The sequence below is a fragment of the Kineococcus haloalkalitolerans genome (assembly GCF_050871905.1).
Lineage (GTDB): Bacteria > Actinomycetota > Actinomycetes > Actinomycetales > Kineococcaceae > Kineococcus.
In genome coordinates, this window is the sequence record NZ_JBJLSH010000003.1 from 1 (window position 1) to 56128 (window position 56128).

At 75.9% G+C, this 56128-nt stretch carries 59 protein-coding genes, 3 tRNA genes, 2 pseudogenes and 1 riboswitch (1 of these 65 cut by a window edge); of the genes and pseudogenes, 34 read left to right on the forward strand and 30 right to left on the reverse strand.

Features of this window, described 5'->3' with window-relative positions; genetic code table 11:
* Positions 1 to 134 precede the first annotated feature (134 nt).
* The 8 genes and pseudogenes from ACRYMY_RS01945 to rpmH form a co-directional block, all read right to left on the reverse strand.
* Positions 135 to 1427, reverse strand: coding sequence for a ParB/RepB/Spo0J family partition protein (locus ACRYMY_RS01945; RefSeq protein ID WP_432545587.1), 1293 nt, complete (start codon positions 1425 to 1427; stop codon positions 135 to 137).
* Positions 1424 to 2704, reverse strand: coding sequence for a ParA family protein (locus tag ACRYMY_RS01950; RefSeq protein WP_432545770.1), 1281 nt, complete (start codon positions 2702 to 2704; stop codon positions 1424 to 1426). Before ACRYMY_RS01950 ends, ACRYMY_RS01945 begins: the two co-directional genes overlap by 4 nt.
* A gap of 310 nt (positions 2705 to 3014) precedes the next feature.
* A pseudogene (gene rsmG, locus ACRYMY_RS01955) lies at positions 3015 to 3788 on the reverse strand (16S rRNA (guanine(527)-N(7))-methyltransferase RsmG); the annotation flags it as partial.
* 192 nt (positions 3789 to 3980) lie between these two features.
* Positions 3981 to 4577: a Jag family protein gene (locus ACRYMY_RS01960; protein WP_432545588.1), complete on the reverse strand. Its 597-nt coding sequence runs from the start codon at positions 4575 to 4577 to the stop codon at positions 3981 to 3983.
* 88 nt (positions 4578 to 4665) lie between these two features.
* The gene (yidC, locus tag ACRYMY_RS01965; protein ID WP_432545589.1) at positions 4666 to 5661 is read right to left on the reverse strand and encodes a membrane protein insertase YidC; all 996 of its coding nucleotides are present in this window, start codon (positions 5659 to 5661) and stop codon (positions 4666 to 4668) included.
* 153 nt (positions 5662 to 5814) lie between these two features.
* Entirely contained in the window at positions 5815 to 6156 is a 342-nt protein-coding gene (gene yidD, locus ACRYMY_RS01970; protein WP_432545590.1) for a membrane protein insertion efficiency factor YidD, read from the reverse strand.
* Positions 6153 to 6557: a ribonuclease P protein component gene (gene rnpA / locus ACRYMY_RS01975; protein WP_432545591.1), complete on the reverse strand. Its 405-nt coding sequence runs from the start codon at positions 6555 to 6557 to the stop codon at positions 6153 to 6155. Before rnpA ends, yidD begins: the two co-directional genes overlap by 4 nt.
* A 15-nt stretch (positions 6558 to 6572) precedes the next feature.
* A complete protein-coding gene (gene rpmH / locus ACRYMY_RS01980) occupies positions 6573 to 6710 on the reverse strand; it encodes a 50S ribosomal protein L34 (protein ID WP_369054182.1) in 138 nt (45 codons plus the stop codon).
* A gap of 332 nt (positions 6711 to 7042) precedes the next feature.
* Between rpmH and dnaA the strand changes: the two genes are divergently transcribed.
* The 11 genes from dnaA to ACRYMY_RS02035 all read left to right on the forward strand — a co-directional run bounded on the left by dnaA (position 7043) and on the right by ACRYMY_RS02035 (position 19568).
* On the forward strand, positions 7043 to 8620 hold the full coding sequence (dnaA, locus tag ACRYMY_RS01985; protein ID WP_432545592.1) for a chromosomal replication initiator protein DnaA: 1578 nt from the start codon (positions 7043 to 7045) through the stop codon (positions 8618 to 8620).
* A 792-nt stretch (positions 8621 to 9412) separates the two neighbouring features.
* On the forward strand, positions 9413 to 10540 hold the full coding sequence (dnaN, locus tag ACRYMY_RS01990) for a DNA polymerase III subunit beta (protein WP_432545593.1): 1128 nt from the start codon (positions 9413 to 9415) through the stop codon (positions 10538 to 10540).
* 106 nt (positions 10541 to 10646) lie between these two features.
* Positions 10647 to 11558 (forward strand): phosphogluconate dehydrogenase (NAD(+)-dependent, decarboxylating), encoded by a 912-nt coding sequence (gene gnd / locus ACRYMY_RS01995; protein WP_432545594.1) that lies wholly within the window; start codon positions 10647 to 10649, stop codon positions 11556 to 11558.
* 7 nt (positions 11559 to 11565) lie between these two features.
* Positions 11566 to 12741 carry a DNA replication/repair protein RecF gene (gene recF / locus ACRYMY_RS02000; protein WP_432545595.1) on the forward strand — a complete coding sequence of 392 codons (1176 nt, stop codon included), beginning with the start codon at positions 11566 to 11568 and terminating at the stop codon, positions 12739 to 12741.
* A complete protein-coding gene (locus ACRYMY_RS02005; RefSeq protein WP_432545596.1) occupies positions 12731 to 13423 on the forward strand; it encodes a DciA family protein in 693 nt (230 codons plus the stop codon). The genes recF and ACRYMY_RS02005 overlap by 11 nt, the downstream gene beginning before the upstream one ends.
* A 285-nt stretch (positions 13424 to 13708) precedes the next feature.
* Positions 13709 to 15811 (forward strand): DNA topoisomerase (ATP-hydrolyzing) subunit B, encoded by a 2103-nt coding sequence (gyrB, locus tag ACRYMY_RS02010; protein WP_432545597.1) that lies wholly within the window; start codon positions 13709 to 13711, stop codon positions 15809 to 15811.
* Between the two features lie 6 nt (positions 15812 to 15817).
* Entirely contained in the window at positions 15818 to 18682 is a 2865-nt protein-coding gene (gene gyrA, locus ACRYMY_RS02015) for a DNA gyrase subunit A (RefSeq protein WP_432545598.1), read from the forward strand.
* The gene (locus ACRYMY_RS02020; protein ID WP_432545599.1) at positions 18679 to 19161 is read left to right on the forward strand and encodes a DUF3566 domain-containing protein; all 483 of its coding nucleotides are present in this window, start codon (positions 18679 to 18681) and stop codon (positions 19159 to 19161) included. Before gyrA ends, ACRYMY_RS02020 begins: the two co-directional genes overlap by 4 nt.
* 77 nt (positions 19162 to 19238) lie before the next feature.
* A tRNA-Ile gene (locus ACRYMY_RS02025) sits at positions 19239 to 19312 on the forward strand.
* Positions 19313 to 19336: 24 nt separating this feature from the next.
* A complete protein-coding gene (locus ACRYMY_RS02030) occupies positions 19337 to 19453 on the forward strand; it encodes a DLW-39 family protein (RefSeq protein ID WP_432545600.1) in 117 nt (38 codons plus the stop codon).
* A 42-nt stretch (positions 19454 to 19495) separates the two neighbouring features.
* A tRNA-Ala gene (locus ACRYMY_RS02035) sits at positions 19496 to 19568 on the forward strand.
* 69 nt (positions 19569 to 19637) lie between these two features.
* On the opposite strand, the gene ACRYMY_RS02040 is transcribed toward ACRYMY_RS02035, so the two are convergent.
* A complete protein-coding gene (locus tag ACRYMY_RS02040) occupies positions 19638 to 20648 on the reverse strand; it encodes a hypothetical protein (RefSeq protein WP_432545601.1) in 1011 nt (336 codons plus the stop codon).
* 202 nt (positions 20649 to 20850) lie between these two features.
* Here ACRYMY_RS02040 and ACRYMY_RS02045 point away from each other — a divergent pair, with 202 nt between their 5' ends.
* Complete coding sequence (locus tag ACRYMY_RS02045; RefSeq protein WP_432545602.1) at positions 20851 to 21384, forward strand: peptidylprolyl isomerase; 534 nt, start codon at positions 20851 to 20853, stop codon at positions 21382 to 21384.
* A gap of 177 nt (positions 21385 to 21561) precedes the next feature.
* On the forward strand, positions 21562 to 22278 hold the full coding sequence (locus ACRYMY_RS02050; RefSeq protein WP_432545603.1) for a rhomboid family intramembrane serine protease: 717 nt from the start codon (positions 21562 to 21564) through the stop codon (positions 22276 to 22278).
* 125 nt (positions 22279 to 22403) lie between these two features.
* On the opposite strand, the gene ACRYMY_RS02055 is transcribed toward ACRYMY_RS02050, so the two are convergent.
* A complete protein-coding gene (locus tag ACRYMY_RS02055) occupies positions 22404 to 23375 on the reverse strand; it encodes a hypothetical protein (RefSeq protein WP_432545604.1) in 972 nt (323 codons plus the stop codon).
* A gap of 180 nt (positions 23376 to 23555) precedes the next feature.
* Positions 23556 to 23927 (reverse strand): cell division protein CrgA, encoded by a 372-nt coding sequence (locus tag ACRYMY_RS02060; protein WP_432545605.1) that lies wholly within the window; start codon positions 23925 to 23927, stop codon positions 23556 to 23558.
* 174 nt (positions 23928 to 24101) lie between these two features.
* Here ACRYMY_RS02060 and ACRYMY_RS02065 point away from each other — a divergent pair, with 174 nt between their 5' ends.
* From ACRYMY_RS02065 to ACRYMY_RS02085, 5 genes are all read left to right on the forward strand, one after another.
* Positions 24102 to 24851: a DUF881 domain-containing protein gene (locus ACRYMY_RS02065; protein WP_432545606.1), complete on the forward strand. Its 750-nt coding sequence runs from the start codon at positions 24102 to 24104 to the stop codon at positions 24849 to 24851.
* Positions 24848 to 25561, forward strand: coding sequence for a class E sortase (locus ACRYMY_RS02070; protein WP_432545607.1), 714 nt, complete (start codon positions 24848 to 24850; stop codon positions 25559 to 25561). The genes ACRYMY_RS02065 and ACRYMY_RS02070 overlap by 4 nt, the downstream gene beginning before the upstream one ends.
* Before the next feature lie 10 nt (positions 25562 to 25571).
* Positions 25572 to 25733, forward strand: coding sequence for a hypothetical protein (locus tag ACRYMY_RS02075; RefSeq protein ID WP_432545608.1), 162 nt, complete (start codon positions 25572 to 25574; stop codon positions 25731 to 25733).
* Positions 25734 to 25822: 89 nt separating this feature from the next.
* Positions 25823 to 26398: a DUF4190 domain-containing protein gene (locus ACRYMY_RS02080; protein WP_432545609.1), complete on the forward strand. Its 576-nt coding sequence runs from the start codon at positions 25823 to 25825 to the stop codon at positions 26396 to 26398.
* A gap of 101 nt (positions 26399 to 26499) precedes the next feature.
* Positions 26500 to 28041: an LCP family protein gene (locus tag ACRYMY_RS02085; protein ID WP_432545610.1), complete on the forward strand. Its 1542-nt coding sequence runs from the start codon at positions 26500 to 26502 to the stop codon at positions 28039 to 28041.
* Between the two features lie 198 nt (positions 28042 to 28239).
* Here the strand turns inward: ACRYMY_RS02085 and ACRYMY_RS02090 are convergent, their stop codons facing one another.
* A complete protein-coding gene (locus ACRYMY_RS02090) occupies positions 28240 to 29247 on the reverse strand; it encodes a Gfo/Idh/MocA family protein (protein WP_432545611.1) in 1008 nt (335 codons plus the stop codon).
* A gap of 137 nt (positions 29248 to 29384) precedes the next feature.
* On the opposite strand from ACRYMY_RS02090, the gene ACRYMY_RS02095 reads away from it, so the two are divergent.
* The 4 genes from ACRYMY_RS02095 to ACRYMY_RS02110 all read left to right on the forward strand — a co-directional run bounded on the left by ACRYMY_RS02095 (position 29385) and on the right by ACRYMY_RS02110 (position 32725).
* Complete coding sequence (locus tag ACRYMY_RS02095; protein WP_432545612.1) at positions 29385 to 30347, forward strand: LacI family DNA-binding transcriptional regulator; 963 nt, start codon at positions 29385 to 29387, stop codon at positions 30345 to 30347.
* A 30-nt stretch (positions 30348 to 30377) separates the two neighbouring features.
* On the forward strand, positions 30378 to 30776 hold the full coding sequence (locus ACRYMY_RS02100) for a YchJ family protein (RefSeq protein ID WP_432545613.1): 399 nt from the start codon (positions 30378 to 30380) through the stop codon (positions 30774 to 30776).
* Positions 30777 to 30879: 103 nt separating this feature from the next.
* On the forward strand, positions 30880 to 32037 hold the full coding sequence (locus ACRYMY_RS02105; RefSeq protein ID WP_432545614.1) for a baeRF2 domain-containing protein: 1158 nt from the start codon (positions 30880 to 30882) through the stop codon (positions 32035 to 32037).
* Positions 32038 to 32092: 55 nt separating this feature from the next.
* A complete protein-coding gene (locus ACRYMY_RS02110) occupies positions 32093 to 32725 on the forward strand; it encodes an FMN-dependent NADH-azoreductase (protein WP_432545615.1) in 633 nt (210 codons plus the stop codon).
* 22 nt (positions 32726 to 32747) lie between these two features.
* Here ACRYMY_RS02110 and ACRYMY_RS02115 read toward each other — a convergent pair whose 3' ends face one another.
* A complete protein-coding gene (locus tag ACRYMY_RS02115) occupies positions 32748 to 33059 on the reverse strand; it encodes a MarR family winged helix-turn-helix transcriptional regulator (protein WP_432545616.1) in 312 nt (103 codons plus the stop codon).
* Positions 33056 to 33499, reverse strand: coding sequence for a hypothetical protein (locus ACRYMY_RS02120; RefSeq protein WP_432545617.1), 444 nt, complete (start codon positions 33497 to 33499; stop codon positions 33056 to 33058). Before ACRYMY_RS02120 ends, ACRYMY_RS02115 begins: the two co-directional genes overlap by 4 nt.
* 129 nt (positions 33500 to 33628) lie before the next feature.
* Positions 33629 to 33718, forward strand: a riboswitch (SAM riboswitch).
* Between the two features lie 5 nt (positions 33719 to 33723).
* Between ACRYMY_RS02120 and ACRYMY_RS02125 the strand changes: the two genes are divergently transcribed.
* From ACRYMY_RS02125 to ACRYMY_RS02160, 8 genes are all read left to right on the forward strand, one after another.
* Positions 33724 to 33819 (forward strand): putative leader peptide, encoded by a 96-nt coding sequence (locus ACRYMY_RS02125; protein ID WP_432545618.1) that lies wholly within the window; start codon positions 33724 to 33726, stop codon positions 33817 to 33819.
* A 45-nt stretch (positions 33820 to 33864) separates the two neighbouring features.
* Positions 33865 to 35250, forward strand: coding sequence for an O-acetylhomoserine aminocarboxypropyltransferase/cysteine synthase family protein (locus tag ACRYMY_RS02130; protein WP_432545619.1), 1386 nt, complete (start codon positions 33865 to 33867; stop codon positions 35248 to 35250).
* The gene (locus ACRYMY_RS02135; protein ID WP_432545620.1) at positions 35250 to 36566 is read left to right on the forward strand and encodes an LLM class flavin-dependent oxidoreductase; all 1317 of its coding nucleotides are present in this window, start codon (positions 35250 to 35252) and stop codon (positions 36564 to 36566) included. Before ACRYMY_RS02130 ends, ACRYMY_RS02135 begins: the two co-directional genes overlap by 1 nt.
* Positions 36567 to 36761: 195 nt before the next feature.
* Positions 36762 to 37175 (forward strand): DoxX family protein, encoded by a 414-nt coding sequence (locus tag ACRYMY_RS02140; protein WP_432545621.1) that lies wholly within the window; start codon positions 36762 to 36764, stop codon positions 37173 to 37175.
* 147 nt (positions 37176 to 37322) lie between these two features.
* On the forward strand, positions 37323 to 38210 hold the full coding sequence (locus tag ACRYMY_RS02145; RefSeq protein ID WP_432545622.1) for a cutinase family protein: 888 nt from the start codon (positions 37323 to 37325) through the stop codon (positions 38208 to 38210).
* Between the two features lie 183 nt (positions 38211 to 38393).
* A complete protein-coding gene (locus ACRYMY_RS02150) occupies positions 38394 to 40250 on the forward strand; it encodes a putative bifunctional diguanylate cyclase/phosphodiesterase (RefSeq protein ID WP_432545623.1) in 1857 nt (618 codons plus the stop codon).
* A gap of 62 nt (positions 40251 to 40312) precedes the next feature.
* Positions 40313 to 40861: a GNAT family N-acetyltransferase gene (locus ACRYMY_RS02155; RefSeq protein WP_432545624.1), complete on the forward strand. Its 549-nt coding sequence runs from the start codon at positions 40313 to 40315 to the stop codon at positions 40859 to 40861.
* A gap of 47 nt (positions 40862 to 40908) precedes the next feature.
* Entirely contained in the window at positions 40909 to 41262 is a 354-nt protein-coding gene (locus tag ACRYMY_RS02160; RefSeq protein WP_432545625.1) for a VOC family protein, read from the forward strand.
* A gap of 188 nt (positions 41263 to 41450) precedes the next feature.
* On the opposite strand, the pseudogene ACRYMY_RS02165 reads toward ACRYMY_RS02160, so the two are convergent.
* The 3 genes and pseudogenes from ACRYMY_RS02165 to ACRYMY_RS02175 form a co-directional block, all read right to left on the reverse strand.
* Positions 41451 to 41975, reverse strand: a pseudogene (locus tag ACRYMY_RS02165) (GNAT family N-acetyltransferase); the annotation flags it as partial.
* On the reverse strand, positions 41879 to 42283 hold the full coding sequence (locus tag ACRYMY_RS02170) for a hypothetical protein (protein WP_432545626.1): 405 nt from the start codon (positions 42281 to 42283) through the stop codon (positions 41879 to 41881). The gene ACRYMY_RS02170 and the pseudogene ACRYMY_RS02165, both read right to left, overlap by 97 nt.
* A 97-nt stretch (positions 42284 to 42380) precedes the next feature.
* Positions 42381 to 43238 carry a metallophosphoesterase family protein gene (locus tag ACRYMY_RS02175; RefSeq protein WP_432545627.1) on the reverse strand — a complete coding sequence of 286 codons (858 nt, stop codon included), beginning with the start codon at positions 43236 to 43238 and terminating at the stop codon, positions 42381 to 42383.
* A gap of 62 nt (positions 43239 to 43300) precedes the next feature.
* On the opposite strand from ACRYMY_RS02175, the gene ACRYMY_RS02180 reads away from it, so the two are divergent.
* A complete protein-coding gene (locus tag ACRYMY_RS02180) occupies positions 43301 to 43498 on the forward strand; it encodes a hypothetical protein (protein ID WP_432545628.1) in 198 nt (65 codons plus the stop codon).
* Between the two features lie 29 nt (positions 43499 to 43527).
* Here the strand turns inward: ACRYMY_RS02180 and pknB are convergent, their stop codons facing one another.
* Genes pknB through ACRYMY_RS02210 form a run of 6 tightly spaced genes read right to left on the reverse strand, consistent with a single transcriptional unit; the run spans position 43528 to position 51065 of the window.
* Positions 43528 to 45591, reverse strand: coding sequence for a Stk1 family PASTA domain-containing Ser/Thr kinase (gene pknB / locus ACRYMY_RS02185; protein ID WP_432545629.1), 2064 nt, complete (start codon positions 45589 to 45591; stop codon positions 43528 to 43530).
* Positions 45592 to 45610: 19 nt separating this feature from the next.
* Positions 45611 to 47071, reverse strand: coding sequence for a peptidoglycan D,D-transpeptidase FtsI family protein (locus ACRYMY_RS02190; protein WP_432545630.1), 1461 nt, complete (start codon positions 47069 to 47071; stop codon positions 45611 to 45613).
* Positions 47068 to 48444, reverse strand: coding sequence for an FtsW/RodA/SpoVE family cell cycle protein (locus ACRYMY_RS02195; protein ID WP_432545631.1), 1377 nt, complete (start codon positions 48442 to 48444; stop codon positions 47068 to 47070). Before ACRYMY_RS02195 ends, ACRYMY_RS02190 begins: the two co-directional genes overlap by 4 nt.
* Positions 48444 to 49853 carry a Stp1/IreP family PP2C-type Ser/Thr phosphatase gene (locus tag ACRYMY_RS02200; protein ID WP_432545632.1) on the reverse strand — a complete coding sequence of 470 codons (1410 nt, stop codon included), beginning with the start codon at positions 49851 to 49853 and terminating at the stop codon, positions 48444 to 48446. Before ACRYMY_RS02200 ends, ACRYMY_RS02195 begins: the two co-directional genes overlap by 1 nt.
* Positions 49854 to 49855: 2 nt before the next feature.
* Positions 49856 to 50353 carry an FHA domain-containing protein FhaB/FipA gene (locus ACRYMY_RS02205; protein WP_432545633.1) on the reverse strand — a complete coding sequence of 166 codons (498 nt, stop codon included), beginning with the start codon at positions 50351 to 50353 and terminating at the stop codon, positions 49856 to 49858.
* Positions 50354 to 50360: 7 nt separating this feature from the next.
* Positions 50361 to 51065 (reverse strand): FhaA domain-containing protein, encoded by a 705-nt coding sequence (locus ACRYMY_RS02210; protein WP_432545634.1) that lies wholly within the window; start codon positions 51063 to 51065, stop codon positions 50361 to 50363.
* Positions 51066 to 51207: 142 nt separating this feature from the next.
* Here ACRYMY_RS02210 and ACRYMY_RS02215 point away from each other — a divergent pair.
* A tRNA-Leu gene (locus tag ACRYMY_RS02215) sits at positions 51208 to 51291 on the forward strand.
* A 118-nt stretch (positions 51292 to 51409) separates the two neighbouring features.
* Here ACRYMY_RS02215 and ACRYMY_RS02220 read toward each other — a convergent pair.
* From ACRYMY_RS02220 to ACRYMY_RS02245, 6 genes are all read right to left on the reverse strand, one after another.
* On the reverse strand, positions 51410 to 51988 hold the full coding sequence (locus ACRYMY_RS02220; RefSeq protein ID WP_432545635.1) for a hypothetical protein: 579 nt from the start codon (positions 51986 to 51988) through the stop codon (positions 51410 to 51412).
* Complete coding sequence (locus ACRYMY_RS02225; RefSeq protein ID WP_432545636.1) at positions 51985 to 52584, reverse strand: DUF6286 domain-containing protein; 600 nt, start codon at positions 52582 to 52584, stop codon at positions 51985 to 51987. Before ACRYMY_RS02225 ends, ACRYMY_RS02220 begins: the two co-directional genes overlap by 4 nt.
* Entirely contained in the window at positions 52581 to 52997 is a 417-nt protein-coding gene (locus tag ACRYMY_RS02230) for an Asp23/Gls24 family envelope stress response protein (RefSeq protein WP_432545637.1), read from the reverse strand. The genes ACRYMY_RS02225 and ACRYMY_RS02230 overlap by 4 nt, the downstream gene beginning before the upstream one ends.
* Positions 52990 to 53169 (reverse strand): DUF2273 domain-containing protein, encoded by a 180-nt coding sequence (locus tag ACRYMY_RS02235; RefSeq protein ID WP_369054245.1) that lies wholly within the window; start codon positions 53167 to 53169, stop codon positions 52990 to 52992. Before ACRYMY_RS02235 ends, ACRYMY_RS02230 begins: the two co-directional genes overlap by 8 nt.
* A gap of 66 nt (positions 53170 to 53235) precedes the next feature.
* Positions 53236 to 53583 carry a hypothetical protein gene (locus tag ACRYMY_RS02240; RefSeq protein ID WP_432545638.1) on the reverse strand — a complete coding sequence of 116 codons (348 nt, stop codon included), beginning with the start codon at positions 53581 to 53583 and terminating at the stop codon, positions 53236 to 53238.
* The gene (locus tag ACRYMY_RS02245; RefSeq protein WP_432545639.1) at positions 53580 to 54056 is read right to left on the reverse strand and encodes an Asp23/Gls24 family envelope stress response protein; all 477 of its coding nucleotides are present in this window, start codon (positions 54054 to 54056) and stop codon (positions 53580 to 53582) included. The genes ACRYMY_RS02240 and ACRYMY_RS02245 overlap by 4 nt, the downstream gene beginning before the upstream one ends.
* Positions 54057 to 54272: 216 nt before the next feature.
* Here ACRYMY_RS02245 and ACRYMY_RS02250 point away from each other — a divergent pair, with 216 nt between their 5' ends.
* Complete coding sequence (locus tag ACRYMY_RS02250) at positions 54273 to 54926, forward strand: RNA polymerase sigma factor (RefSeq protein ID WP_432545640.1); 654 nt, start codon at positions 54273 to 54275, stop codon at positions 54924 to 54926.
* On the forward strand, positions 54923 to 55396 hold the full coding sequence (locus tag ACRYMY_RS02255) for a hypothetical protein (RefSeq protein WP_432545641.1): 474 nt from the start codon (positions 54923 to 54925) through the stop codon (positions 55394 to 55396). Before ACRYMY_RS02250 ends, ACRYMY_RS02255 begins: the two co-directional genes overlap by 4 nt.
* Before the next feature lie 30 nt (positions 55397 to 55426).
* Here the strand turns inward: ACRYMY_RS02255 and ACRYMY_RS02260 are convergent, their stop codons facing one another.
* A protein-coding gene (locus ACRYMY_RS02260) for a methyl-accepting chemotaxis protein (protein WP_432545642.1) crosses the window boundary here: on the reverse strand, positions 55427 to 56128 show its end. The gene runs 876 nt beyond the window's last position; only the last 702 of its 1578 coding nucleotides appear in the window; its start codon lies off the right edge, out of view; it ends in the stop codon at positions 55427 to 55429.

Consider the following 56128-nt stretch of genomic DNA (forward strand, 5'->3'; position numbering starts at 1 on the left):
GGGGGGGGCGGGGGGCTCGGCGCCCGCGGCCGCGGGCGGGGGGGGGGGGGGGGGGGGGGGGGGGCGGGCGCCCGCCCCCCCCCCCCCCCCCCCCCCCCCCCCCGCGGCGGAGCTCACCCCCGCGGGCGCACGCCTCAGCTGACCGGCACCTCGGGCTGCGCGTCCAGGAGAGCGAGGATGCGGTCCAGGTCCTCCAGACCGGCGAAGTCGACCGTCAGGCGCCCGCGGGTGCGGCCCATGGTGATGCGCACGCGGGTGTCGAGGCGGTCGGCCAGGCCGGAGGCGCGCTGCTCCAGCTCGGGCTGCTGGCGGGCCGGGTTGCGCCGACGGGGGGTGTCGTCGGCCTCGCCGAGAGCGATGATCTCCTCGACGGCGCGCACGGACAGGCCCTCGGCGACGATGCGCTGGGCGAGGCGCTCCATGGCGCCGCCGTCCTCCAGGGACAGCAGGGCCCGCGCGTGCCCCGCGCTGAGCACACCGGCGGCCACCCGCCGCTGCACCAGCGGCGGCAGCTTCAGCAGGCGCAGCGTGTTGCTGATCTGCGGCCGCGAGCGGCCGATGCGGCCGGCGAGCTCCTCGTGCGTGCAGCCGAAGTCCTCCAGCAGCTGCTGGTAGGCGGCCGCCTCCTCCAGGGGGTTGAGCTGGCTGCGGTGCAGGTTCTCCAGCAGCGCGTCGCGCAGGAGGTCGTCGTCGGCGGTCTCCCGCACGATCGCCGGGACGGCGCCCAGACCGGCCTCGGTGGCGGCGCGCCAGCGGCGCTCGCCCATGATGAGCTCGTAGTCGTCCCCGGCCCGCCGCACCACGACGGGCTGGAGGACGCCGATCTCGCGGACGGAGTGGACCAGCTCGGCCAGCTCGTCCTCGTCGAACACCGTGCGCGGCTGGCGCGGGTTCGGGGAGATGCGCTCCACGGGGATCTCGGCGAACGTCACACCGGGGACGGGGAGCAGGCCGTCCACCGCCAGCGCCTCGGCGGGGGGCTGCTCGTCCTCCTGCGCGGGCCGCTCGGCCGCGTCCGTCGGCTCGCCCTCGACGACCACCTCGGCGCTGGGGGCGGGCTCCTGGGCGGTGAGGGCGTCGACGTCGTCGGTCGCCTCCTCGTCAGGCGTCGAGGCCGGCTCCTCCACCGCCTCCGGGTCCGCGGTGCGGACCAGGGCGAGGTCACCGAGGCGCGCCTCGACCGCGGACTCGGCGGCGCTGTCGCCAGCCGGGACGTCAGCGGGCGCGTCGGCCTCCTGCACCGCCACGGCACTGGGCTCGTCGCGGCGCTGGTCGAAGAACAGGTCCACCGGCCGCGCCGAGGGGCGCATGACGGGCGGCACCGATGCCCGGCCGTCCGCACCCGTCCGCGACGGCCCCTGACCGGCCGCTCCACCCGGGATGAGGGCTCCCAGCCCTCGGCCGAGACCCCGCCGCTTGTCGCTCACGCTCCACCTTCCTTCGACGCCAGACCGCGTCGTCGTGCCGTCCCGTCCGTCCACCGTGACCAGGGATCCTCCCCGGTCGGCGTCGCACCGGAGGCAGCATCTCGCGCCACCGCCGATGTTTCACGTGGATCCACAGGTGTGTCCGCCGGTTCGGGTGCTGCTCCGCGCTGGGCGATCTCTCGCGCGGCCTGCAGGTAGGCGAGCGCCCCCGAGGACAGCGGGTCGTACGACATGACGGTCTGGCCGTGACTCGGCGCCTCGGAGATGCGCACCGAACGGGGCACGAGGGTCCGCAGCACCTGCTCGCCGAAGTGCGTCCGCACCTCGTCGACGACCTGCGCGGCGAGGCGGGTGCGCCCGTCATACATGGTCAGCAGGATCGTCGTGACCTCGAGGTCCGGGTTCAGGTGCTCCTGGATGAGCTCGATGTTCGCCAGCAGCTGCGAGAGGCCCTCCAGCGCGTAGTACTCGCACTGGATGGGGATGAGCACCTCGGGAGCCGCCACGAAGGCGTTGATGGTCAGCAGTCCCAGGCTGGGGGGGCAGTCGATGAGGACGTAGTCGAACCTCCCCTCACCGGAGCGCTCGACGGCCGTCAGGTACTTCTTCACCGCCCGCAGCAGGCGGGACTCGCGGGCGACCATGGAGACGAGCTCGATCTCGGCACCGGCCAAGTCCACCGTGGCGGGGGCGCACCACAGGTCGGGGGCCTCCGCGCACCGCTGCACCACCTCGGCCAGGGGCCGGCCTTCGACGAGGACCTCGTACACCCCCGGGACGTCGGCGTGGTGCTCGACCCCGAGCGCCGTCGAGGCGTTGCCCTGAGGATCCAGGTCGAGGACGAGGACCTTGAGGCCGCCGGCGGACAGCGCCGCCGCGATGTTGACGGCCGTCGTCGTCTTGCCGACGCCACCCTTCTGGTTGGCGATCGTCATGACCCGGGTGATGGCCGGCTTGGGCAGCGGCGCCGAGACGGGTCGAGCGGCCGGGGAAGGCAGCGTGGCCGGCTCCTCCTCCTCATCGGTGTCCGTTCCACGTGGAACGTCGTTGAGGGGAGGGGGTGAAGGAGCGGCAGCCCCGACCAGATCCGTGGGATCCGCGTCTGTTCCACGTGGAACGTCAACCGCTGGCACGGACGGCTCGCTCTCATCCGTCGAGCGAACGAGAGGGACGGCGTCCACCGCTCGGAGGACCTCCTCGCCCTCAACAGGAGGCGCCGGCGTCTCCGGTCCACGTGAAACGCCATCGTGGGAGTCGTCACCCGCTGGGGCAGGCATCGGAGCATCGTGCGCTGCCCCCGGCAGCACACTTGTGTCGGTGACGTCCGTTTCACGTGGAACGGCCGTCTCCGCCTGGAGTAACACCGGCTCATCCGCAGGTGCTACGGGTTCCTCCGGTGCCGACGACGACGTCGTAGCCGCGTGCTCCTGCGGCGCCGGATCCGTCTCGTCCGGCGCGCTGCGCCGCGCACCGATCCACCCGAGCGGCGTGCTCTCGTGCGCGGCGCGGGGTGAGGTCGCGAACCAGCCCAGCTCAGTCACCGTGTCCCTCTCGTCCTGCGCCGGAGCGGCGCGGTGTGCAGGTGCGTCAGGAGCGTCGCGCACTGCGACGTGCGGTTTGCCGGCGGCGCGGCGCGGCCGTTCCGGCGGTGGACGGCGTACGCAGCGGCCCCGTGCCCCGTGGGACGCGGACGACCGTGGTGCCCGTGCCGTCGTCCGGCCCGACGTGCTCGATGGTCGGCTCCTCGGTGATGCCGAGAGAGCGCAGGGTGTCGGCGGCGGCGGCGACCTCGTCAGCAGCCGTCCGGCCCTTGATGGCCAGCAGGTGACCGCCGGTGGCGCACAGCGGCAGGGTCCACCCGTAGAGGGTGGCCAGGGGTGCGACAGCGCGGGCGGTGACGACGGTGCCGGTGAACTCCCCGCGCACGTCCTCCGCGCGCCCGCGCACGACGGCGACGCGGTCGCGCAGCTCGAGCACCTCGACGACCTCGCGGAGGAAGGAGAAGCGGCGCTCCAGCGGCTCGACGAGCCGCACGGTGAGGTCGGGCCGGGCCAGCGCCAGCGGGATGCCCGGCAGCCCTGCGCCAGAGCCGACGTCCACGACGGTCGCCCCGTCGGGGACGAGCTCGCCGAGGTAGGCGCAGTTCAGGAGGTGGCGCTCCCACAGGCGGGGGACCTCGCGGGGACCGATGAGGCCGCGCTCGACACCGGCGGTGGCCAGCTGCCGCACGTAGGCGGTGGCGCGGTCGACCTCGGTCCCGAAGAGCTCGGCTGCCGTCGCAGGTGCCGCACCGGCGTCCGTCGAGGGGCCGTCAACGACAGAGGGGGGGGGGGGGGGGGGGGGGGGGGGGCCGCCCGCCGGGGGGGGGGGGGGGCCGCCCGCCCCCCCCCCCCGGGGGGCGCGCGCCCCGGCCCCCCCCCCCCCCCCCCCCCCCCCCCCCCCCCCCCCCCCCCCCCCGCCCGCCCCCCCCCCCCCCCCCCCCCCCCCCCCCCCCCCCCTCGGGGAGCTCGTCAGACACCCCGTCACCCTACCGGGGACGCGGTGCCGACCGGCTCAGCCGCCCGCTGCGTCACCGCCCGCGACCTCGCGCGGCAGGACAACGACGCGGCGCTGCGGCTCCTCGCCCTCGGACTCGCTGTGCAGTCCGGCGGCGGCCACGGCGTCGTGGACGACCTTGCGCTCGAACGCCGACATGGGCTCCATGCGCTCGGCCTCGCCCGACGTCCGGACCCGGTCCACGACCTCCTGCGCCTGGGCGACCAGGGAGGTGCGCTTGGCCGCACGGTGTCCGGCCACGTCCAGCAGCAGCCGCGTGCGGTCGCCGGTGGAGGCCTGGACGGCCAGGCGCGTCAGCTCCTGCAGCGCCTCGAGGACCTCGCCGTCCCGGCCGACGAGCCGCCGCAGGGCCGGGGTGCCGGCCTCGTCGGCGACGATGGCGACCGACGCGCGGCCGTTCTCGATGTCGATGTCGATGTCGCCGTCGAGGTCGGCGATGTCGAGGAGCTCCTCGAGGTAGTCGGCCGCGACGTCCCCCTCCTCCTCGAGCCGCGACTGCGCGGTCCGCGTCGCCGGCGCAGCCGCGCTGGCCGGAGCGTCCTGCTCGTCCCGCTGGTCGTCCTGCGCCTCGACGGCGCCCGTCGTGCCGTTCACGTGCTTCGTCCTCCTCGCGCGCCACCGCACGGTGGCTGGCTGGTACCGGCCCGCGGCGCGGGCCGCGGTCCCTGGGTCTGGGTCGTCCTCAGCGCTGCTGCGGCTTGGTGCCGGGCCGCTTCTGACGCTGCTCGCGGCTGCCGCCCTTGCGGGGCTGCTGGCGCTGGCGGCGGGGCGGTGCGACGGCGGTCGCTGTGTGCTCCGAGCCGGCCGGGGCCTCGGGCAGGACCTCGCCGCGGCGCGCGGCGCGGCGGGCGCGGCGCTCGGCCAGCTCCTTCTCCGCCAGCGAACCGGGGTTGGGCATGCGCCGGATGACGACGAACTGCTGGCCCATCGACCACACGTTGGTGGTCAGCCAGTACAGGAGCACACCGATCGGGAAGTGGACGCCGGAGACGGCGAAGATGATCGGCAGGATGTAGAGCATCAGCTTCTGCTGCTGCGCGAAGGGGTTGTTCTCCATCGAGGCGGAGGACGTGTTCTTCGCCATCAGCTGCTTCTGCGTCACGAACTGCGACGCCGACATCAGCACGATCATCACCGCGGTGAGGACGATCGTGTTCCAGTCCCCGGTGCCCCAGGAGTTCCAGAAGATGCTCGACAGCTGCGAGCCGAAGATGGTCGCGTTGTCGGCCTGCTCCACCAGGTCAGGGGTCAGCGCGCCGATCGAGCGGCCCTGCCCGATGCCGTTGAGGGTGTGGAAGAGGGCGAAGAAGATGGGCGACTGCAGCAGGATCGGCAGGCAGCTGGCCATCGGGTTGGTGCCCGAGGTCCGGTAGAGCGACATCATCTCCTGCTGCATCGCCTGGCGGCTGGCAGGGTCCGACTTGCCCTTGTACTTCTGCTGGATCTTGCGCATCTCCGGCTGGATGACCTGCATCCCGCGCATCGCCTTGATCTGCTTGACGAAGAGCGGGATGAGGAGCGTCCGGATGACGACGACGAGGCCGACGATCGACAGCGACCACGCTGCGCCGCCCTCGGCGTCCAGGCCGATGAACGTGAACAGGTCGTGGAAGCGGACCATGATCCACGCCACCACCCACTGGATGGGGTAGAGCAGGTCGAAGAAGAAATCGATCATCCGGGCAGGTCCTCTCCCTCACTCGCCGGCTGAGCGGCGGGTCGTGTGCGAGGCCCTCCGGGACGGGGCCCCCTCACCGCGCACACGTGTCGCCGTGCGCTGGCAGGCGGGGCCGAGGCTCCGCCTGCACCGTCTGTGGTGCGGTCGGGCCGGTCACCGGCCCGACCTGGTCCGCGGCGAGCCTCTCCGCGGAACGTGGTCCACCCCCCCAGGGTTCCACGGGTGGCAGCGCAGCAGGCGCCGCACGGTGAGCCAGGTGCCCACGACGAGCCCGCGGGTGCGCAGCGCCTCGACGGCGTACGCGGAGCAGGAGGGGTAGAAGCGGCAGGTCGGCCCCAGCAGGGGGGACACGAGCAGCTGGTAGGCGCGCACGAGGAGCACGAGCAGCCCGGAGGGCCAGCGCACCGGGTGCCACCAGGGGCGCGCAGGCTCCGGGGCGGGCTCCTGGGCGCTGTCGGCGGCCACCGGGTCGGCGGTCGAGCCGTCCCCGGTCACGAGGTCCCCGGACGCTGCGCCTCGGGTCGCGGCGTCCCCAGACCGAGGCGGCGCAGCCCGCGGTCGAGGTCGGAGCCCAGCTCGGCGGAGGTGGCGTCGGCGGCCGCGGGCAGGGCCCGCACGACGAGCAGGCCGCCGGCGGGCAGGCCGGGCAGCGCGGCGGCGGCCAGGTGCCGCAGCCGCCGCTGCACGCGGTGCCGCACGACGGACCCGCCGACGGCCTTGGACACGACGAAGCCCACCCGCAGGGGGTGGGCCGGTGCCGTGGAGGCGTCCGCACCGTCCACCGGCTCACCCGCGGGAGAGAAGTGGACGACGAGGCGACGCGTGCCGGCGCGGGCACCGCGGAAGGCGGCGGAGAACTCGTCCCGCCGCCGCAGGCGGTGCGCCGCGGGCAGCACGCGGTCGCCCCGGGATCAGGCGGAGAGGTTCGCGCGCCCCTTCAGGCGGCGCGCGGAGAGGATGGCGCGCCCGGCACGGGTGCGCATGCGCAGGCGGAAGCCGTGCGTCTTGGCCCGCCGACGGTTGTTCGGCTGGAAGGTGCGCTTGCTCACGTCAGTTCTCCATGCTCGCCAGGTCCGGGCTCCCGCCGCGGCCGTGGGGCGCTACCGGCTCGGAGCACAATCTCCACCAGAGTACGGGGGCGGTGCCGGTCGGGTCAAAGCGCGGGCCGTCCCGCCCGGCGGCCGGCGGTGGCCGCCACTTGAACGCCGCCCGTCGGCGTTGTTACCGTCCCGGGTCGACGCGCCGACGTCCGCGCGGGGAGGCCCACGGCGGGTCCCCCACGGGGCCGGTCCCCTCCTGTCCCGGGCGTCGTGCACAAGCTGTGGACTCAGGTGTGGACGAAGCCCGTCGAACGGTTCCGTCACGACGGGAGAGGGCTCGAGTGGACAGCGACGGCGGCGACTTCCCCAGCGTCTGGCAGCGCGCGGTCGCGCGACTGGACGAGGGCGGGGTCACCCCCCACCAGCGCGCCTTCGTGCGGCTGACGCGGCCGCTGGGCCTGCTGGACGGGACCGCGCTGCTCGCGGTGCCCAACGACCTCACCAAGGAGGTCATCGAGCAGAAGGTCCGCGAGCCGCTGACCCGGGCCCTGGGCGACGAGCTGGGCCTGGCGGTGCGGCTCGCGGTCACGGTGGACCCCTCGATCGGGGCGACCCTGGCGCCGGAGCTGACGGGGGAGTCCTCCGCCGCTGGTGCCTCGACGCTGGAGCGCGAGCGCGTCGCCGTGGTCGGGACGCTGGAGGCCGAAGCGCGGGGGACGCACCCGGCGGACGGCGGTCCGGACGGCGCCCCCGAGGACGAGTACGGCACCGGCTCGCCGCTGGACGACTCCGACCCCGACCTGCTGTTCACCGGCTACAAGGTCGAGCGCGGGCCGGGCACGGGCCGGCAGGCGCCGCGGGCGCGGGCGACGCAGAAGGTCGAGAACGCCCGGCTGAACCCGAAGTACATCTTCGAGAGCTTCGTCATCGGGGCCAGCAACCGCTTCGCGCACGCGGCCGCCGTGGCGGTGGCCGAGGCGCCCGCGAAGGCCTACAACCCGCTGTTCATCTACGGCGAGTCCGGACTGGGCAAGACCCACCTGCTGCACGCGATCGGGCACTACGCGCAGAACCTCTACCCGGGGGTGCAGGTGCGGTACGTGAACTCCGAGGAGTTCACCAACGACTTCATCAACAGCATCCGCGACGACAAGGCCCAGGCCTTCCAGCGCCGGTACCGCGACGTGGACGTCCTCCTCATCGACGACATCCAGTTCCTGTCGAACAAGGTGCAGACGCAGGAGGAGTTCTTCCACACCTTCAACACGCTGCACAACGCCAGCAAGCAGGTCGTGATCACCTCCGACCTGCCGCCGAAGCAGCTGTCGGGCTTCGAGGAGCGCATGCGCAGCCGCTTCGAGTGGGGGCTGATCACCGACGTCCAGCCGCCGGACCTCGAGACGCGCATCGCCATCCTGCGCAAGAAGGCGATCGGCGAGCGCCTGGAGGTGCCCGACGACGTCAAGGAGTACATCGCCTCCAAGATCTCCTCGAACATCCGGGAGCTGGAGGGCGCGCTGATCCGCGTGACGGCGTTCGCGAGCCTGAACCGCCAGGCCGTGGACATGCAGCTGGCGGAGATCGTGCTGCGCGACCTCATCCCCAACGACGAGACGCCGGAGATCACCGCGGCGGCGATCATGGGGCAGACGGCGTCCTACTTCAGCGTGACGCTGGAGGACCTGTGCGGGACGTCGCGCTCGCGCACGCTGGTGACGGCGCGCCAGATCGCCATGTACCTGTGCCGGGAGCTGACGGAGCTGTCGCTGCCGAAGATCGGCCAGCACTTCGGCGGCCGGGACCACACGACGGTCATGCACGCCGAGCGCAAGATCAAGCAGCAGATGGCCGAGCGCCGCAGCACGTACAACCAGGTCACCGAGCTGACCAACCGCATCAAGAAGCAGGCCGGCGCCTGACCGACGGCGTCCGGCGGTGACCTGAGCACCGCCCGGCCCCGCTCCGCGACGACCTCCGACGGGAGCCCCGCACGCACCGCGTGCGGGGCTCCTGCGCGTCCGCGGCCTGCCAGGACCCTCCCGCACCAGGTCGTCCACAGTCGTCCACACCCTGGGGACAGACCTGTGGACGACGGAGCCACAGCCGGTGGACAACCCGGTGGAGGAGCGGTGGACGGACCCCGTGCCGGGTGTGCACGGCCGTGGACGGCCGCCGGGCCGTCCACGGGCCTGTGGACACGACGGGGTCGCCGTCCGCAGGTCCTCCCCATCCACAGGAGGGGGTGGATCGCCCGCTGACCTGCGACGACACCGGGTTGTCCACAGCCTCCACACGGGCGACTACGACGATGGACCCCTCCCCATGACGAAGAGGTCACCCACGAGAGGTGTGGACAGGTGGCGGTGGACGGCGGGGACCTCGGCCAGGGGAGGGGCTCCACGGCCCCTGGCGGGGCCGGCCGTGACGGAGGACCCAGCACGGGCGGTGGTCGCGGAGAGTGACGGCCTCCCGGCGGTGTTCGAACAGCCGCGATAGCGGTCGATAGCGCTCGATAGCGGTGAGCGCCTGACCGGGGCGCGCCGCCCCGGTGCCCACCGGCACCCGCAGGACGCCCGCCCCGCCCCGGGTCCCCCCGGTCGGTGCTCTCCACTACTGTCGGAAGCCGCCCGCGAGCGCAGCCGTCGCCGCGGGACGCGCACGCAGCGGACCCGCAGCAGGTGGGCCCGGCACGGGTGAGGGGGCGGTTCCTGGTGGAGTTGCAGGTCGAGCGCGACGTGCTGGCCGACGCCGTCGCGTGGGCGGCCCGCGCGCTGCCGGCCCGGCCGCCCGTCCCGGTCCTGGCCGGTGTCCTGATGGAGGCCTCCGACGAGGGCACCCTGACGCTGTCGACCTTCGACTACGAGGTGTCGGCGCGCGTGGAGGTGCCGGCCGACGTGCGCACCGCCGGCACGGTGCTCGTCTCGGGCCGGCTGCTGGCCGACATCTCGCGCAGCCTGCCGGGCCGGCCGGTGAGCATGGTCACCGAGGGCTCCAAGGTCACCGTGACGTGCGGCAGCAGCCGCTTCTCGCTGCTGACGATGCCGGTGGAGGAGTACCCGTCGCTGCCGGGCCTGCCCGAGTCCTCCGGCACCCTGCCGGGCGACGCGTTCACCGAGGCCGTCGGCCAGGTCACCGTGGCCGCGAGCCGCGACGAGACGCTGCCGATCCTCACGGGCGTGCGGATGGAGATCGAGGGCGACCGGCTCAGCCTGCTGGCCACCGACCGGTACCGGCTGGCCGTGCGCGAGCTGCGCTGGAACCCGGCGTCGCCGGACATGGAGGCCGTGGCCCTGGTGCGCGCCCGCACGCTGTCGGAGGTCGCGCGCTCGCTGGGCGCGACGGGGTCGATCACGATGGCCCTGGCCGACGGCGGCAGCGACCTCATCGGCTTCCAGGCCGCCGGCCGGCACGCCACGTCGCTGCTGGTGGACGGCGAGTACCCCAAGGTGCGCTCGCTGTTCCCCGCCGAGTCGCCCACCCACGCCGTCGTGTCCACGGCCGCGCTGACGGAGGCCGTCAAGCGCGTCGCGCTGGTCGCCGAGCGCAACACCCCGGTGCGCTTGCGCTTCACCGACGGCGTGCTGTCCTTGGAGGCGGGCCAGGGCGACGACGCGCAGGCGTCGGAGGCCCTGGAGGCCACCCTGGTCGGCGAGGAGATCTCCATCGCCTTCAACCCGCAGTTCCTGCTCGACGGGCTGGGCGCGCTCGGCGCGGCCTGGGCCCGCCTGTCGTTCACCCAGCCGACCCGTCCGGCCGTCATCACCGGTCAGGACGAGCAGGACGGGGAGGACGACACCGGCTACCGGTACCTGCTGATGCCGGTCCGGCTGGCCGGCTGACCGGCCGCCCGCGGAGCCCGCGCGGCCCGCGGGCCCACCACCCGTGAACAGCACGATCCGCGAACAGCACCGCCGGCGGACGCCGGCAGACGGAGGGACCCCGCTCATGCACATCGGCCTCGTCGGTCTCGGGAAGATGGGTGGCAACATGCGCGCCCGCCTGCGCGACAAGGGCGTCGAGGTGACCGGGTTCGACCCGAACCCCGACGTCACCGACGTGCCCAGCCTCGCCGCCCTCGTGGAGGCCCTGCCCTCGCCGAAGGTCGTCTGGGTCATGGTGCCCTCCGGCAAGATCACCCGGGACACGGTGGCCGCGCTGGCGCCGCTGCTGGGCGACGGCGACCTGGTCATCGACGGCGGCAACTCCAAGTGGACCGACGACGAGGTCAACGCCAAGCTCCTGGCCGAGCGCGGCACCGGCTACGTGGACTGCGGCGTCTCCGGCGGCGTGTGGGGCAGGGACAACGGCTACGGGCTCATGTGCGGCGGCTCCAGCGCCCACGTGCAGGCCGCCATGCCCGTCTTCGACGCGCTGCGCCCCGACGGCCCGCGCGAGGAGGGCTTCGTCCACGCCGGCGGCGTCGGCGCGGGCCACTACTCGAAGATGGTCCACAACGGCATCGAGTACGGGCTGATGCACGCCTACGCCGAGGGCTACGAGCTGCTGGAGGCCAAGGGGATCATCAAGGACGTCCCCGCGGTCTTCAAGGCGTGGACGCGCGGCACGGTCGTGCGCTCCTGGCTGCTGGACCTGCTCGTGCGCGCCCTGGAGGAGGACCCGAAGCTGGCGAACCTGCGCGGGTACGCGCAGGACTCCGGCGAGGGCCGCTGGACGCTGGAGCAGGCCGTGGAGAACGCCGTGCCCATGCCGGTCCTCGCGGCCGCGCTGTTCGCGCGCTTCTCCTCCCGCCAGGAGGACTCCCCGTCGATCAAGGCCGTCGCGGCGCTGCGCAACCAGTTCGGCGGGCACGCCGTCACGGACGCCGGGCCGACCTCCGGTACCGGCTCCACCCACTAGGCCCCGCGTGCACGTCGCGCACCTGTCGCTGGCCGACTTCCGCTCCTACGAGCGGCTCGAGCTCGACCTGCGGCCCGGCACGACGACGTTCGTGGGCCTGAACGGGCAGGGCAAGACCAACCTCGTCGAGGCCGTCGGCTACGTGGCCACGCTCGGCAGCCACCGCGTGTCCGGGGACGCGCCGCTCGTGCGGCAGGGCGCCTCCCGGGCCGTGGTGCGCGCCGAGCTGGCCCGCGGCGGCCGGCGGGCCCTGGTCGAGCTGGAGATCACCCCCGGCCGCGCCAACCGCGCGCGGCTCAACGGCGCCCCCGTGCGCCGCCCCCGGGAGGTGCTGGGCACGCTGCGCAGCGTCCTGTTCGCCCCCGAGGACCTGGCGCTGGTCAAGGGCGACCCCGACGGGCGCCGGCGCTACCTGGACGACCTGCTGGTGACGCGCTGGCCGCGGGTGGCGGGCCTGCGCGCCGACTACGACCGCGTCGTGCGCCAGCGCACGGCGCTGCTGAAGTCGGCGGGGCCGGCGCTGCGCTCGGGCCGCGGGGACCCCGGCACCCTCGACGTGTGGGACGCCCAGCTCGCCGAGCTCGGCGCGGAGCTGCTGGCGGCGCGGCTGCGGCTGCTGGAGGACCTGCGCGGTCCCGCCTCCGAGGCGTACCGGGCGGTCAGCGCGGGGCAGGGCGAGCTGGAGCTGGGCTACCGCAGCGCGCTGCCGCTGCTGGCCGAGGGCGTCGCGACGACCCCCGGCGGGGCCGTCCCGGGGCGGGGGGAGCTGCGCGACGCGCTGCTGGCGCAGGCCGCCGAGCAGCGCCCCGCCGAGCTGGACCGGGGGGTGTGCCTGGTCGGCCCGCACCGCGACGACCTCGTCCTCACCCTGGGCGGCATGCCCGCCAAGGGGTACGCCAGCCACGGCGAGAGCTGGTCGGTGGCCCTGGGGCTGCGGCTGGCCAGCTACCGGCTGCTGCTGACCGACGACGAGCTGGACGACCCCGGCGGGCCCGTCCTCGTCCTCGACGACGTGTTCGCCGAGCTGGACGCCGGCCGGCGCGCGCGGCTGGCCGAGGTGGTCGCCGGCGCGGAGCAGGTGCTGGTGACGGCGGCCGTGCCCGAGGACGTGCCGCCCGCGCTGCGCGGCGGTGGCGCCGACCGGGTGGACGTCACGAGCGGGAGCGCCGTCCGTGCCGCCTGAGGAGCCGGACGAGCCGGGCGGACCCGGCGAGCCGCCCGGTGAGGACCCGGGGGAGCTGGACGGCGACGCCGACGCGCCGCTGCTGCCGGAGGCGGCCACCGGCCCGCCGCCGGGCGAGGACGAGCCCACGGGCGCGGACCTGGCCCGCACGGCGCTGGGCCGGGCGCGGGCGGCGGCCGCGGCGAAGGGGCTGCGCCCGGGCGTGCAGCCGCTGGGCGGCCGGACCACCGCCCGCACCTTCGCCGAGCACGTCGCCGGGGGTCCGGTGGCGGGCCGTCCGCGCCGCCCGGACGCCTCGGTGCGATCGGGCGCCCACCCCGACGCCCGCGACCCCCAGACGCTCGACTCGACGCTGTCGCGGCTGGTGGGCGAGCGCGGCTGGGAGCAGCCGGTCGCCGTGGGCGGGGCGTTCGGGCGCTGGGACGTCGTGGTGGGCCCGGACCTGGCGGGGCACTGCGAGCCGGAGTCGCTGACCGACGGCACGCTCGTCGTGCGCGCGGAGTCCACGGCGTGGGCCACCCAGGTGCGGCTGCTGACCAGCCACCTGGTGCGCCGCCTCGACGAGGAGCTGGGGCACGGGGTCGTCACCAAGGTCGTCGTGCGCGGGCCGCGCAGCCCGTCGTGGCGCAGGGGCGGGCGCTCGGCCCCGGGCGGGCGGGGGCCGCGCGACACCTACGGCTGACCGGCGCTCCACCCGCTGCGACGGGAGGTGCGACGGGGCACGGCGAGGGCGCGGGCCGCGGACGCGCCCCGGCACGGACGGCCCCCCGCTCGTGTGGGGGACCACGCGCGCGGGGGGTCGCGCCGCGCAGGGGGCGCCACAGGGCCTCAGGACGCGAGGGGCGGGGGCCCGGCGGGGTAGGATCGGGGAGAACCTGGCGGTCGACGGGCCTCTGGCGTCACGGGCCCGCGAGGTCCCCCGCGCCGGTCCCGCACGGCCGCCCCACCGGAGGGAGCTCGCATCACCGTGCCGAACGAGGACCGTCCCGAGGACACCCCCCAGCCCACCCCCGCGGACGCCTCCGCCGCCCCCGCCACGCCTTCCGGGGTCCCCTCCCTCGCGGACGCCGTGGCGCCCGACGGCACGGTGAGCACCGACGGGGCCGTGGGCGGCGAGTACGGCGCCGACGCCATCACCGTCCTCGAGGGCCTGGAGGCGGTGCGCAAGCGCCCCGGCATGTACATCGGCTCCACCGGTGAGCGCGGCCTGCACCACCTCGTCTACGAGGTCGTCGACAACTCCGTCGACGAGGCGCTGGCCGGGCACTGCGACACCATCCGCGTGACCCTGACCGTCGACGGCGGGGTGCGCGTGGAGGACAACGGCCGCGGGATCCCCGTCGACGTCATGGCCGGCGAGGGCCGCCCGGCCGTCGAGGTCGTCCTCACGGTGCTGCACGCGGGCGGCAAGTTCGGCGGCGGCGGGTACTCCGTCTCCGGCGGCCTGCACGGCGTGGGCATCTCCGTCGTCAACGCGCTGTCGCGGAAGCTCGAGGTGGAGATCCGCCGGCAGGGCTCGGTGTGGCGGCAGTCCTACGCCGACGGCGTGCCCGTGGCGCCGCTGGCGCAGGGCGAGGACACCGACGAGACCGGCACGACCGTCACGTTCTGGCCCAGCGCCGAGACGTTCGAGACGACCGAGTTCTCCTTCGACACGCTGCGCACCCGCTTCCAGCAGATGGCGTTCCTCAACAAGGGCCTAACCATCTGCCTGGTCGACGAGCGCGCGCACCCCGAGGACGAGGGGGAGGCTGAGTCGACCGACGTCAAGACCGAGCGCGAGGTCACCTTCCGCTACGACGGCGGGCTCGTCGACTACGTCACCCACGTGAACTCGCTGAAGAAGAACGACCCGCTGCACGAGTCGGTCATCGCGCTGGAGGCCGAGGACACCGAGCGCGGCATCTCCGTCGAGCTGGCCCTGCAGTGGACGACCGCCTACACGGAGTCGGTGTTCACGTACGCGAACACCATCAACACCTCCGAGGGCGGCACCCACGAGGCCGGGTTCCGCGGCGCGCTGACGACGCTGGTGGGCGACTACGTCCGCGACGTCCTCAAGGACAAGACGGCCGTCGAGGGCGCCGACATCCGCGAGGGCCTGACCGCGGTGATCTCCGTCAAGCTCGGCGAGCCGCAGTTCGAGGGGCAGACGAAGACGAAGCTGGGCAACACGATCGCCCGCACGTTCGTGCAGCAGCAGGTGCGCGAGCACCTGGGGCACTGGTTCGCCGCCAACCCCAAGGAGGCGCGGGTCATCGCGCAGAAGGCGGTCGGCGCGGCCGTGGCGCGCATGGCGGCCCGCAAGGCGCGCGACACCAGCCGCAAGAGCCTCATGGAGCGCAACTCCATGCCCAGCAAGCTCAAGGACTGCCAGTCGCGCAACCCCGCCGAGTGCGAGGTGTTCATCGTCGAGGGCGACTCCGCGGGCGGTTCGGCCACCCGCGGCCGCGACCCGCGCACCCAGGCGATCCTCGCCATCCGCGGCAAGATCCTCAACGTCGAGAAGGCGCGCCTGGACCGCGCCCTGGGCAACCAGGAGGTGCAGTCGCTCATCACGGCGTTCGGCACCGGCATCGGCGAGGACTTCAGCCTCGACAAGCTGAGGTACCACAAGATCATCATCATGGCCGACGCGGACGTCGACGGGCAGCACATCCGCACGCTGCTGCTGACGCTGCTGTTCCGGTACATGAAGCCGCTGGTGGAGAACGGCCACGTCTACCTGGCGCAGCCGCCGCTGTACCGGATCAAGTGGATGGGCGGGCAGGCGCACGAGTTCGCCTACTCCGACCGCGAGCGCGACGCCCTCATCGCGGCCGGGCGCGAGGCCGGCAAGAAGCTGCCCAAGGAGAACGCCGTCCAGCGCTACAAGGGGCTGGGCGAGATGAACTGGGACGAGCTGTCGGAGACGACGATGGACCCGGCGCACCGCACCCTGCTGCAGGTCACCCTCGAGGACGCCGCCGCGGCCGACGCCATCTTCGCCGTGCTCATGGGCGAGGACGTGGAGTCCCGCCGCGGCTTCATCCAGCGCAACGCCCGCGACGTGCGGTTCCTCGACGTGTAGCCGGCGATGCCGGGCCCGCGCCCGGCCCCGCCCGGTTCCCGCACGACGACCGCCGCCAGACCGCCAGAAGGGCACCACGCCGTGAGCGAGAGCACCACCGAACCCCCCGTCGGCAACCGCGTCGAGCAGGTCGACCTGCAGCTGGAGATGCAGCGCTCCTACCTGGACTACGCGATGAGCGTCATCGTGTCCCGGGCGCTCCCCGACGTGCGCGACGGCCTCAAGCCGGTCCACCGGCGCGTGCTGTACGCGATGTACGACGGCGGGTACCGGCCCGACCGCGGGTACTACAAGTGCGCCCGCGTCGTCGGCGACGTGATGTCGAACTACCACCCGCACGGCGACAGCTCCATCTACGACGCCCTCGTGCGCCTGGCGCAGGACTGGTCGCTGCGCTACCCGCTGGTCGACGGGCAGGGCAACTTCGGCTCGCCCGGCAACGACCCGGCCGCCGCCTACCGGTACACCGAGTGCCGCCTGGCGCCGCTGGCCATGGAGGTCGTGCGGGACATCGACGAGGACACCGTCGACTTCTCCGCGAACTACGACGGGCGCTCGCAGGAGCCGGACGTCCTGCCCAGCCGGTTCCCGAACCTGCTGGTCAACGGCTCGGCCGGCATCGCCGTCGGGATGGCCACGAACATCCCGCCGCACAACCTGCGCGAGGTCGCCGACGGCGTGCAGTGGCTGCTGCAGCACCCGGAGGCGACCGACGAGGAGCAGCTCGCGGCGATGCTCCAGCGCATCAAGGGGCCCGACTTCCCCACGGGCGCGCAGATCCTCGGCTACCGCGGCATCGACGACGCCTACCGCACCGGCCGCGGCGCCATCACGATGCGCGCCGTCGTGGAGGTCGAGGAGATCCAGGGCCGCACCTGCCTGGTCATCAGCGAGCTGCCCTACCAGGTCAACCCGGACAACCTCGCCGACTCGATCGCCACCCTGGCCCGCGAGGGCCGCCTGGCCGGCATCGCCGACGTGCAGGACCACACCTCCGGCAAGACGGGCCAGCGCCTGGTCGTCGTGCTGCGCCGCGACGCCGTCGCCAAGGTCGTGCTGAACAACCTGTACAAGCACACCCAGCTGCAGCAGACCTTCGGCGCGAACATGCTGGCGCTGGTCGACGGGGTGCCGCGCACCCTGCCGATCCACGCGTTCCTCAAGCACTGGATCGCCCACCAGCTCGAGGTCGTGCAGCGGCGCACCCGCTACCGGCTGCGCCAGGCCGAGGCCCGCGCCCACATCCTGCGCGCGCTGCTGAAGGCGCTCGACGCCCTCGACGAGGTCATCTCCCTCATCCGCGGCTCCGCGACGGTCGACGCGGCGCGCGACGGCCTCATGGGGCTGCTGGAGATCGACGACGAGCAGGCGCGCGCCATCCTCGACATGCAGCTGCGCCGCCTGGCCGCCCTGGAGCGGCAGAAGCTGACCGACGAGCACGACGAGCTGGAGCGGCGCATCGCCGACTTCAACGACATCCTCGCCCGCCCCGAGCGGCAGCGGCGCATCGTCGGCGACGAGCTCGGCGAGATCGTCGCCAAGTACGGCGACGAGCGGAAGACGACCGTGCTGCCCTTCGAGGGCGACATGAGCGTCGAGGACCTCATCCCCGTCGAGGACGTCGTCGTCACCGTCACCCGCGGCGGCTACACCAAGCGCACCCGCACCGACCTGTACCGCGCGCAGCGGCGCGGCGGGCGCGGCGTGCGGGGGGCGAGCCTGCGCGAGGACGACGTCGTGGAGCACTTCTTCACCACGACGACCCACCACTGGCTGCTGTTCTTCACCAACCTGGGCCGCGTCTACCGGGCCAAGGGGTACGAGCTGCCGGAGGCCGGCCGCGACGGCCGCGGCCAGCACGTGGCCAACCTGCTGGCGTTCCAGCCGGGCGAGCGCATCGTCGCCGTCCTCGACATCGAGGACTACGAGCAGGCGCCGTACCTGGTGCTGGCCACCCGCGCGGGACTGGTGAAGAAGACGCGGCTGTCGGAGTACGACTCCAACCGCTCCGGCGGCCTCATCGCGATCAACCTGCGCCAGCGGACCGCCGAGGACGGCGAGGAGGTCGACGACGAGCTGTTCGCCGCGGCCCTCGTGGGGGAGGGCGAGGACCTGTTCCTCGTCTCCCGCAAGGGCATGAGCGTGCGGTTCACCGCCGACGACGCCACGCTGCGCCCGATGGGCCGCGCCACCTCCGGGGTCACGGGCATGAAGTTCCGCGACGGCGACGAGCTGCTGGCGATGGCCGTGGCCTCCGACGACCTGGACGTCTTCGTGGTCACCGAGCTCGGCTACGCCAAGCGCACCCGCATCGCCGAGTACCGGCGCCAGGGCCGCGGCGGCCTCGGGATCAAGGTCGCCAAGGTCGCCGAGGCGCGCGGCGACCTCGTCGGGGCGCTCACCGTCAGCGGCGAGGACGAGGTCCTCGTCGTCATGCAGGGCGGGCGGGTCGTGCGCTCGCGCGTGGACGAGGTGCCCTCCAAGGGCCGCGACACGATGGGCGTCACCTTCGCCAAGCCGGAGGACGGCGACCGGATCATCGCGGTGGCGCGCAACGTCGAGCGGGCCGCCGAGGAGGAGGTCGAGCAGGTCGCCGACGCCGTCGAGGAGGCGGTGGGCGTCGAGGGCGGTGGCGGCGCCCCGGTCGACCCGGCGGACGTGGGCGCCGACGAGGACGTGGCCGGCCCCGGCGACGACGCCGCGGCCGCCCGCGGCGAGTCGGACGCCCCGGTGGCGGACGCCGCGCTCGTCGAGGACGCTGCACCCGGGTCCGGCGATGGCGTACCGTCGCAGGACCCGCGCGCGGGCGGCCCCGGTGAGCCGGGCGGCACCGGCAGCGCGACCGACACCGACACCGGAGGCGACCAGTGACCCCTGCGGAACGCACGGCGCCGTCCACGTCCTCCTCGTCCGCCGCGTCCTCGAAGGCGTCCGCCGGGCGCGGGGCGGACGGGGCGGGCCGGCCGCAGCGCCAGGGCGTCGACAGCGTCCCCCGCCGCGTGCGGCTGACGCTGGCGCGGGTGGACCCGTGGTCGGTGACCAAGCTGTCGTTCCTGCTGTCGGTGGCGGTCGGCATCGCGCTGGTCGTGGCGACCGGCGTCGTGTGGGCCGTCCTGGACGGCATGGGCGTCTTCTCCGACCTGGACGGCCTGCTGCGCGACGTCGTGGGCGACGAGGTGGACCTCAACCTGCTCGACTACGTCGGCTTCGGCAGGGTCATCTCGCTGGCGACGGTCATCGCGGTCGTCGACGTGGTGCTCCTGACGGCGCTGTCGACGCTGGCGGCGTTCCTGTACAACGTGTGCGCCGCGCTCGTCGGCGGCCTGCACGTCACGCTGTCCGACGACTGACCCGCGGGCGCGGCGCACCGGTCGAGGCACCCGCGGGTGTCCGGTAAGGTGGTGTCCCGCCGCGCACGCGTGGCTCCGGGCCTATAGCTCAGTCGGTTAGAGCGCTTCCCTGATAAGGAAGAGGTCGGAGGTTCAAGTCCTCCTAGGCCCACCCCCGAACCCCGCGGAGGTCCCGGTGAAGAAGCTGCTCGTGGTGGCGGCTGTCGCAGGTGCGGCGTTCGCGTGGCGCCGCAGGGCCTCCTCGAAGGCCGAGCGCGACCTGTGGGCCGAGGCCACCGACACCGTCCGCTGACGACGACGACCCGGTAGCGGGTCACCGCGGGACAGCGGTCCCGGGGGCGTGGCGCAACTGGTAGCGCACCTGCTTTGCAAGCAGGGGGTTAGGGGTTCGAGTCCCCTCGTCTCCACCCTCACGAACGACGGGCCCTCCCCACCGACCGGTGGGGAGGGCCCGTCGTCGTCCCGGGGCGGTCGCCTCAGGACTTCTTCTCGTCGCCCTCCTCGGGCGCCGGCCGCACCTGCGCGTCCTCGGCGGGCGTGCCGCCCTCGGTGTCCAGCTCGGTCTCCACGGCGGCACCGGGGGGCGCCGTCACGGGCGGCGTCGTCGAGCCCGTGGTCGGGTCCACGTCCGTGGTGGTGCTCGTCGCCGAGCCGGTGTCCGAGCCGGCGGAGGACTCCGCGGGGATCTCGGTGGCGACCTCGGAGACCGGCGGGGTCGACGCGGCAGCGGTGCCGGGGGCCGTGGAGGACGGGCTGGGGGCCGGGGCGGGCCCCGTCGCCGGGGACCACGCGGTGCCCGGCGTGGCCCACGGGTCCTCCTCGCCGCGGCGCTTGACGGCGGAGAACGCCGCGGCGCCCACGCCCAGCACGAGCGCCACCAGCAGGACCTTGCGGCCGCGCCCCTTCTTCTTGCGCTTCACCTCGACCTCGCCGCGCAGCACGGCCAGCGCGTCGCTGGAGCGCTTGCCGGCCACCCCGGCGGCCGCCTTGCCCGCCGTGGCGGCACCGGCCGTGGCGGCCAGCGCGGGCGCCGCGGCGTGCTGGGCGCTGGAGGACGCCGACTGCACGGCCTCGCGCACGCGGGGCAGCAGGTCGTCGACCAGCTTGTCCCGGGTGGCGTCGACGGCGGGCGTCACCTTCGCGGCGGCCGCGGCGGCCGCGGGGGCGGCCACGGCCACGGACTTCTCCCAGCCGTCCTTGACGTGCGGGGCGGCCCAGTCGCGGGCGGCGGCGGCGCGGGGCCCGGCCCACTCGGCGGCGTGCCCGACGTGCGGCCCGGCCCAGTCGCGGGCGGCGGCCGCGCGCGGCCCGGCCCACTCGGCGGCGTGCCCGACGTGCGGCCCGGCCCAGGTGCGGGCCGCCGTGGCGGCCTCCTTCGCGCGCTCGACGGCCACCTCGACGGTCGGGTTGACCTTCTCGGCCAGCGCGGTCCCGTGGTCCTTGACCTGGGCCTGCAGGACCTCCGCGCGGGTCTTCCTGTGCGACATCCGTTCCTCCTCCTCGTGCGCTCCGCCCGTCCCGCCGCCGCCGTCTGCTCGCCGGCGGCGGTCCGGGGACTGGTCCGGGTCAACGACGACCCCCAGCCTGTCGTGCCCCGGGCCGCACGGCCAGCGGAGATCACCACCAGACCCCCACGAGCGGACCGGCTCGCCCGACGTCCGGGAGGCCGCCCGCGGGGCCCGTGGGAGGATGGCGGCCATGCACGCGACGCTGCACACCAACCACGGCGACATCCGCCTGGAGCTGTTCGAGAACCACGCCCCCAAGACGGTGGCCAACTTCGTCGGCCTGGCGGAGGGCACCAAGGAGTGGCAGGACCCGGTCAGCGGTGACACGCGGACCGACCCGTTCTACGACGGCCTCACCTTCCACCGCATCATCGACGGCTTCATGGTCCAGGGCGGCTGCCCGCGCGGCGACGGCCGCGGCGGCCCCGGCTACCAGTTCGACGACGAGATCCACCCCGAGCTGCGCTTCGACCGCAAGTACCTGTTCGCCATGGCGAACGCCGGCAAGGTCGGCGGCCGCGGCACCAACGGCTCGCAGTTCTTCATCACCGTCACCGAGACCCCGCACCTCAACGGCAAGCACACGATCTTCGGCGAGGTCGCCGACGACGCCAGCCGCCAGGTCGTCGACGCGATCGCCACGGTGGCGACCGGCCCCGGGGACGCGCCCCGCGAGCCCGTCGTCATCGAGAGCGTCGACGTCGAGCGCTCCTGAGGCCGTCGCGGACCGCGACCTGACGTGAGCACCCCCGGGACCCCACCGACGCCCCCGCCCGGTGGGGTCTCGGTCTGCCCGCGCCACCCCGACCGGGAGAGCTACGTCCGCTGCCAGCGGTGCGGGCGCCCCGCGTGCCCGGACTGCCAGCGCCCGGCCGCGGTGGGCTTCCACTGCGTGGACTGCGTCGCGGAGGCCAACCGGGGCGCGCGCGCCCCGCGCACCACCTTCGGCGGCGCGGTGCGCAGCGGGGACACCGCGGTCACCAAGACGGTCGTCGTGGTGTGCGCGCTGATGTACCTGGCGCAGTTCGTCGTCGACCCGCGGGTGTACGCCTACCTGGTCCTGACCAACCAGGTGTCGGCGTACCCGTGGGCGTTCGCGGCCGGCAACTACTGGCAGCCGCTGACGTCGGCGTTCCTGCACGCCCCGACGCCGATCCACGTGCTGTTCAACATGTACGCGCTGTGGCTGGTGGGGCAGTACCTGGAGCCGCTGCTGGGACGGGCGCGCTTCACGGCTCTGTACCTGCTGTCGGCGCTGGGCGGGGCGGCGGGCGCGACGCTGCTGCCGATGACGGCGGGGGTCAGCACGGTCGGCGCCTCCGGCGCGGTCTTCGGCCTGTTCGGCGCCCTGTTCGTCGTCAACCGGCACCTGGGGCGGCAGTCCGGTCAGGTGCTGGCGCTGGTCGCCATCAACTTCGCCATCGGGGTGTTCGTGCCCGGCATCTCCTGGCAGGCGCACCTGGGCGGGCTGGTCACCGGGGCCGCGGTGGCCGCGGTCCTGGCCCGGACGCGGCGCTCGCCCCGGCTGGTCCAGGCGGCCGGCCTGGGTGCCGTGGCGCTCGTGGTCGTGGCCCTCCTGGCGTACGCGGCGGCCCGCTTCACCCTCTGAGGGGGCCGACAGGGACGTCGTCCACCGGGAGCACCACACCCTGTGGACGGCTCGAGCGTGTTGCCCACAGCTGTCCACAGGGTGTGGACGGACTGGTGGACAACTCCTGTGGACGGGCGACCCGGTCAGGGACGGCCGGCGCCCGCGGGCTCGCCGAGGCCGTCGCGCCCGACACCCGTCGCCGTCCCCGGTGCCGTCCCCGTCGCGGCGCGCTCGCGCTCGGCCAGCCAGCGCCGGGTGTCCTCGGCGACGGCCTCCCAGTAGTCCGGCCGGCCCGCCGGGTGCGGCGCCAGCCAGCCCGTCTCCGCGTGGGTGCACACCGCCGGGTCGGCGGCCGTCAGGGTGCGGCGGCGCGAGGGCCGGCGCAGCGCCCGCAGGTCCACCGCCGCGCGCAGGACCGCGAGGTAGACCCAGCGCGCCGCGCGCTTCGGCACCGGGGACCCGGGCACGGGGTGGTGCACCACCAGGTCGCGCAGCGAGAAGCGGCGCACCCCCTGCAGCGTCAGGCACGTCGTGAGGTCGAAGTCCCCGCCCGACAGGCAGCACAGCACCATCAGCCGGTGGTCCTGGCGCAGGGCGCCCAGCCGCGCGGCGAACGTGCTCGTGGTGCTCTCGTGCGGCACCCAGCGCACGGCGAACTCCGGCAGTTCGGACTCCCCGCGGTTCGCGCGCGGCGGCCGGCGGCCGTCGATGTCGTCGTGGGTGCCGGTGCCGTAGGGCGCCCAGTACTCGCTGCGGCGCCGCCCGGCGGCCGCGACGAGCGAGCGCAGCGCGTCCGGGCGCCACAGGTAGTCGTCCTCGGCCAGCAGCACGACGTCGTCGTCGTCCCAGTCCGAGCGCCGCGCCAGGTCGAGGGCCTTCAGGTAGCTGCGCCGGTTGCTGCCGCCGCGGAAGGTCACGACGCGCCCGCCGGCGCGCATCAGGTCCAGCCGGTCCGCGGACGGCTCGCCGTCGCTGAGGTGGAGCACGTCCACGGGCACGCCGGCCTCCTCGACCGCGCGCGCGAAGGACGCCAGCGCGAGGCGCTTGGAGTACCAGTCCGGCCGGCCCTTGGCGTTCTCCCCGCCGTGCGAGCGGTAGACGACGTGCAGTTGCACCGGAGCTCCCACCTCGCATGAGAGGTCACGCACAGTGACCGAGGACGAGGCCCGACACTACCCTGACGTGACGTCAGGGGGGCGGGTTCACGTCACCCGGACGGCCCCCTCCCGGGGGACGGCCCCCTCCCGGGGGACGGGTCCGCCCGGGTGCGGACGACCACGACGGGCAGCGGCCCGTCAGCGCCAGCGCGTGGTCATCGCGAAGCCGACCAGCACGAGGCCGAAGCCGGCGACGAGGTTCCAGTTGCCGATGTCCGGGACCGGGAAGCGGGCCTGCGTCAGGTAGAAGACGACGATCCACACCAGGCCCAGCAGCATCAGCCCGAGCATGACGAAGACCCACCAGCGGGGCGTCAGCCGGTTGCGGGCCGCCAGCGCGCGGTCGCTGCCGTCGTCGACGACCTCCTCGCGGCGCCGGTCGCGCCGGGAGGGCTTCCCGCCCCCCTCCGCCGCGGCGGGCGAGGCCCCGCCCGCCGGGGTCGTGGCCGCGTCCGCCCCGTCCGTCGTCGCGTCGCGCTGCTTCCTGCGGCGCAGCGGGGAGTCGGGCACGGGGCACCTCCGGGGTCGGCTCGTCTGGTCGGCTCGGCGGTCGACACTGGTTAGCGTAGTCGGAGGACGGTCGGTCACCGGTCGCACGGTGGACGCTGCGCCGACCAGCGGTGACTCGGAGCAACGGCATCGAGCGAGGACGGTCCCCGAGGGGACGGGCGGGAGGCGGACCTGGTGCGGCGACCGTCCCTGCGCCCCCGCCCCGAGCGCGCCGGCAGCCGCCTCGCGGTCGGCGCCGTCTTCGCCGCCGCCGGCCTGCTGTTCGCCACCAGCGCCGTCACCTCCGGCGGTGACGACCTGCGCTCGGACACCCAGGACCTCGGCGCCCTCGTGCGCGAGCGCTCGCGGGCCGTGGAGGACGGCTCGGCGCAGGTGGCGCGGCTGCGCGCGGAGGTGGAGCGGCTCAGCGCCGGCGCCGCCGCGGCCCCCGCCGGCGAACCCTTCACCGACCCGCTCACCGACCCCGCCCTCGGCGCCGCCTCCGGCGCGCTGCCCGTCGAGGGACCCGGCGTGGCGGTCGTCCTCGACGACGCCCCGACCACGGTGCCGCGCCCGGCCGGCGCCGCGCCCGACGACCTCGTCGTGCACCAGCAGGACGTCGAGGCCGTCGTCAACGCGCTGTGGTCGGCGGGCGCGGAGGCCGTGCAGGTGATGGACCAGCGGCTCGTGTCCACGTCCGCGGTCCGGTGCGTGGGCAGCGTCCTCGTGCTGCAGGGCCGCACCTACTCCCCGCCCTACCGCATCGCCGCGATCGGCGACCCGGCGGCGCTGACCGCGGCGCTGGAGACCAGTGCCGCCGTCGCCGTGTACCGCCAGTACGTCGCCGCCTACGGCCTCGGCTACGAGGTCAGCACCGACGGCGCGCTGCGCTTCGAGGCCTACGACGGCCCGCTGGCCCTCGAGCACGCCCGGGCCACCGCGTGAGGGGCCGCGAGGCGCTGCGCCGGACGACCGGCGTCGTCGGGGAGCTGCTCGTGACCGCCGGCGTGCTCACGCTGCTGTTCGTCGCCTGGCAGCTGTGGTGGACCGACCTGTCCAGCGGCCGCGCGCAGGCCGCCACGGTCGCCTCCCTGGAGGAGCGCTGGACCGCCGACGACGCCCCCGGACCCGCGGCCCCCGCGGAGCCGGAACCCGACCCGGAGCCCGACCTCGTGGTGGCGCCGCCGGCGGGGGAGGCCTTCGCCGTCCTGTACGTGCCGCGCTTCGGCGCCGACTACGCCGTGCCCGTCGTCGAGGGCACCGGCACGGAGGAGCTGAAGGACGGCGTCGGCCACTACGAGGAGACGGCCATGCCCGGCGTGGTCGGCAACTTCGCCCTGGCCGGGCACCGCGTCACCTACGGCAAGCCGTTCCACCTCGTCGCCGACCTGCAGGAGGGCGACGCCGTCGTCGTGGGCACCGCGACCCAGTGGTTCACGTACCGGGTGCGCTCCTGGGAGGTGGTGCGGCCCCAGCAGGTGTCCGTCATCGCCCCCGTGCCCGACCGGCCCGGCGAGGAGCCCACCGAGGCGTGGCTGACGATGACGGCCTGCCACCCCATGCACTCCGCGCGCGAGCGCTACGTCGTGCACGCGCTGCTGGAGTCGGTGCAGGACCGCTCGGCGGGCGACCCGCCGGCGCTGGCGGCGGGCTGAGGGGGCGTCCGTGTACGCGTGGTGGTGGCGCCTCCTGCCCGGGCCGTGGTGGCTGCGGGCGCTGGTCAGCCTGCTCGTGGCGGCCGCCGTGGTCGCGGTCTGCTTCACCGTCGTCTTCCCGTACGTCGCCGACCGCCTGGCGATCAACGACGGCACCGTCGACGGGTCCTGACCCGCCCGGGCGAGCCGCGGGGTGTCCCGGCGGGCCGCGCGCCGCCGCGGCTGCGACGATCGGGGTCAGCCGAGCGACCGGAGGACGCGATGTCGACGCCGTCGAACGACCAGGACCCCCAGGGCGGGTACGGCCAGCAGGGTGGGTACGGCCAGCAGGGACAGCCCGGCTACGGGCAGCAGGGCGGGTACGAGCAGCAGCACGGCCAGCAGAGCGGCTACGGCCAGCAGTACGGCGGCCAGCAGTACGGCGGCCAGCAGTACGGCGGGTACGGCAACGAGACCTACGGCGCCGCCCCGCGCAACGGCCTCGGCGTCGCGGCGCTCGTGCTCGGCGTGCTGGCGATCCTGCTGTGCTGGGTGCCGCTGCTGAACTTTGTCGGCATCCTGCTGGGCATCGCCGCGATCGTCACGGGCGTCGTCGCCACCCGCCGCGTGCGGGCCGGGCAGGCCACGAACCGGGGTGTCGCGAAGGCGGGGCTCGTCACCGGTGTGATCGGGACTGTGCTGTGCGTAGGCATCGCGATCGCGTACGTCTTCCTGGGCAACTGGCTGGTCAACAACACCGGCGACTACCAGGCGTGCGTCGAGCAGGCCCAGACGCAGGAGGAGGTCAACGCCTGCCAGCAGCTGCTCCAGGACCAGATCGAGGACCGCATCAGCTGAGGTGAGCCCGTGCTGAGCGGCCTGTGAAGACCTCGCACGCACCCGGCCGGAGCTGACGGATCGGCACCGGCCGGGCGCGCGCGGTCTCGTATCGTCGCGGAGTGCCCACCTCCACCGGCCCCCGGCAGCGCCCCGACCTGCCCGGCGCCGGTCTGACCCCGCGCGGCCGGCACGCCAGCCACCAGCACGGCACGGCGTTCCGCGTCCTGCGGGTCCTGGGCGTCGGTGTCCTCGCGCTGGCGCTCGTGGCGGTCGGCGGCGGCGTGTTCGCCTGGTACCGCCTGCAGGGGAACATCACCGCCCAGGACATCACCGGCTCGCTGGGCGAGCGCCCGTCCGACGAGTCGACCGCGGACCCCACCACCGGCAACGACGCCGTGAACATCCTCGTCATGGGCAGCGACACCCGCGAGCTCGCCGACGGCACCGGGGACCGCTACGCCGGGGACGGCGACGTCGAGGGCGCCCGCTCGGACACCACCGTCCTCGTGCACCTGGCCGCCGACCGCCGCAGCGCGACCCTGGTGAGCATCCCGCGCGACTCCGTCGTGCAGATCCCCGAGTGCCGCGGCGACGACGGGACGACCGTGCCGGCCGAGCGGGGCATGTTCAACGCCGCCTTCACCCGCGGCGGCGCCGCCTGCACCGTGAAGACCGTCGAGTCGCTGACCGGCGTGTACGTCGACCACTACGCCGTCGTCGACTTCGGCGGCTTCCGCTCGATGGTCGACGCGCTGGGCGGGGTGACGGTGTGCACGCCGCGCGACATCGACGACCCGGACTCGGCGCTGACGCTGACGGCGGGCACCCACCACGTCGACGGGGAGACGGCGCTCGCCTACGCGCGGGTGCGGCACATCGGCGACGGCTCGGACCTGTCGCGCATCGACCGCCAGCAGGCGCTGATGTCGTCGATGGTGCAGGAGGTGACGAGCTCGCAGATGCTGCTGCGCCCGGACCGCCTGTACTCCTTCCTCGACGCGGCGACGAAGTCGGTGACCACCGACCGGGAGCTGTCGAGGCTGTCGGAGGTCGTGGGGCTGGCGCAGAGCCTGCAGAAGATGCCGCCGGGCGGGGTGCAGTTCCTCACCGTGCCCAACGAGCCGTACCCGGCGAACCCGGCGCGCGTGCAGTGGACGGCCGCGGCCGACGAGCTGTGGGAGCGGGTGCGCACCGACACGATCGGCGTCCCGACCGAGCAGGACGAGCCGGCGGCCACCCCGACCGCGCAGCCGTCGGAGTCCTCGGCGCTGCTCGTCCCGCCGGACCGGATCGCCGTGCAGGTCCTCAACGTGGGCGCGCCCGCCGGGGCGGCCGGTGCGGCGGCCGAGGCGCTGGGCGCGCAGGGCTTCCAGGTCACCGGCACGGGCGACGCGGAGGCGACGTCGGCGGCCGGCGACGTCCTCGTGCGCTACGGCACGGACCGCCAGGACAGCGCGGCCACGCTGGCCGCGGCCCTCGGCGGGGCGAGGACGCAGCTGGACGCGAGCCTGGGCCGCTCGCTGGTCGTGGAGCTGCGCGCCGCGGTCCCCGTGACGGACGTGCGCGCGCGGGTGACCGGCGGGCCGACGGCGGCCCCGGCGGTGCCCGCCCCCGAGGAGACGTTCACCGGCCGCGTCGCCACCGACGACATCTGCGCCTGACCCCCGTCCCGCGACCCCGGTCCCGCGACCCCCGTCCCGCGACCCCCGTCCCGCGACCCCGGTCCCGCGGACCCGTCTCCGTCCCACCGACCCGACCCCACCGCCGTGATCATGGACGGGTGAACCCTCACCGGCCCGTGATCGCCGTGATCTTGCTGGGACTCCCTGCAAGATCACGGAGGGGGTGGGGCGGTGGGGTCAGGGCAGGGGCTCGACGCGGACGGGGACGCCGGTGGCCAGGGACTCCTGGGCGGCGTCGGCCACCCGCGAGGCGGCCACCGCGTCCTCGGGCGTGCACAGCTCGCCCTCCACCCCGCGCACGAGGTCGGCGAAGGCGGCGACCTCGGCCCGGTAGGCGTCGGCGAAGCGCTCGGCGAACGTCAGGTGCGGCGGGCCGGCGGGGAAGGTCACCCCGGGCTCGGCCGAGCGCAGCGCCGCCCGCTCGTCCAGGCCGACGAGCAGGGTGGCGAGCGAGCCCTGCAGCTCCAGGCGCACGTCGTGCCCGCCGCCGTTGTAGCGGGAGGCGCTGACGACGGCGAGGGTGCCGTCGTCGAGGGTGCACACGGCCAGGGCGGAGTCCACGTCGCCGACGGCGCCGATGGCCGGGTCGCCGTTGTTGCTGCCGCGGGCGGACACCTCGACGACCTCGCGGCCGGTGATCCAGCGGATGACGTCGAAGTCGTGGACGCTGCAGTCGCGGAACAGGCCGCCGGAGGTGGCGAGGAAGGCGACGGGCGGCGGGGTGACGTCGCAGGTGACGGCCCTGATCGAGTGCAGCCAGCCGAGCTCGCCGGCCGCGTGGGCGCGCTTGGCCTCCAGGTAGCCGGCGTCGTAGCGGCGCTGGTGGCCGATGCGCACGACGCCGCCGCGGGCGGCGACGTGCTCCAGGACGGGCAGCGACAGGGCGACGTCGGGCGCGACGGGCTTCTCGCACAGCACCGGCACGCCGGCGTCGACACCGGCGAGGACCAGCTCGGGGTGCTGGGCGGTGCCGGTGGCCACGACCAGCCCGTCGATCCCGGCCGCGAGCAGGGCGGCCGTGTCGGGCGCGGCGTCGCAGCCGAGCTCGTCGGCCACCGCGCGGGCGCGGTCGGCGTCCACGTCGGCGACCGTCAGGCGCCCCACGCCGGGGGTGGTGACGAGGTTGCGGGCGTGCATCACACCGATGCGGCCGACGCCGGCGAGGCCGAGGTGCAGGTCGGACACGGATCCTCCTGAGTCGTCGTCGAGTCGTTGGACCGGTCCAACGGAGGTACGGTCCGACCCGGGAGGCACCGGTGTCAAGCCGGTGCCGCGGACGACGGGGAGGAGGTGAGCGGGTGGGCCGTCCGACGATCCGCAGCGTGGCAGCTCGCGCCGGGGTGTCCAAGTCGCTCGTCTCGCTCGTCCTGCAGGGCTCGCCGCGCGTCAGCGAGGAGCGCCGACGCGCCGTCCTGCGCGCCGTCGAGGACCTCGGCTACCGCCCCGACCCGGCCGCCCGCAGCCTCGCCGAGCGCCGCACCCGCACCGTCGGCCTCGTCGTCGACGACCTGCGCAACCCGTGGTTCGTCGACCTCCTCGACGGCCTGCGCCCCGTGCTCGCCGCCGCCGACCTGCGGCCCGTCCTCGCCGACAGCCACCGCGAGCCGGACGCCGCCCGCACCCTGGCGCTGCTGCGCGTGGACGGTCTCGTCGTCGTCGGCACGCCGTCGGACCCGGCCGCCGTCGACGAGGTCGCCGCCGACGTGCCGACGGTCCTGGCCGGTACCCGCGAGGTGGTCACCGCCCCCGCCGACCTCGTCGCCGACGACGGGGAGGCCGGGGTGGCCGCCGTCGTAGACCATCTGCTGGCGCTGGGTCACCGCCACCTCGGGCACGTCGCCGGCTCCGGGGCCGTCGGCCGGCTGCGCCGCGACGCCTTCACCGCCCGGGTGCGCGCGGCCGGCGCGCGCGCCGACGTCGTGGAGGCCGACATGACCGAGGAGGCCGGCTACCGCGCCGGGCGCGAGCTGCTCGCGCGCGCCGAGCGGCCCACCGCCGTCCTGGCCGCCAACGACCTGTCCGCCGTGGGGGTGCTCGCGGCCGCCGACGCGGCCGGGCTGTCCGTGCCCGGGGACGTGTCGGTCGCCGGCTACGACGACACTTCGCTGGCCCGGTTGCGGGCGGTGTCGCTGACCAGCGTGGACAACGCCGCCCGCACGGTGGGCGCCCTGGCCGGGGAGCTGCTGCTGGCCCGCACGGCCGACCCGGCGCGCCCGTCGTCCACGCGGCTGGTGCCGCCGCGGCTGGTGGTGCGCCGCAGCACCGCGCCCCCGCCCGCGGGGTGAGCCGGCGGGCAGCCCGGCGAGGATGGGCGGGTGCTCGACGCGCCGACCGGTCCCTGCCCGTGCTCCTCGGGGGAGGTGTACCCCGCCTGCTGCGGCCGCTGGCACGCCGGCGAGCCCGCCCCCACGGCGGAGGCGCTGATGCGCTCGCGGTACACGGCGTTCGTGCTGCGCGACGCGGCGTACCTGCTCGCCACGTGGGACCCGGCCACCCGCCCGGAGGACCTGGAGCTGGACGACGACGTGCGCTGGCTGCGCCTGCTCGTCCTGGGCACCACGGGCGGCGGCCCCTTCGACGACGAGGGCACCGTCGCGTTCGAGGCGCACCACCGCCGCGGCGGTGAGCGCGCGGTGCTGCGCGAGGACTCCCTGTTCCAGCGCGCGCGCGACCCGCGACACGGCCGGACCTGGCGCTACGTCGGCCCGCGGTGAACGATCGGAGGACCAGGTGCTGCCCCGACGCCGAGGCATGACCCCCCTCGCGCCGGGGTACGTCCCTGGTGACCCACCGTGATCTCGCGAGGGAGGCACCACCGTGAAGCTGGACTGGCTCAAGCCCGTCGCCGTCGACCCCGGACCCCACGTCGCCGTCTACGCCGACGTGTCGCGCAACAACGAGACCGGCGCCCACGAGATCGACCTGCGCTGGCGCGACGCGCGCGACGAGCTGAGCGCCCAGGGCGCCCCGTCCGCCGCGCTGGAGGCCCTCGACGAGGTCGCCGGCGAGCCGGTCGAGGTCGGCGGGCGCGTGGGGCGCGCGCTGGTCGCCTCCGCGCAGGGGGTGGAGCTGGACGTCCTGCTGCCCGACCCGCCGCTGCGCGACGAGGCCACCACCGGCCGGGTCGCGCACCTCATGCCGCTGGTGCGCTCGCTGGCCGACGACGTGCGCTACGTGCTCGTCGAGCTGGACCGGGCCGGCGCCGACATCACCGTCAGCCGCTCCGACAGCCCGCGCGGCGGGGAGAAGCGGACGGTCGAGGGCGGGCACGACGTCCTGCACAAGATCCCCGGCGGGGGCTGGTCGGCGCTGCGCTACCAGCGCCGCGTGGAGGACAGCTGGGACGCCAACGCCGGCGCCGTCGCCGACGCGCTGGCCGACCTCGTGCGCACCGAGCACCCGGAGGTCGTCCTGCTGACCGGGGACGTCAAGGCCGCGGCGGCGCTGCGGGACAAGGCGGCCAAGCCGGTGCTGGAGCTGCTGGCCGACGTCCCGGGCGGCAGCCGCCACGCGGGCGCGAAGGAGGACGCGTTCGCCGCCGCGGTCGCCGAGGCGCTGGAGGTGGTGCGCCGACGCCGGCGCGACGCCCTCGTCGACGAGTTCGAGCAGGAGATCGGTCGCACCCGCACCGGGCAGGGCCCGGACGGCGCCGGTGGCGCGGGCCGGGCCGTGGAGGGGATGCGCGCGGTCGTCGGGGCGCTGAGCCGCGGCCAGGTGCGCACCCTGCTGCTGCGCGACGACCCCACGTCCGACCTGCGGCTGTGGATCGGCGACGACCCCACGCAGGTCGCCACCACGGACGAGGACCTGCGGGCGATGGGCGTCAGCGACCCGCTGGAGGTGCGCGCCGACGCCGCGCTGCTGCGGGCGCTCGCCGCCACGGACGCCGAGATCGAGCTGGTCGCCGAGCGCCCGGTCATGGACGGCGGCATCGGCGCGGTCCTGCGCTACGCCGACCCGTCCACGGCGGGCTGAGCGGCGGGCTGAGCTCCCCGGCGGAGGGGCCGGGGGCGGTCGGTAGCGTGCGCGCATGCCGCACCTGCTGCACCTCGACTCCTCCGCCGACCTGACCTCCTCGCGCTCGCGGGCGCTGACCGCCGAGTTCGCGCGCGCCTGGGCGGCGCGCGGCGAGGGGTTCACGACGACGTACCGGGACCTGCACCGCGACCCGCTGCCGCACCTGGCGGACTCCGAGCTGCACTGGACGCCGGCGGACCGCCGGCCGGGCGCGCAGGTGCCCGCGGACGCCGAGGCGCTGCAGCGCACGATCGTCGACGAGCTGCTGGCCGCGGACGTCCTGCTGGTGGGGGCGCCGCTGTACAACTACACGGTCCCCTCGACGCTGAAGGTGTGGCTGGACAACGTCCACGTGCCGGGCCTGCTGACGGGTGCCGGCACGCAGCCGCTGGCGGGTCGCAAGGCCGTGGTGGTCAGCAGCCGCGGCGCCGTCTACGACGCGGGCACGCCCACCGAGACGTGGGACCACGGCGTGCCCGTCCTGCGGATCATCCTGGGCGAGGCGTTCGGGATGGACGTGGAGGTGGTGCAGACCAGCATCACGCTGGCCCACCGCGTGCCGGACCTGGCCGTGCACGCCGAGCGCAGCGACGCGGAGCTCGCGGCGGCCCGCGAGCGCCTGGCGGAGCTGGGCGCGACCCTCTGACGCCGCGCCCGGGCCGCCCGGGTCAGCGGGGTTCGGCGGGGACGTCCACCGCGCTCGCGGCGACGATCTCCTGCAGCGCGGCGACGTGGTCGCGGTAGGCCCGCTGCCCCCGGCGGGTCAGCGACAGCCACACCCGCCGGGAGTCGCCGCCGTGGCGGCCCTGGCTGACGTAGCCGGCCTCGACGAGGGCGGCGACCTGCTTGCTCAGCGCCGACGGGCTGAGGTCGAGGTGCTCCTTGACCACGGACAGCTCCAGGGTGGTGCCGGCCGCGAGCAGGGCGCAGATGCGCAGGCGGTGCGCCGGGTGGATGACCGGGTCCAGCGCCGGGCTCACGCGGTCCGCCGGGGGCTGCCGGTGGAGCGGCGGTGCACCACGCCCGCGGCGAGGTAGCCGACGGTGGCCGCGACGGCGAGGGCGAGGACGGGCCAGGCGGCGGTGGTGACCTCGGCGACGAGGAGGGCGGCCAGGGCGCAGAGGCCGGACGCGGCGACGAGGGCGATGAACAGCCGGCTGGTGGGCAGGGTCCACGGGGTGCCCATCCGGTACCCGGCGGTCGTGTTGACCCCCACGATCGTGAAGCAGACGGCGGTGAAGACGAGGTTGCGGTCCTCCTGGAGCAGGGCGGTCGACGCCAGCGCGCCGAGCAGCAGCGCGTTGACGGGGTAGATCCAGGTGGGCCACGGGGTGTCGCGCACGGCGCGCTGGGCCTGCTGGACGTCGGCCAGGGCAGCGCGGGCCTCGGCGGCGTCGGGGGTGCGGTCGATGCTTTCCATGTCGGCAACCATCGCAGATGTTTTCCGCGATGGCAACCGTTGAGCAGGTGGAAACAGTCCGTCCCGCGCGTCCGGGTGAGTCCGCGTGAAGCGGTTGACAAGCCCTCGCGCGGCGTCGTCTCCTGGACGCACCCATCCAGAGCGGCCGAGAGACTTGGCTCGACGACGCCGCAGCAACCGCCCCCCGGGGACCGGTGCTTCCGCCAAGACCGATGGAGGACACCGTGGAGAGCACCACGACCCCGACCACCGGCGCGCCCCTGACGCGGCGGCGGCACGTCGACCTCGTGCGCACGGCCGGCGGGACCTGTCGGGCCTGACCAGGCCCCCGTCCCGTCCCGCTGCGCACCCCCGAGAGGTCCCTCGTGCCCACCACCCCCGTCGACCCCGCGCGCCCGTGGGGCTTCGCCACCGAGCAGGTCCACGCCGGCGCCGAACCGGACGACGTCCACGGCGCCCGGATCCCGCCCGTGCACCTGACCGCCGGTTTCGTCTTCCGCGACTTCGAGGACGCCCGCGCCCGCTTCGCCGGCGACGACGACGGCTACGTCTACTCGCGCCTGGCCAACCCGACCCTGACCGCCGTCGAGCGGCGGGTCGCCCGCCTGGAGGGCGGGCGCGACGCGCTGCTCGTCGGCAGCGGCCAGGCCGCCGTGACCGTCGCCCTGCTGGGCCTGCTCGGCGCCGGCGACCACCTGCTGTCCGCGGCCAGCGTCTACGAGGGCTCGCGCGGGCTGTTCCGCGAGAACTTCGCGCGGATGGGCGTCGCGGTGGACTTCGTGCCCACCGGCGCCGACGGCGGCACCGACCTCGACGCGTGGCGCCGGCTGCTGCGGCCCACGACGCGCGCGGTGTTCCTGGAGTCGATCCCCAACCCCAAGAACGACGTGCCCGACCTGCGGGCGGTGGCCGACCTGGCCCACGAGCGCGGCGTGCCCGTCGTCGTCGACAACACCCTGGCCACCCCGTACCTGCTGCGCCCGCTGGAGCACGGCGCGGACGTCGTCGTCCACTCGGCCAGCAAGTTCCTCGCCGGGCACGGCGCCGCCCTCGGCGGCGTCGTCGTGGTGGGGGAGGGCTTCGACTGGGCGGCCGGCGGGCGCTACCCGCACCTGGTCGACCGCTCGTCCGGGCCCAGCTGGACCGACCGGTACGGCCCGCGCGCCTACGCCGAGCACGCGCGCCAGGTCGTCGCCGCCCGGCTCGGGCCGACGCTCTCGCCCGTCAACGCGTTCCTGCTGCAGCAGGGCCTGGAGACGCTGTCGCTGCGGGTGTCCCGGCACGTCGCCACCGCGCTGACCCTGGCGCGCTGGCTGGAGCAGCAGCCGGAGGTCGTCGCCGTCGACCACGCCGGACTGGCCTCCAGCCCCTCGCACGCGCTCGCGCAGCGGTACCTGCCGCGCGGCGCCGGGTCGGTGTTCTCGGTGACGGTGGCCGGCGGGGAGGACGGTGCCCGCGCCTTCGTCGACGCCGTGCGGCTGTTCACCCGCATGTCGCACCTCGGGGACGTGCGCTCCCTCGTGCTGCACCCGGCCTCGACCTCGCACGCGCACCGCAGCCCGGCCGAGCGCGCGGCCGCGGGCATCTGGCCGGGCCTGCTGCGCCTGTCGATCGGGCTGGAGGAACCGGAGGACCTGCTGGCCGACCTGCGCCTGGCCCTGGACGCCGTGCGCGACGCGGTGGCCGAGGCAGCGGCGCCGAGGCCGGTGGGCGCCGCGGTGCCCGCCCTCGTGGCGGCGGGGGTCCTCTGATGGCGCGGCTGCAGCACCTCGGCTGGTTCTTCTCCCGCGGCTTCGGCCCCCAGGGCTGGGGCCACCCCCACCACGGCTGGGGCGACGACTGGACGCGGCCGGACCTGTACGTGCGGGCCGTGCAGGAGCTGGAGCAGGCCGGGCTGGACCTCGTCGTGTGCGAGGACGCCGTCTCGCTGGGCGACCCGCGCACGCTGGACCTGCGGGTGCGCGCCGCCTACGGCGGGCCCAAGCACGACCCGCTGCTGCTGGCGCCGTACCTGTTCGCCGCGACCCGGCACATCGGCGTCGTGCCGACGGTCAACGCGGGCATCACCCCGCCGTACCTGGCGGCCCGGCAGGCCGCCACCCTGCAGCACCTGTCCGCGGGCCGGTTCGGGATCAACCTGGTCACCGACTCCGGCTCGGCCCGCCACGTCGGCCTGCAGCCCGTCCCGCACGGCGTCGCGTACGACCGCGCGACCGAGTGGGTCGACGTGGTCCGCGAGCTGTGGCGCAGCTGGGACGACGGCGCCCTCGTCGCCGACGCCGCCACGGGCCGCTTCGCCGACGGCGGCCGCATCCGCGCCCTGGAGCACCGCGGGGAGCACTTCCGCCTCGACGGCCCCCTCAACGCGCTGCCGTTCGAGTCGCTGGGCGAGCCCGTCGTCGTCTCCCCGGGCGGCTCGCCGCGCGGGCTGGCGTTCGCGGGCTCCCGCTCGGACGTGCAGCTGGCGCTCGCCCCCCTGGACGTGGCGAGCGTGCGCGCCTACCGCGCCCGCGTGCTGGCCGCGGCCGCCGAGGCCGGGCGCGAGGCCGGCGACGTGCGGGTCCTGTTCGTCGTGAAACCGGAGCTGGTCGCCAGCGCCGAGGAGGCCGACCGCGTCGTCGCCGCCTCGCGGACGCCCGGCGAGGACGTCCTGCGCGCGGTGGCGCTGGCCTGGTCCAGCGACCTGGAGACCGACCTGACGGCGCTGCCGCTGGACGAGCCCCTGCGCGACGACGTCTTCGCCGACCACGTCTCGCGCGGCACCATCGCCGGCCTGCGCGCGGGCGCCGACCCCGACGCGCCCCTGCGCGAGCTGCTGGCCCGCAAGGCCCGCAAGGGCCGGCTCGCCGACCGCTCCGGGCTGGTCGGCACGGCCCAGGAGTTCGCCGACCTCGTGGAGGAGTTCGGCGAGGACGCGGACAACGACGGGTTCCTGCTGTCGGGGGACCTGCACCCGGTGACCGTGCACCGCTTCCTCGACGACCTCGTGCCCGTCCTGCGCCGGCGCGGGCTGCTGCGCACGTCGTTCGGGCGCGGGGGGCTGCGGGAGAACCTCTTCGACTTCTGAGGCGGCCGGCGACGACGGCGCCACCGCGCAGCGCCCTCCAGCGCGCGCCGGTCCGCGCCGCGGGTGGTCTCCTGGCCCGGGAGGACGACCGTCCCCCGCTGTACCGCCGACGCCGGAGGTCCCGTGCCTGCCGTCCCCACCGCTGCCGCCGGCCCCGGGCGTCCGGGGAGGGGGCGCCGGACGTGGGGCGGTGTCGTGCGCCGCCTCGCGCAGGTCGCCCTCGGCGTCGTCCTGCTCGGCGCGGGCACCGGCCACCTGACGACCCTGCGCCGGGAGTTCCAGGCGCAGGTGCCGCCGTGGCTGCCGCTGGACGCGGACCTCGTCGTCGTCGCCTCCGGCGTCGTCGAGATCGCCCTCGGCGCGGCCCTGCTCGCCGTCCACCGCCAGCCCGCGCGCGCCGTCACCGGCGCCGTCGTGGCGGCGTTCTTCGTCGCGGTCTTCCCCGGCAACGTCTCGCAGTACCTCACCGGTACCGACGCCTTCGGCCTGGACACGGACACCGCCCGCGCGGCGCGGCTGGCCGGGCAGCCGGTCCTCGTCCTGTGGGCGCTGTGGTCGACGCGGGCGTGGGGCACCTGGCGGGAGCGGCGGGCCGCCAGCGGGCGCTGACGCCTCGTCACCCGCTGGTCACCGGGGAGCTACGCGGAGTGGTTGCGCCGCGGGCGCGGTGATCGGCATGCTGTGCGCCGCCCGAGCGGCACGGCTCCCACCGGGACGCCCGTCGTCACCGCTCGCCGTCGAGAGGGTGGACCCCCCGTGCTGCGTGCCCCGTCGCTCCCCGCCCGCCTGCCCGCCCTGGTGGCCGCCGCCGTCACCGGCGGCGCGCTGCTGGCCGCCGCCGCACCCGCCGCCGCGGCCCCGACGGCCTGCTCGGACGTGGAGGTCGTCTTCGCCCGCGGCACCGGCGAGACGCCCGGCCTGGGCATCACGGGCGGGCCGTTCGTGCGGGCGCTGACCAGCGAGCTGTCCGACCGGACCGTCACCTCGCACGCCGTGGACTACGCCGCCAACTCCTCCCAGACCAGCGCCGGCCCGGGTGCCACCGCGATGAGCGCGCGCGTGCGCGAGGTCGCCGCGGCCTGCCCGTCCACCGTCTTCGTCCTCGGCGGCTACTCGCAGGGCGCCACCGTCACCGACATCGCCGTGGGCATCCGCACCGGCACCACCACCGGCACCCCGGTGCCCGCCGAGCTGGCCGGCCGCGTGGCCGCCGTCGTCGTCTTCGGCAACCCCCTGGGCCTGAGCGGGCGCACCATCGCCACCGCCAGCACCACGTACGGGCCGAAGTCGAAGGACTACTGCAACAGCAGCGACAGCGTGTGCGGCAGCGCCCCCAAGACCGGCACCGGCGGGCACCTCAGCTACGCCAGCAACGGCTCCACGACCGACGGGGCCCGCTTCGCCGCCGGCCTGGTGCGCGCCGCCGGCACCCCCACGACCCCGACGCCCGGCCCGACCCCGGCGCCGACCCCCACCTGCGTGCGCGACAGCACCCGCGACCACGTGGCCGCCGACCGCGCCGTCGACGTCCTCGGCCGCGCCTACGCCCGCGGCACGCGCGACAGCCTCGGCTACACCAGCAGCTTCAACGTCGTCTCGCTGCGCCAGGTCGACGGCGGCTGGGAGCGCGTCCTCAGCTGCTGAGCGCGCCCGCCGACGATCACCGTTCCGCTGCGCGACGGTGGCGGCTCCCCTAGCCTCGGGGGAGGTCCAGACAGCGGCCTCCACCCGACGTGAGGACCGTGCGGTGATCTCTCGACCTCGCGCGGGCAGACCCGCACCGCTCGCGCCGCCCCGGCGGCGACCGCTCCCGCGCACGGCGCGCCGGTGAGGCACGAGGCGCTGGTCAGCGCCATGGCCGCCCTGGCCCGCTCGGCCAGCGGGGACCTCGGCCCCGAGGAGCTGCTGGCCCACCTCGTCGACATCGCCGCCGAGCACCTGCCCAGCGACGGCGTCGGGGTGATGGTCGACGACGGCGGGCTGGTCCGGTTCGTCCACGGCACGCACGGCGCGGTCACCCGGGTGGAGCGCCTGCAGGAGCTGACGCAGGAGGGCCCGTGCCGCGACGCGCTGCTGTTCGAGGTCGACGTGGTCGTCGACGACCTGCGCGACCCGGTGCAGACGGCGTGGCCGGAGTTCGTCGAGCGGGCGCTGGAGGCGGGGTTCCGCTCCGTGGTCGCCGTCCCCCTCGTCAGCCGCGGGCGGGTGTGGGGCGCGCTGGACCTGTACCGGCGCCAGGCCGGTACCTGGCGGCCCGAGGAGCTGGCGTGGGTGCGGCTGCTCGCGCACGTGGCCGTCTCCTACGTGGTGATGGCCGCCGACCGCGACGAGGCCCGGCGCGCGCAGGCCGAGCTGGAGCACCGGAGCACCCACGACGCGCTGACCGGCCTGCCCAACCGCACCCTGCTCTTCGACCGTCTCGAGCACGCCCTGTGCTCGGCTCGCCGGCACCGGCGCACCGTGGCCGTCTTCTTCATCGACCTCGACCGCTTCAAGGCCGTCAACGACACCTTCGGCCACGCCGCCGGCGACCGGGTGCTGGCCACCGTCGCCACCCGCATGAGCGCCGCGCTGCGCGGGGAGGACACCCTGGCCCGCCTGGCCGGCGACGAGTTCGTCGCGGTCTGCGAGGACCTGCCGCAGGACGAGGACGGAGCGGCGTCCGAACAGGTGCGGGTGGTCGTCGGTCGCCTGCGCCGCGCCCTGTCGCGCCCCGTGCGGCTGGGCGAGCTGGACGTGGTGGTCTCGGCCAGCATCGGCGTCGTCCTCGCCGAGGACCACGTCAGCGCCGACGACCTGCTCGCCGACGCCGACAGCGCCATGTACCGGGTGAAGCAGCAGCGCGGCACCGACGTCGTGCCCGACCCGCGGACCGCTCACGGCCCCACGACCGGCGTCGCCGGCGACCCGCGCCCGGCGCGCTCGGCCCGGCAGCTGGAGCGCCAGCTGTCCCAGGCCCTGCCGCACGACCAGCTGCGGGTGCACTACCAGCCCATCACCACCGCCGACGGCGCCGTGCACGCCGTCGAGGCGCTGCTGCGCTGGCAGCACCCCCGGTACGGGCTCCTGCCCGCCGCGGAGTTCGTCGGCCTGGCCTCCGGCAGCGGCCTCGTCGTGGGCATCGGCCGCTGGGTCGTCGAGCGGACCTGCGCCCAGATGGCCCGCTGGCAGGAGGAGCTGGGGGCGCGGGCGCCGCGGACCGCCTACGTCAACCTCACCGCCCGCGAGCTCGCCGACCCCGCCCTCACGTCCACCCTGGCCGCGTCGGTGCGCGACCACGGCCTGCAGCCGCAGCACCTGGGTCTGGAGCTGCTGGAGTCCAGCTTCATCGACCCCGAGGTCCTGCCCAGCCTGCACGAGCAGCAGCACCGCGGGCACCCGCTGTCGGTGGACGACTTCGGCACCGGCTGGTCCTCCCTGTCCCGGCTGGTGGAGCTGCCGGTGCGCATGGCGAAGATCGACAAGAGCCTCGTCGCGGGCGTCGGCCACGACCCCCGCCGCCGCGCCCTCGTCGAGGCGGTGGTCACGGTGGCCGACAGCCTGGACCTGCGCGTCATCGCCGAGGGCGTGGAGACCCCGGAGCAGGCGCGCGGGGCGCTCGAGGCCGGCTGCCACTACCTGCAGGGCTTCCACTGCGGGCGGCCGCAGCCGGGCGAGGAGCTCACGGCCCGCTGGCGCGCGTGAGCGGGGCGGTGCGGCCGGGAACCCGGTGGACGGCGCCCGGCCCACCCGGGTGGACTGGGCCGGTGGAGACCCCGCCGCTGCCCGCCGACCCGCGACTGGCCGACGGCGAGGTGCTGCTGCGCCGGCACCGCGACGCCGACCTGGACGGCGTGCTGGAGCAGGGCCGCGACCCGGGCACGCAGCGCTGGGTGCCCGTGCCCGTCCCGTACGGCCCGCAGCAGGCGCGCGACTACCTCGCCGCCGTGCGCGCCGACCACGCGGCGGGCCGGGCGCTCGCCCTGGCCGTCGTGGTGGGCGGCCGCTTCGCCGGGTCGGTGGACCTGCGCCTGGAGGGCGCCGGGTGGGGCGAGGTCGGGTACGGGCTCGCCCCGTGGGCGCGCGGGCGGGGCGTGGGCACCCGCGCGCTGCGCCTGCTGCTGACGTGGGCGTTCGACGAGGCGGGGCTGGCCGGCGTCCACTGGCGCGCCCTCGTCGGCAACGAGGCCTCGCGCCGGACCGCGCAGGCGTGCGGGGTGCGCGTGGAGGGCACCGTCCGCGGTCTGCTGGACCACCGCGGCGAGCGCCGCGACGGGTGGATCGGCTCCGTGCTGGCGGGTGAGCTGGTGCGCTGAGCCGCGGGACGGCCTCCTCCGTCGGGGGTCGTCGCTACCGTCCTCGCGTGATCACGACCCTGGCGTCGAGCTTCCTGCCCGTGAGCGACCCGGCCGCTGCCGCCGCCTGGTACGCCGAGCGCTTCGGCCTGACCGTCGCGGAGGTCCACGAGCACGCCGCCGTGCTGGACGACCGGGACGGGCGGCGGCTGGCCCTGCTGGGACCGGCCAGCGGGATCGCCGCCGAGCCGGGGTTGCCGTGGGCGGCCGTCAGCTTCCGCGCCCCGGACGTCCGCGCCTTCCGCGAGGAGTGCCGGGACGCGGGCGTGCCCTGCTCCGACGTCCGGGGCGACGCCGCGACGTGCCTGTTCGTGACGGTCGAGGACCCCGACGGCGGCACCGTCCTGGTCGTCGACCGCTGAGGCGCCGCCCGCCGCGGCCTACGCGGTGGAGGCGGCCAGCACCGCCGCGTCCAGGGGCCGGTCGGCGTGCACGAGGCGCACCGCGGCCGGTCCGGGTTGCCCGCGTCCGGGCCCCGGTGGACCAGGGCCAGGCCGGCGCGCTCGGTGGCGCGGCGGGACGCCTCGTCGTGCTCCAGCAGGTACGCCACGACGGGCAGCTCCGGGCGCAGCCGCGCCGCCCACCGGCGCGCCTCGGCCACCACCTCCTGCGTGTAGCCGTGCCCCCACGCGCCCGGCGCCAGGCGGTAGTCGGCGTTCCGCGCCAGACCGTGCGCCGCCCAGTCGCCGCGGTGGCCGTCCACGAGCGCGCGGGTCCGCTCCACCGTCGTGTGCCGTCCGGAGGGCAGGTGCCGCCACACGTCCGGGGCGGCGTGCAGGGCGCGCAGCTCCGCCAGGTCCGCCTCGACCGGGGCCGTCAGGAGCAGTCGCTCCGTCTCGACGCGGGCGGCGGGTCGGCGGGGGAGCCCGCGGGAGGGGGCGTCACGGCGGGCAGCCCGCCCGAGGCCCCCGGCACCGGGCCGCGTTCCCCACAGGTGTTGTCCACCGCCTGTGGACGACACCTGTGGACAGGGACGGCTCACACGAGCGGGACGACCGCGCGCCCCACGACGAGGTCCACCCCGGCGAGGCGCAGCCCGTACCGCCGCGCGGCGCGCAGCAGCCCGTCCGCCCACCCCACGTCGGCGGCCCGCACCCCGGGCGGTGCGGGACGCACGAGCGCGGCCGCGCAGCGGCCCGTCCCGGGGGCCTCCTCGGCGACCACCCGCACGGCCAGCTGCGCCACCTGGTCCAGGAAGCGGTCGTCGTGCGCCTCCGGCAGCCCCTCCAGCGCCAGGACCACGGGCGACGGGTGGTCGTGGACGTCCGGCACCACCAGCCACAGCTCGTACCCCGCCGGCGGGTCGGCGTCGGCCAGCAGGGCGCGCCAGCGCGCCGCGGTGGCAGCACGGGACGGGGCAGGGGTCAGCGGGGAGCTCGTCACGCCGCCGACCCTGGCCGCCGGCCACGACCCGGCGGCCCGCCCGTCCACACCCCGGCCGGGTCGCGCGCGCCGGACGCGGGTGTGGACCCGGCGGCGCTCAGGACGCCGGGACCCCCGCCGCTGCGGCGATGCTCCGCACCGCCTCCTCGTCGAGGTCCACGACGACCTCCCCGTCCCGCTGCCGCGGCACCGTGAGGACGGTGACGCGCACCTGCCCGTCGTCCCCGAGGTCCACCAGGCAGGCGCCGCTGCCGCGCACGGCCCGCTCGCGCCCGGCCGGCACCAGCACGTCGGTGCGGTTGGCGACCGCCGGGGCGACCACGGCCGTCACGCCGTCCAGCGCGGCGACGTACGGGTGGTGGTAGTGCCCGCTGAGCAGCACCCGCACGTCCGTGCCGCGCACGACGTCCAGCAGCTCGTGGGGGCGCTGCAGGCGCAGCGCCTCGTGCAGCACCGTCGGGGCCGGCAGCACCGGGTGGTGGTGCACGACGACCGTCCCGCGCGGGGCGCCCCCGCGCAGCAGCTCCGCGAGCCGCTCCAGCTGAGCGGGCCGCAGCTCCCCGTACCCGGCGCCGGGCACGGAGGTGTCCAGGGACACCAGGCGCAGCCCGCCGGCGTCCACGACGGCGTCCACCGGCTCGTCCGGGTCGTGGTCGGGCCGGTCCAGCAGCCCGGCGGCGAACGGCGTGCGCGCGTCGTGGTTGCCGACCGCCCACACCACGGCCGCCCCGCGCGGGCGCGCGAACCCCTCCACCAGGGCGCGCACGGCGGCGTAGGAGGCGGGCGTGCCGTCCTCGGAGACGTCGCCCGAGACGACGACGGCGTCCAGGGCGCCGAGCCCGCCGAGCCCGGCGAGGACGTCGCCCAGGGCCGCGGTCGTGTCGACCGCTCCCTGGTGCAGGCCGGCGTCGGCGAGCAGGTGGGTGTCGGACAGGTGCAGCAGGCGCGCGCTCACGCGGTGATCGTGCCCGAGGCCGCCGACCTGCGCCCGGAGTTGCACGTGCCTAGCGTGGGCGCATGAGCGAGCAGCCCGACCAGCCGAACCTCGACGACGTCATCGACCCGGAGATCGCGGCGCCGCGCGACCGCCAGGAGCACGCCAAGGCGCCCGCGCGGCCCAGCGACGACGAGCTGGAGCAGCGCGTGGAGCACGAGCGCCGCGAGGTGGGCCTGGGCGGCGACGAGGGCCGGGACGTGCCGCCCGCCACCGACTGACGACCCCGCGGCCGGGGGCCAGGGGCGGCTCAGCCGTCCCCGCGGCCCCCGCCGTTCGACGCGCCGTTCCCACGGCCGTTGCCGCCGCCGCCGTTCCCGTTGCCGTTCCCGTTGCCGCCGCTGTTCCCGCTGCCGGCCGCGGCGGTGTCACCGTCACCGTCCCCACCGCCGTCCCCGTCGCCGTCGCCGCCGCCGTTCCCACCGGTCGCGGTGGGCGAGGCGGTCGGCGAGGCCGTCGGGCTGGACGTCTCGGTCTCGGTGGGCTCCGGCTCCGGCTCGGCCTCCACGACGAGGTCGACGCGGCTGCCCACGTCCACGGAGCTGCCGGCGGACACGCTCTGGCTGACGACGGTGCCCGGCTCGGCGCCGCCGGTCGTGGCGCGCTCGACGTTCACCTGCAGACCGAGGTCGTTGAGGGCCGCGGTGGCCGCGTCCTCGCTCTGGCCCGCCACGTCCGGCACGGTCACCTGGCCGCTGGCGACGAACAGGTCCACGGCCGTCCCGCGCGCCACGGACGCCCCGACGGCCGGGTCGGTGCGCACGACGGTGCCGGCGCGCGCCGAGGGAGACTCGTCGGTCTGCTCGGCGTCGCCGCCGCTGAGGCCGGCGGCGGCCAGCGTGGCCCGCGCCTCCGACTGCGTCTGCCCGGTGACGTCGGGCACCTCCACGGCGGCCGGCCCGGTGGAGACGTTGACGACGACGGTGCCGCCGAGCTCGACGGGGGTGCCGGCCTCCGGGTTGGTGGACTGCACCTGCCCGGCGGGGACGGCGTCGTCGGCGACGTCGCGGAACTCGCCCACGAGACCGGCCTCGTCCAGGGCGGCCTCGGCCTCCTCGCGGCTCTGCCCGACGAGCACCGGCACGTCGGCCGTCGTGGGCGACTGGGTGACCGTCGGCTCGTTCCCGCCGCCGGAGCCGTCGCCCAGCAGCGACCAGCCCGCCGCACCGACACCGAGGAGCAGGGCGAGGACGAGCAGCACCCACGGCCAGCGGCGCCGGCCGCCCTCGTCGTCCCCGTCGCCGGGGTCGGTGGCGACCGCGGCGCCGCCGCGCGGGGCCGGGTCGGCGGACGCGCCCGTGACGACGGGCATGGCGGAGGTGGGGGTGCTGGGCGCGGGGGCGGGCGGCACGACCTGGGTGGCGACGGTGGGCGCGGCCAGCCCCGCAGCGCCCGCCGCGCCCGCGGCGACCGAGGCCCCGCGCAGCGGGCGCCCCTCCACGGCCCGGCGCAGGTCGTCGGCGAAGTCCGCGGCCGTCTGGTAGCGGTTGTCGCGCTCCTTGGACAGCGCCATGAGCACGACGGCGTCCACGGCCGGCGGCACGGACGGCTCCAGCGCGCTCGGCGGCTTCGGCTGCTCGCTGACGTGCTGGTAGGCGACGGCGACGGGGGCGTCGCCGGTGAAGGGGGGCCGGCCGGTGAGGACCTCGTAGAGCATGCAGCCGGTGGAGTACAGGTCGCTGCGGGCGTCGACCTGCTCCCCGCGCGCCTGCTCCGGCGACAGGTACTGGGCGGTGCCCATGACCGCCGACGTCTGCGTCAGCGTGGCGGAGGAGTCGGACACGGCGCGGGCGATGCCGAAGTCCATGACCTTCACCTCGCCCGCCGGGGTGATCATCACGTTGGCGGGCTTGATGTCGCGGTGGACGATGCCCATCCGGTGGCTGTACTCCAGCGCCCCGAGCACGCCCTCGGTGACCGACAGGGCGTCGGTCAGCGGCAGCGGGTGGTCGGTGCGCAGCACGTCGCGCAGCGTGCGGCCCTCGACGTACTCCATGACGATCCACGGCAGCTGCAGCTCGCCGCCGCCGGGCTGGACGGCCGCGTCGGCGCCCGTGTCGTACACGGCGACGATCGAGGAGTGGTTCAGCGACGCCGCGGACTGCGCCTCGCGGCGGAAGCGCGCCTGGAAGGAGGGGTCGCGGGCCAGGTCGGCGCGCAGCAGCTTGACCGCGACCGTCCGCCCGAGGCGCCGGTCGTGGGCCACGTGCACCTCGGCCATGCCGCCGCGGCCCAGGAGGCTGCCCACCTCGTAGCGCCCGCCGAGCACGCGCGGCGCGTCCTGCGGGCCGTCCTGGCCGTTGCCGTCGGTCACGTCGTCCTCTCCCCGTCCCTCAGACACCCAGTGCCGCCCTCATCACCTGCTGCGCCACCGGGGCCGCCAGCCGTCCACCGTAGGCGCTCTCGGAGGACCCGCCGTTGTCGATCACCACGGCGACGGCCACCTCGCGGTCCCCGGCGGAGGCGAAGGAGGTGAACCAGGCGTAGGGCGCGGCGCCCTCGCCGGCCTGCGCGGTGCCCGTCTTGCCGGCCACGTCCACGCCGGGGACCTGCGCCCGCGTGCCCGTCCCGCTCTCCACGACGCCGCGCATGATCTCCGTCAGCTCCCGCGCCGTCTCCGGGCTGACCGCGCGGCCGAGCTCGCGGGGGGAGGGGGCGTCGATGACGTCGAACGTGCCGTCCCCGGCGCGCACCTCGGCGATGAGGTTGGGCTGCACGAGCACCCCGTCGTTGGCGATCGCGGCGGAGACCATCGCCACCTGCAGCGGCGTGACGCGCACCTCGAACTGGCCGATGGACGACTGCGCGAGCTGCGGGGGGTTCAGGTCGGCGGGGAAGCTGCTGGGGGTGACCCCGAGCGGGATCGACAGGTCCTGTCCGAAGCCGAACGCCTCGGCCTGCTCGCGCAGCGCGTCCTGGCCCAGCGTCATGCCCAGGTCCGCGAAGGCCGTGTTGCAGGAGATCCGCATGGCGTCGGCGAGGGTCACCCGGTCACCGGCCCCGCACGCGCCGCCGTCGGAGTTGCCGATGGTGGCGGTGGTCTGCGGCAGCTCCAGCCGGGCGCCGCCGAACAGCTCCGAGGCGGTGTCGTAGTCGCCGCTCTCCAGGGCGGCGGCGGCGGTGACGACCTTGAACGTCGAGCCCGGCGGGTACAGGTCGCCGGCGATGGCGCGGTTGACCAGCGGGTCGCCCTCGTCGGCCAGCAGCGAGGCCCACGCCTCGCGGGCCGCGGCGCCGTCGTGGGTGGCCAGCCGGTTGGGGTCGTAGCTGGGGCTGGAGACCATCGCCAGGACGTCGCCGGTGGACGGCTCCAGCGCGACGACCGCGCCGCGGCGGCCGTCGAGGGCGTCGTACGCGGCGCGCTGCACGGCCGGGTCCAGGGTCAGCCGCACGTTCGCCCCGACCGGCTCGGCGCCGGTGAGCAGGTCGGCGAGGTTGCGGTAGAAGAGCCGGTCGGCCGTGCCGGAGAGCACGTCGTTGGCGGCGCGCTCGATGCCGGAGGTGCCGTAGACGACGGAGTAGTAGCCGGTGGCGTGCGCGTACAGCTCGGCGTCGGAGTACTCGCGCTGGAACTCGTACACGTCGTCGACGGGGGTGCTCGTGGCGATCGGCTGGTTCTCCCCGACGAGGATCGCGCCGCGCTCGCGGCCGAACTCCGCGTACAGCTGCCGGGAGTTGCCGGGCATGGCGTTCAGCTCGTCGGCGCGCACGAACTGGATCCACGTCGTGGAGGCGAACAGCGCGAAGAAGAGGAACGCGACGACGGCCGACAGGCGGCGCAGGGGGCGGTTCACCCGAGCCTCACCACCTGGGTGACGCCGGTGTCCCCGGCCTCGGGGCCGTTGCGGACCTCCTCGGCGGGGCGGCGGGCCAGGTCGGAGACCCGCAGCAGCAGCGCCACGACGATCCAGTTGGACACCAGCGAGGACCCGCCGGCGGCCAGGAACGGCATCGTGAGGCCCGTCAGCGGGATGACGCGGGTGACGCCGCCGACGACGACGAAGACCTGCAGCGCGACCGAGAAGGACAGGCCCGCCGCCAGCAGCTTGCCGAACCCGTCGCGCACGCCGATCGCCGAGCGCAGCCCGCGCTGCACCAGCACCGCGTACAGCAGCAGCACCGCGAACAGGCCCACCAGGCCCAGCTCCTCGCCGAAGGAGGAGTAGATGAAGTCGGAGTTGGCGAACGGCACGATGTCGGGGCGGCCGCGGTCCAGCCCGGTGCCGGTCAGCCCGCCGTTGGCCATCCCGTACAGGCCCTGCACGAGCTGGTAGCTGCGGTCGGTGTTGTCCGGGTCGAAGGGGTGCAGCCAGATGTCCACGCGCTGCTGCACGTGGGAGAACGCCGAGGCGGCGAAGACGGCGCCGGCGGCGAACAGGCCCAGACCCAGGACGATCCAGCTGACCCGCTCGGTGGCGACGTAGAGGACGGCCACGAACAGGCCGAAGAACAGCAGCGAGGTGCCCAGGTCGCGCTGCAGCACGAGGACGCCGACGCTGGCGAGCCAGGCCAGCAGGATGGGGCCGAGGTCGCGGGCGCGCGGCAGGCGCAGGAACAGCAGCTTCGGGCCGGTCAGCGACAGCGCGTCGCGGTGCACGACGAGGTAGCCGGCGAAGAACACCGCCAGCACGATCTTGGCGATCTCCCCGGGCTGGAAGGACAGCGGCCCGATCCCCACCCAGATGCGCGCGCCGTTGATCTCCCTGCCCAGCACGGGCAGCAGCGGCAGCAGCAGCAGGACGAGACCGGCGACCATCGCGGTGAACGTGTAGCGGCGCAGCACGCGGTGGTCGCGCACCAGCACGAGGACCGCAGCGGCCGCCAGCACGCCCAGCGCCGACCAGACGAACTGCCGCGGTGCCTGCGCGGCGCCCGACGTCGCCCCGTCCAGGCGGTGGATCATCACCAGGCCCAGGCCGTTGAGCAGCGTGGCCACCGGCAGCAGCACCGGGTCGGCGTACTTGGCCCGCCAGCGCAGGACCAGGTGCAGGCCGACGGCCAGGCCGCCGAGCACGCCGGCGTGCACGAGCATGTTGGGCGGCAGCGCACCGTCGGCCGTCAGGCCGACGACGGCCCACGCGCCGGTGGAGATGGCCAGCGCCAGCAGCACGAGCACCAGCTCGGCGCCGCGCCGGGTGCGCGGGTACACGGGCAGCACGGTCGCCATCAGCTGCTCCCCCCGCACTCGGCGGTCGGTTCGTCGGTGGTCGGTCCCGGCGTCCCGGTCGGGGACCCGGTGGGTGACGCGGTCGGCGCCGGGCTCGGCGCCGGGCTCGTCGCCGGGCTCGTCGCGGTGTCCGCCGCCGGGGAGGCCGTGGGCGCGGGGGTGGCCACCCGGGCGGCGGCCGCCCGGCACGCGACCGCGATCTCGCGCAGGTTCGCCACGGTGCGCTCGGCGCCCGCCCGGTCCACGGCGCTGATCCGGTTCTGCACCTGCCGGCGGTAGGTGGGCGGCAGGTCGGCCAGCGCGACACCGGTCAGCTCCACCACCGACGACGTCGTCACGGGGCCCACGTCCTGCGTCAGCCCCCGGTACAGCGCCACCTGCCCGGCGTCGGCGCCCACGAACCACTGCCGCTGGCTCCAGTCCCACACCCCGTACGCGCCCGCCGTCAGCAGCAGGAGCAGCACGAGCGGGCCGGCGATCCAGCGCCGTCGCCGTCGCCGGCGCGAGCCGGCCCCCTCGGCGGCGCGGGCTGCGTCGTCCTCCTCGTCGTCGTCGGCGCCGTCCCGCTCGCCGCGCAGGGCGGCGGCGCGCGCGGCGGGGGTGCCGGTGGCGCTGGAGCGGCGCGGGCGGTGGAACGCGGCGGCGCCCACGACCTGCGGGGTCGTCGAGGGCGGCGTGCCGCCGCCGAGCTCGACGACGTCGGCGACGACGCAGGAGACGTTGTCGGGGCCGCCGCCGCGCAGGGCCAGGTCCACGAGGCGCTCGCAGGTGGCCTCGGGGCTGTCGCCGGCGGCGAGGGTGGCGGTGAGGGTGTCGTGGCTGACGACGCCGGACAGGCCGTCGGAGCACAGCAGGTAGCGGTCGCCGGGGCGGGCCTCGCGCACCGACACGTCGGCGTCGTCGTCGGCGCGGCCGGTGAGCACCCGCATGATCATGGAGCGCTGGGGGTGGTGCTCGGCCTCCTCGGGCGTGATGCGGCCCTCGTCGACGAGCGTCTGCACGTAGCTGTGGTCGCGGGTCAGCTGCACCAGCTGCCCGTCGCGCAGCATGTAGCCGCGCGAGTCGCCGATGTGGGCGAGGACGAGGCGGTTGCCGGCCCGCAGGATCGCGGTGACGGTCGTGCCCATGCCGGCCAGCTCCGGCTCGGACTCCACCCGGCGGCGCAGCTGCTCGTTGGCGGCCTCGAGCGCCTCGTGCAGGTGGTCGGCGGCGTCGTCGCTGCCGTGCGACTCCCCGTCGAGGACGGCCAGCTCGCCCACGGCCAGCGAGGAGGCCACGTCGCCGCCGGCGTGCCCGCCCATGCCGTCGGCGACGACGAGCAGGTGCGGGCCGGCGTAGCCGGAGTCCTGGTTGGTGGTGCGCACGAGGCCGACGTCGGAGCGGGCGGCGTAGCGCAGGGCGATCGCCACGGCTACCTCCGCAGCTCGAGCACGGTCTTGCCGATGCGCAGCGGCGTGCCGGGCTCGAAGGGGGTCGGGGTGGTCAGGCGCGCCCGGCCGAGGTACGTGCCGTTGGTGGACTGCAGGTCCTCCACGACGAACCCGCCGGCGGCGGGGTCGGCGGTGATGCGCACGTGGCGGGTGGAGGCGTACTCGTCGTCGAGGACGAGGGTGCAGTCGGCGCCGCGGCCGATGAGGACGGGGGCCGCGCCCAGCGTGATGCTCGTGCCGCGCAGGGAGCCCTCGACGACGACGAGGGTGGCGCGCGGGCGGGGCGGCTCGGCGGGCTCGGGCGGCGCGTCGGTGCCGGCGGGGGCGCGCGCGGCCGCGGGCCGGGGCCGGGAGGTGCGGCGGGCGGTGACGCGGGTGCCCAGCAGGTCGGTGCGCAGGACGCCGGCGACGGCGAGCACGAAGACCCACAGCGCGACCAGCAGGCCGAGCCGCAGCGCGGTGAGGGTGAGTTCGCTCACGGGACGGTCAGGTCCAGCTCTCGTCGTGGCGGCCGGAGCGGAAGACGAGCCGCGTGCGCCCGACGGTCACGGTCGCGCCGTCGTGCAGGTCGGTGGAGGAGACCCGCTCGCCGTCCACGAAGCTGCCGTTGGTGGAGCCGAGGTCGACCAGCCGCGCGCCCTGGGCGCCGACGCGGACCTCGGCGTGCCGGCGGGAGACGCCCGGGTCGTCGACGACGACGTCGGCGTCGGAGCCGCGGCCCACGACGGTGACGGCCTCGTTGAGGACGTAGCTGCGCCCGTCGACCTCCAGGCGCGGGCGCCCGGCCGGGGTGGTGCGCGGGGAGGCGGGCGCGACGCGGCCCTTGACGGTGGAGCTGAGGACGCGGAAGACGCCGGTCTCCAGGTCCTCGGCCTCGTGGAAGGAGACCCGCACGGGGCCGACGAAGGAGTAGCGCTGCTTCTCGGCGTGCTGGGTGACGGCGACGACGAGCTCGTCGGCGAGGGTGTCCTGCCAGCTGGCGATCTTGTCGTGGTCGGTGGGGCCGAGCTCCACGACGAAGCTGTTGGGGACCAGGGTGCGCCCGCGGGCCAGGACGGCCGCGCGGTCGTCCAGTTCGCGGCGCAGGGCGCTGGCGACCTCGACGGGCTGGACCTCGCTGCGGAAGGCGCGGGCGAAGACGCCGTTGACGGCGCGTTCGACACCCCGCTCGAAGCGGTCGAGCACTCCCACGCCGCCTCCCCCCGTGCGGTCGTCCCTGCGGCACCGGCGGTCCCGGCCACGGCATCGTATCGGCGCCCTCGCCGCCCGCCCGTCGTGCGCGACCGGGCGCGTCACGAGCAGCCGCGCGGGCCTGGTACGGTTCTCGATGTCTGCGCGAGTGGCGGAATAGGCAGACGCGCACGGTTCAGGTCCGTGTGCCCGAAAGGGCGTGGGGGTTCAACTCCCCCCTCGCGCACAGGAGAAGGCCCCGGTCGTCCGACCGGGGCCTTCGTCGTCCCTGGGCTGTGGAGGTCCGGGGGAGGGGTTCGCGCCGGACCTCCACAGCGTGCGGGGGCGCTGCGCCTCGACGCGGCTCAGCGCACGCGGGCGGAGCGGTCGCCGCGGGCCACCGACAGGCGCACCCGCCCGGCCACGTCGCCGCGGCCGATGACGGTGCGCAGCTGGCGGCTGACCTCGTCGGCGGCGCGGCCGACCTCCTCCAGGTCGGCGCTGGGCTCCACGACGGCGCGCAGCTCCACGACCAGGCGGCCGCGGTCGACGACCGTGCGCCCGGAGGCCGAGCGGACGCCGGGGGCGGCGGCCAGGGCGTCCGCCGCCGCGCCGGCGGGGGCGTCGGCCTCCAGCACCAGCCGGTCGCCGTCGCGCGAGCCGGGCAGGGACAGCGCCGGCGCGCTACGGCGCGGGACGTGGGCCAGCAGCCACCACAGCGCCAGGAAGGCGAGGACCACCGCGGCGGCGGCGCAGGCGCCGGCGAACCAGCCGGCGCCGACGGCGTCGGCGACCGGGCCCGTGCTGAGGCGCTCGGGCGTGCCGGGCAGCAGCTGGGCCAGCCACCCGGCGTACCAGGCGACGGCCGCGGCGCCGGCGGCGATCAGGACGAGGCCGAGCAGGACCGCGACGAGGCGGTCCAGGCCGAGGACCTTGCGGCTCACGCGGGCACCTCCTGGGCGGAGCGGTCGGTGGCGGGGGCGCGGACGGCGACCCGCACCCGCGGCTGCGGGTCCAGGGAGCGCAGGCCGCTGCGCACGGCGTCCTCGACGCGGGTGCGCACGTCCCCGCTGGTGGCGTCGACCGTCACGGTGACGGTGCGGCGGCTCGCGGAGGAGCTGGCGGACAGGACCCCGTCGACGGAGCGGGCGGCGCCGGAGGCCAGGCGGGCGACGTCGCGGGTGGTGACGTGCACGCCGGGCGCGGACGTGACCGCGACGGCCCTGCGGGAGCGGCGGGCGAAGCCCGTCGCCAGGACCCACAGGCCCACCAGGACGAGGACGACCCCGACGGCGGCCAGGGCCGGGCTGGGGGCCAGGCCGTCGGCGGCGTCCACGGCCGCGGGGACCCACGGCTGCCCGCCGACGGTGCCCCAGGTCACGAGCGCCTCGCGGGCCAGGACGGCCGCGACGGCGAGCAGGAGGACCGCCAGGACGGGTCCGAGGACGCCGACGCGCCCGGCCCCGGTGGGCTGGCCGGCGTCCTGCAGGCGCTCGCCGCGACCGGCGGTGCCGGTGCTGGTGCTGTCGAGCTGGCTCACTGGACCCTCCTCGTGCCGGTCGTGCCCGCCCGCTCGGCGGTCACGTACGTCGCGACGGTCACCTCGACGGCGTCGACGGTCGTGGCGGCGTAGGCGGTGACGGCCTCGCGCACGGCGTCGCGGACGGCGGCGGCCACCCGCGGCGCGGGGTGCGGCCACACGGCCGCCACCTGCACCTGCAGCCGGGCGCGGTGCCCGGCGACCGTGCAGTCCACGGACGGGTAGGCCCGCCCGAGGACGCTGTCCAGGGCCCCGGCGACGCGGGCACCGGCGCCGCCGGAGGCGGTGCCGCCGGTGCGGGTGGTGCCGGGCACCCCGGCCGCGGCGGCCTCGGCGATGCGCTGCACGACGCGGTCGTGGACGACGAGCCGGCCGCGCTGCTCCGGCGCCGTCGCGACCGCGCTGTCAGCCACGGCCGCGGCCGGGCACGAGCGCCGCGAGGTCGACGCGGCCCTCCAGGTGGGCGCCCACGGCGTAGCCGACGGCGCCGAACAGCAGCGCCAGCAGCAGCCAGCCGAAGCCGCCGACGGCGGCCACGAGGGCGAGGAGCAGACCGGCCAGCAGGCCGGCGGTCGAGGAGGACATGTCCTCTGGTCCTTCCGTCCGGGGCGCCCGGTGCGGGCGCCGTGGGTGCGCCCGGCAGGGCGCGGGTCAGGCGGCGGCGACGTCCTCGACGTGGACGGCCACGGGGGCGGGCACGGCGGCGGCGGCGAGCACGGCGGCCGCCGCCGCGTGGACGTCGCGGGCCACCTCGCGCACGGGGGCGTCCAGCCCCAGGACGACGTGCACCTCCACGGGCGGCCCGCCGGGCCCCGCGCCGCGCAGGGCGGCGTCGGGCAGGCGGACGCCGGTGACGCGCCGCCCGGGCAGGTAGGTCGCCACCTCCCCCAGCGCGCCGGCGTGCAGCCGGACGACGCCGGGGACGGCGAGGACGGCGCCCGCCAGGTCGTCCGCCAGCCGCTCGAGGCGGTCGGCGTCCGCGTCGGGGGGCGGGGTCACTGGACGCGGACGGTCTTGGGCTCGTCGTCGTCGGCGTCGTCCTCGGGCAGGTGGACGTCCGAGACCTCGATGTTGACCTCGGTGACCTCCAGCCCGGTCATCCGCTCGACGCTGGTGATGACGTTGCGCCGCACCGAGGAGGCCAGGTCGGCGATGGCGACGCCGTACTCGGCGATCAGCACGACGTCGACGGCGGCCTGGCGCTCGCCGACCTCGACGGCCACGCCCTGGGCGTGGTTGACACGGCCGCCGGGGATGCGCTCGCGGATGGCGCCGACGGCGCGGGCGGCGCCGCCGCCGAGGGCGAAGACGCCGGAGACGTCGCGCGCCGCGATGCCGGCGATCTTCGAGACGACGGTGTCGGCGATCGACGTGGTGCCGTGGTCGCTGGACAGCGAGCCCGGGGTGGCGCCGGTGCGCGCGGTGGCGGTGCCCGCGGTGGTGGGCCGGGTGGTGGTGTTCTGCTCGGTCATGGCTCCTCCGTCCGGTGCGAGCGGTGCGGTCGGTGACCGCTGGTGTTCCGTTCGCAGGAGTGGTGGAGCGCGTGACCACCGGTTCGTCACGGTCCCGTGGGTGTGATCGTCATCACACTGCGGCCGTGTGGGAGAGCGCTCCCTCCGCGTGCGGAGGGTCGGGCGCCGTGGTCCGATCGGCCGGCACGATCAGCAGGTCGGAGCCCGCGCGCGGCGGTGCCCGCGCAGGTCCTCGAGCGCACCGTGGAGCAGCCCGCGATGTCCGACCCCGAGGCCGACGACGACGTCGGCGACCAGAGCAGCGCCCCCGCGCAGCCCGACCCGTCCGACGAGGCCCTCGCCCGCCGCGCCGCCCTCGGCGACCGCGACGCCTTCGCGGTGGTCGTCGACCGGCACGGCCCGGCCCTGCACCGCTACGCCTACCGGCTGCTGGACGACCCCGGCGACGTCGACGACTGCGTGCAGGACGTGTTCCTGTCCGCGTGGAAGGGCCTGCCCTCCTTCCGCGGCGACTCCTCCCTGCGCACCTGGTTGTTCACCATCACCCGGCACGCCGTCTACGCGCGCTCGCGCCGGTGGCCGGCCTCGGGATCTCGACCCCACGTGGACCTCGACGACGTGGTAGACCGGGTGCGCGACCTGCGGGCCGACCCCGAGCGCGAGAGCGTCGAGGTCGCGCTGCGGGAGGCGCTCGACCTGGCCCTGCAGCTGCTGCCCCCGCGGCAGCGCGCGGCCTGGCTCCTGCGCGAGGTGGAGGAGCTGCGCTACGACGAGATCGCCCGGGTGCTCGGCACGACCACGACCTCCGTGCGGGGGCTGCTGGAGCGGGGCCGGGCCACCCTGGCGCAGGCACTGGAGGAGTGGCGGTGAACGACCGACCCGCGGGAGCGCTGCCGGGCGAGGACGTCCTGGCCGCCGCGGCCCGCTCCCTGCGCGTGCACACCCCGGCGGGCTGGACGACGGCCCGCGCCGGTGTGCTGGAGCGCGCCCGCCGCGCCTTCCGGCCCTCCGCGCCGGTGCGCGGGCGCCACGAGCTCGGCGAGTTCGTGGTCGCCTCCGACGTCGTCGTCACCCGGCTGCGCCAGGCGGTGGACGCCCTGCCCGACGCCGCTGCCCGGCGCATCACCTGCTCCACCGACGCCACCGACGCCCTGGACGGCGTGACCGTCGAGGTGACGGTGCTCTTCGGCGCCCACCTGCCGACCACGGCCCGCACCGTGCGGGCCGTGGCCGTTCGGGCGCTGGAGGAGCTGCTCGGCGAGCTCAGCCCCGTGCCGGAGGCCGTCGACGTGCACGTGCACGTCGGGGACGTCGTCGCCGACTCCCGCGACCTGCGCTGAGCCGCCGGGCCCGCGGGGCCCGGCGGCGCCTCAGACGGTGAAGCGGGACACCAGCGCGCGCAGCTCGCCGCTGGTGCGCACGAGGTCCTGCACGGCCTGGCGGGTGCCGGCCACGCCGGCGCTGGTCGTCCGCGCCGCCTGCGCGACGCCCTGGATGTTGTCGGCGATCTGACCGGAGCCGTCGGCGGCCTCGGTCACCGAGCGGCTCATCTCGCTGGTGGTGGCGCTCTGCTCCTCCACCGCGGAGGCGATGGTGGTCTGCAGCTCGCTGATCCGCTCGATGATCGCGCTGATCCGGCCGATGGCCTCCACGGCGCTGCCGGTGTCGCCCTGGATGGCCTCCACCCGGCGGGTGATGTCCTCGGTGGCGCGGGCGGTCTGCTGCGCGAGCTCCTTGACCTCGCCGGCCACGACGGCGAACCCCTTGCCCATCTCCCCGGCGCGCGCCGCCTCGATGGTGGCGTTCAGCGCCAGCAGGTTCGTCTGCTCCGCGATCGAGGTGATGGTCTTGACGACGTCGCCGATCTCCTGGGACGACCCGCCCAGCTTGGCGATGGTGGCGGTCGCCGTCTCGGTGACCTCGACCGCCTGCCCGGCGACGCTGGAGGCCTCCGTGGTGTTGGTGGAGATCTCCCGGATGCTGGCGCCCATCTCCTCGCTGCCGGCGGCGACGGTCTGCACGTTGGCGGACACCTGCGTGGCGGCGGCCGAGACGACACCGGCCTGCGAGGA

Bases quoted from the DNA above. Each gene is read 5' to 3' on its own strand.
- ACRYMY_RS01950 (WP_432545770.1), bottom strand. From the start codon at position 2,704: ATGCCTGCCCCAGCGGGTGACGACTCCCACGATGGCGTTTCACGTGGA.
- yidC (WP_432545589.1), bottom strand. From the start codon at position 5,661: ATGATCGATTTCTTCTTCGACCTGCTCTACCCCATCCAGTGGGTGGTG.
- gnd (WP_432545594.1), top strand. From the start codon at position 10,647: ATGCACATCGGCCTCGTCGGTCTCGGGAAGATGGGTGGCAACATGCGC.
- gyrA (WP_432545598.1), top strand. From the start codon at position 15,818: ATGCCGGGCCCGCGCCCGGCCCCGCCCGGTTCCCGCACGACGACCGCC.
- ACRYMY_RS02040 (WP_432545601.1), bottom strand. From the start codon at position 20,648: ATGTCGCACAGGAAGACCCGCGCGGAGGTCCTGCAGGCCCAGGTCAAG.
- ACRYMY_RS02045 (WP_432545602.1), top strand. From the start codon at position 20,851: ATGGCGGCCATGCACGCGACGCTGCACACCAACCACGGCGACATCCGC.
- ACRYMY_RS02080 (WP_432545609.1), top strand. From the start codon at position 25,823: ATGTCGACGCCGTCGAACGACCAGGACCCCCAGGGCGGGTACGGCCAG.
- ACRYMY_RS02110 (WP_432545615.1), top strand. From the start codon at position 32,093: ATGCCGCACCTGCTGCACCTCGACTCCTCCGCCGACCTGACCTCCTCG.
- ACRYMY_RS02120 (WP_432545617.1), bottom strand. From the start codon at position 33,499: ATGGAAAGCATCGACCGCACCCCCGACGCCGCCGAGGCCCGCGCTGCC.
- ACRYMY_RS02135 (WP_432545620.1), top strand. From the start codon at position 35,250: ATGGCGCGGCTGCAGCACCTCGGCTGGTTCTTCTCCCGCGGCTTCGGC.
- ACRYMY_RS02180 (WP_432545628.1), top strand. From the start codon at position 43,301: ATGAGCGAGCAGCCCGACCAGCCGAACCTCGACGACGTCATCGACCCG.
- ACRYMY_RS02195 (WP_432545631.1), bottom strand. From the start codon at position 48,444: ATGGCGACCGTGCTGCCCGTGTACCCGCGCACCCGGCGCGGCGCCGAG.
- ACRYMY_RS02235 (WP_369054245.1), bottom strand. From the start codon at position 53,169: ATGTCCTCCTCGACCGCCGGCCTGCTGGCCGGTCTGCTCCTCGCCCTC.
- ACRYMY_RS02245 (WP_432545639.1), bottom strand. From the start codon at position 54,056: ATGACCGAGCAGAACACCACCACCCGGCCCACCACCGCGGGCACCGCC.